Origin of the sequence: Mediterraneibacter sp. 210702-DFI.5.30, assembly GCF_020560115.1 — a bacterium.
GTDB classification, from domain to species: domain Bacteria; phylum Bacillota; class Clostridia; order Lachnospirales; family Lachnospiraceae; genus Mediterraneibacter; species Mediterraneibacter faecis.
In genome coordinates, this window is record NZ_JAJCME010000013.1 from 1 (window position 1) to 57,671 (window position 57,671).

At 41.3% G+C, this 57,671-nt stretch carries 51 protein-coding genes, 11 tRNA genes, 1 other RNA gene and 1 riboswitch (1 of these 64 running past the window's edge); of the genes, 54 read left to right on the plus strand and 9 right to left on the minus strand.

Annotated elements, in window-relative coordinates; genetic code table 11:
- Positions 1-57 precede the first annotated feature (57 nt).
- The 4 genes from LI126_RS12040 (at position 58) to LI126_RS12055 (ending at position 474) form a co-directional block, all read left to right on the plus strand.
- A tRNA-Thr gene (locus LI126_RS12040) sits at positions 58-130 on the plus strand.
- A gap of 27 nt (positions 131-157) precedes the next feature.
- Positions 158-231 (plus strand) — tRNA-Ile (locus tag LI126_RS12045).
- Positions 232-286: 55 nt separating this feature from the next.
- Positions 287-360 (plus strand) — tRNA-Asp (locus tag LI126_RS12050).
- A 28-nt stretch (positions 361-388) separates the two neighbouring features.
- Positions 389-474 (plus strand) — tRNA-Leu (locus LI126_RS12055).
- A 170-nt stretch (positions 475-644) separates the two neighbouring features.
- Here LI126_RS12055 and ssrA read toward each other — a convergent pair.
- Positions 645-989: a transfer-messenger RNA gene (gene ssrA, locus LI126_RS12060) on the minus strand.
- Positions 990-1,258: 269 nt separating this feature from the next.
- Between ssrA and LI126_RS12065 the strand changes: the two genes are divergently transcribed.
- From LI126_RS12065 to LI126_RS12085, 5 genes are all read left to right on the plus strand, one after another.
- Positions 1,259-2,080 (plus strand): zinc dependent phospholipase C family protein, encoded by an 822-nt coding sequence (locus LI126_RS12065; protein WP_020437313.1) that lies wholly within the window; start codon positions 1,259-1,261, stop codon positions 2,078-2,080.
- 76 nt (positions 2,081-2,156) lie between these two features.
- Positions 2,157-2,861: an ABC transporter ATP-binding protein gene (locus tag LI126_RS12070; RefSeq protein ID WP_054753705.1), complete on the plus strand. Its 705-nt coding sequence runs from the start codon at positions 2,157-2,159 to the stop codon at positions 2,859-2,861.
- Positions 2,862-2,870: 9 nt separating this feature from the next.
- Positions 2,871-6,458 carry an FtsX-like permease family protein gene (locus LI126_RS12075; protein ID WP_227165473.1) on the plus strand — a complete coding sequence of 1,196 codons (3,588 nt, stop codon included), beginning with the start codon at positions 2,871-2,873 and terminating at the stop codon, positions 6,456-6,458.
- Positions 6,459-6,711: 253 nt separating this feature from the next.
- Positions 6,712-7,023, plus strand: a complete 312-nt coding sequence (locus LI126_RS12080) for a metal-sensing transcriptional repressor (protein WP_015529301.1) — start codon at positions 6,712-6,714, stop codon at positions 7,021-7,023.
- Positions 7,024-7,082: 59 nt separating this feature from the next.
- Entirely contained in the window at positions 7,083-9,680 is a 2,598-nt protein-coding gene (locus LI126_RS12085; protein ID WP_227165474.1) for a heavy metal translocating P-type ATPase, read from the plus strand.
- Positions 9,681-9,736: 56 nt separating this feature from the next.
- On the opposite strand, the gene LI126_RS12090 is transcribed toward LI126_RS12085, so the two are convergent.
- The gene (locus LI126_RS12090) at positions 9,737-11,005 is read right to left on the minus strand and encodes a dihydroorotase (RefSeq protein WP_227165475.1); all 1,269 of its coding nucleotides are present in this window, start codon (positions 11,003-11,005) and stop codon (positions 9,737-9,739) included.
- 169 nt (positions 11,006-11,174) lie between these two features.
- Here LI126_RS12090 and glf point away from each other — a divergent pair, with 169 nt between their 5' ends.
- The 14 genes from glf to LI126_RS12160 all read left to right on the plus strand — a co-directional run bounded on the left by glf (position 11,175) and on the right by LI126_RS12160 (position 18,269).
- Positions 11,175-12,275 carry a UDP-galactopyranose mutase gene (gene glf / locus LI126_RS12095; RefSeq protein WP_015529304.1) on the plus strand — a complete coding sequence of 367 codons (1,101 nt, stop codon included), beginning with the start codon at positions 11,175-11,177 and terminating at the stop codon, positions 12,273-12,275.
- Positions 12,276-12,433: 158 nt separating this feature from the next.
- Positions 12,434-13,450: a hypothetical protein gene (locus tag LI126_RS12100; RefSeq protein WP_227165476.1), complete on the plus strand. Its 1,017-nt coding sequence runs from the start codon at positions 12,434-12,436 to the stop codon at positions 13,448-13,450.
- 430 nt (positions 13,451-13,880) lie between these two features.
- Positions 13,881-14,396 carry a DUF1700 domain-containing protein gene (locus tag LI126_RS12105; protein WP_015529306.1) on the plus strand — a complete coding sequence of 172 codons (516 nt, stop codon included), beginning with the start codon at positions 13,881-13,883 and terminating at the stop codon, positions 14,394-14,396.
- Between the two features lie 256 nt (positions 14,397-14,652).
- Positions 14,653-14,883, plus strand: a complete 231-nt coding sequence (locus LI126_RS12110; RefSeq protein ID WP_015529307.1) for a hypothetical protein — start codon at positions 14,653-14,655, stop codon at positions 14,881-14,883.
- A 168-nt stretch (positions 14,884-15,051) separates the two neighbouring features.
- Positions 15,052-16,200, plus strand: a complete 1,149-nt coding sequence (locus LI126_RS12115; RefSeq protein WP_015529308.1) for a THUMP domain-containing class I SAM-dependent RNA methyltransferase — start codon at positions 15,052-15,054, stop codon at positions 16,198-16,200.
- A gap of 51 nt (positions 16,201-16,251) precedes the next feature.
- Positions 16,252-16,866: an XTP/dITP diphosphatase gene (locus LI126_RS12120; protein WP_020437305.1), complete on the plus strand. Its 615-nt coding sequence runs from the start codon at positions 16,252-16,254 to the stop codon at positions 16,864-16,866.
- Complete coding sequence (locus tag LI126_RS12125; protein ID WP_227165477.1) at positions 16,863-17,342, plus strand: metallophosphoesterase family protein; 480 nt, start codon at positions 16,863-16,865, stop codon at positions 17,340-17,342. The genes LI126_RS12120 and LI126_RS12125 overlap by 4 nt, the downstream gene beginning before the upstream one ends.
- A gap of 207 nt (positions 17,343-17,549) precedes the next feature.
- A tRNA-Pro gene (locus LI126_RS12130) sits at positions 17,550-17,624 on the plus strand.
- Positions 17,625-17,631: 7 nt separating this feature from the next.
- Positions 17,632-17,702 (plus strand) — tRNA-Gly (locus tag LI126_RS12135).
- A 37-nt stretch (positions 17,703-17,739) separates the two neighbouring features.
- Positions 17,740-17,813 (plus strand) — tRNA-Arg (locus LI126_RS12140).
- A gap of 7 nt (positions 17,814-17,820) precedes the next feature.
- A tRNA-His gene (locus tag LI126_RS12145) sits at positions 17,821-17,894 on the plus strand.
- 53 nt (positions 17,895-17,947) lie between these two features.
- Positions 17,948-18,019 (plus strand) — tRNA-Gln (locus tag LI126_RS12150).
- Positions 18,020-18,055: 36 nt separating this feature from the next.
- Positions 18,056-18,128, plus strand: a tRNA-Lys gene (locus LI126_RS12155).
- Between the two features lie 60 nt (positions 18,129-18,188).
- Positions 18,189-18,269, plus strand: a tRNA-Leu gene (locus tag LI126_RS12160).
- Positions 18,270-18,357: 88 nt separating this feature from the next.
- Here LI126_RS12160 and LI126_RS12165 read toward each other — a convergent pair.
- Positions 18,358-19,035: a YoaK family protein gene (locus LI126_RS12165; protein ID WP_227165478.1), complete on the minus strand. Its 678-nt coding sequence runs from the start codon at positions 19,033-19,035 to the stop codon at positions 18,358-18,360.
- Positions 19,036-19,356: 321 nt separating this feature from the next.
- Here LI126_RS12165 and LI126_RS12170 point away from each other — a divergent pair, with 321 nt between their 5' ends.
- From LI126_RS12170 to LI126_RS12210, 9 genes are all read left to right on the plus strand, one after another.
- The gene (locus tag LI126_RS12170; RefSeq protein WP_015529312.1) at positions 19,357-19,596 is read left to right on the plus strand and encodes an HPr family phosphocarrier protein; all 240 of its coding nucleotides are present in this window, start codon (positions 19,357-19,359) and stop codon (positions 19,594-19,596) included.
- Between the two features lie 182 nt (positions 19,597-19,778).
- Complete coding sequence (locus LI126_RS12175; RefSeq protein ID WP_054753719.1) at positions 19,779-20,468, plus strand: response regulator transcription factor; 690 nt, start codon at positions 19,779-19,781, stop codon at positions 20,466-20,468.
- Positions 20,469-20,473: 5 nt separating this feature from the next.
- Positions 20,474-21,979, plus strand: a complete 1,506-nt coding sequence (locus tag LI126_RS12180) for a sensor histidine kinase (RefSeq protein WP_020436211.1) — start codon at positions 20,474-20,476, stop codon at positions 21,977-21,979.
- A 50-nt stretch (positions 21,980-22,029) separates the two neighbouring features.
- The gene (hisH, locus tag LI126_RS12185; RefSeq protein ID WP_020436210.1) at positions 22,030-22,635 is read left to right on the plus strand and encodes an imidazole glycerol phosphate synthase subunit HisH; all 606 of its coding nucleotides are present in this window, start codon (positions 22,030-22,032) and stop codon (positions 22,633-22,635) included.
- A gap of 13 nt (positions 22,636-22,648) precedes the next feature.
- Positions 22,649-23,410 carry an imidazole glycerol phosphate synthase subunit HisF gene (gene hisF / locus LI126_RS12190; RefSeq protein ID WP_117499029.1) on the plus strand — a complete coding sequence of 254 codons (762 nt, stop codon included), beginning with the start codon at positions 22,649-22,651 and terminating at the stop codon, positions 23,408-23,410.
- Between the two features lie 37 nt (positions 23,411-23,447).
- Positions 23,448-24,116: a uracil-DNA glycosylase gene (locus LI126_RS12195; protein WP_227165479.1), complete on the plus strand. Its 669-nt coding sequence runs from the start codon at positions 23,448-23,450 to the stop codon at positions 24,114-24,116.
- A gap of 227 nt (positions 24,117-24,343) precedes the next feature.
- Positions 24,344-24,700 carry a GntR family transcriptional regulator gene (locus LI126_RS12200; RefSeq protein ID WP_227165480.1) on the plus strand — a complete coding sequence of 119 codons (357 nt, stop codon included), beginning with the start codon at positions 24,344-24,346 and terminating at the stop codon, positions 24,698-24,700.
- Positions 24,701-24,702: 2 nt separating this feature from the next.
- Positions 24,703-25,389 carry an ABC transporter ATP-binding protein gene (locus LI126_RS12205; RefSeq protein ID WP_227165481.1) on the plus strand — a complete coding sequence of 229 codons (687 nt, stop codon included), beginning with the start codon at positions 24,703-24,705 and terminating at the stop codon, positions 25,387-25,389.
- Positions 25,390-25,402: 13 nt separating this feature from the next.
- A complete protein-coding gene (locus tag LI126_RS12210; RefSeq protein ID WP_117499035.1) occupies positions 25,403-26,161 on the plus strand; it encodes an ABC transporter permease in 759 nt (252 codons plus the stop codon).
- A 60-nt stretch (positions 26,162-26,221) separates the two neighbouring features.
- Here LI126_RS12210 and LI126_RS12215 read toward each other — a convergent pair whose 3' ends face one another.
- A complete protein-coding gene (locus LI126_RS12215; protein ID WP_227165482.1) occupies positions 26,222-27,109 on the minus strand; it encodes an RluA family pseudouridine synthase in 888 nt (295 codons plus the stop codon).
- Positions 27,110-27,333: 224 nt separating this feature from the next.
- Here LI126_RS12215 and LI126_RS12220 point away from each other — a divergent pair, with 224 nt between their 5' ends.
- From LI126_RS12220 to LI126_RS12250, 7 genes are all read left to right on the plus strand, one after another.
- Positions 27,334-28,671, plus strand: coding sequence for an ABC transporter substrate-binding protein (locus tag LI126_RS12220; protein WP_227165483.1), 1,338 nt, complete (start codon positions 27,334-27,336; stop codon positions 28,669-28,671).
- A 159-nt stretch (positions 28,672-28,830) separates the two neighbouring features.
- Positions 28,831-29,673, plus strand: a complete 843-nt coding sequence (locus LI126_RS12225) for a carbohydrate ABC transporter permease (protein WP_020436207.1) — start codon at positions 28,831-28,833, stop codon at positions 29,671-29,673.
- Positions 29,673-30,509, plus strand: coding sequence for a carbohydrate ABC transporter permease (locus LI126_RS12230; RefSeq protein WP_015529325.1), 837 nt, complete (start codon positions 29,673-29,675; stop codon positions 30,507-30,509). The genes LI126_RS12225 and LI126_RS12230 overlap by 1 nt, the downstream gene beginning before the upstream one ends.
- Before the next feature lie 297 nt (positions 30,510-30,806).
- The gene (locus LI126_RS12235; protein ID WP_055166651.1) at positions 30,807-32,363 is read left to right on the plus strand and encodes a response regulator transcription factor; all 1,557 of its coding nucleotides are present in this window, start codon (positions 30,807-30,809) and stop codon (positions 32,361-32,363) included.
- The gene (locus LI126_RS12240; protein WP_081016903.1) at positions 32,326-34,035 is read left to right on the plus strand and encodes a cache domain-containing sensor histidine kinase; all 1,710 of its coding nucleotides are present in this window, start codon (positions 32,326-32,328) and stop codon (positions 34,033-34,035) included. Before LI126_RS12235 ends, LI126_RS12240 begins: the two co-directional genes overlap by 38 nt.
- Positions 34,032-35,774 carry an extracellular solute-binding protein gene (locus tag LI126_RS12245; RefSeq protein ID WP_227165484.1) on the plus strand — a complete coding sequence of 581 codons (1,743 nt, stop codon included), beginning with the start codon at positions 34,032-34,034 and terminating at the stop codon, positions 35,772-35,774. Before LI126_RS12240 ends, LI126_RS12245 begins: the two co-directional genes overlap by 4 nt.
- Positions 35,775-35,779: 5 nt before the next feature.
- Complete coding sequence (locus LI126_RS12250; RefSeq protein ID WP_227159575.1) at positions 35,780-37,930, plus strand: Tex family protein; 2,151 nt, start codon at positions 35,780-35,782, stop codon at positions 37,928-37,930.
- Between the two features lie 205 nt (positions 37,931-38,135).
- Here LI126_RS12250 and LI126_RS12255 read toward each other — a convergent pair whose 3' ends face one another.
- Positions 38,136-38,714, minus strand: a complete 579-nt coding sequence (locus LI126_RS12255) for a biotin transporter BioY (RefSeq protein ID WP_054753732.1) — start codon at positions 38,712-38,714, stop codon at positions 38,136-38,138.
- Between the two features lie 247 nt (positions 38,715-38,961).
- On the opposite strand from LI126_RS12255, the gene LI126_RS12260 reads away from it, so the two are divergent.
- From LI126_RS12260 to LI126_RS12280, 5 genes are all read left to right on the plus strand, one after another.
- On the plus strand, positions 38,962-39,813 hold the full coding sequence (locus LI126_RS12260; protein ID WP_055172943.1) for a DUF5685 family protein: 852 nt from the start codon (positions 38,962-38,964) through the stop codon (positions 39,811-39,813).
- Positions 39,794-40,474 carry a DnaJ domain-containing protein gene (locus LI126_RS12265; RefSeq protein WP_055172941.1) on the plus strand — a complete coding sequence of 227 codons (681 nt, stop codon included), beginning with the start codon at positions 39,794-39,796 and terminating at the stop codon, positions 40,472-40,474. Before LI126_RS12260 ends, LI126_RS12265 begins: the two co-directional genes overlap by 20 nt.
- Complete coding sequence (locus LI126_RS12270) at positions 40,465-40,995, plus strand: hypothetical protein (RefSeq protein ID WP_227165485.1); 531 nt, start codon at positions 40,465-40,467, stop codon at positions 40,993-40,995. The genes LI126_RS12265 and LI126_RS12270 overlap by 10 nt, the downstream gene beginning before the upstream one ends.
- Positions 40,996-41,350: 355 nt before the next feature.
- Positions 41,351-41,499: riboswitch (FMN riboswitch) on the plus strand.
- Positions 41,500-41,701: 202 nt separating this feature from the next.
- Positions 41,702-42,340, plus strand: coding sequence for an ECF transporter S component (locus LI126_RS12275; RefSeq protein WP_020436912.1), 639 nt, complete (start codon positions 41,702-41,704; stop codon positions 42,338-42,340).
- Between the two features lie 233 nt (positions 42,341-42,573).
- The gene (locus LI126_RS12280; protein ID WP_227165486.1) at positions 42,574-43,119 is read left to right on the plus strand and encodes a hydrolase; all 546 of its coding nucleotides are present in this window, start codon (positions 42,574-42,576) and stop codon (positions 43,117-43,119) included.
- Between the two features lie 63 nt (positions 43,120-43,182).
- Here the strand turns inward: LI126_RS12280 and LI126_RS12285 are convergent, their stop codons facing one another.
- Positions 43,183-43,506: a winged helix-turn-helix transcriptional regulator gene (locus tag LI126_RS12285; protein WP_117499046.1), complete on the minus strand. Its 324-nt coding sequence runs from the start codon at positions 43,504-43,506 to the stop codon at positions 43,183-43,185.
- 211 nt (positions 43,507-43,717) lie between these two features.
- Between LI126_RS12285 and acgA the strand changes: the two genes are divergently transcribed.
- Genes acgA through LI126_RS12315 form a run of 6 tightly spaced genes read left to right on the plus strand, consistent with a single transcriptional unit; the run spans position 43,718 to position 48,295 of the window.
- Positions 43,718-43,960, plus strand: coding sequence for an ACGX-repeat peptide (gene acgA, locus LI126_RS12290; RefSeq protein WP_227165487.1), 243 nt, complete (start codon positions 43,718-43,720; stop codon positions 43,958-43,960).
- Positions 43,961-43,987: 27 nt separating this feature from the next.
- Positions 43,988-45,052, plus strand: a complete 1,065-nt coding sequence (acgM, locus tag LI126_RS12295; RefSeq protein ID WP_227165488.1) for a radical SAM/SPASM domain protein, ACGX system — start codon at positions 43,988-43,990, stop codon at positions 45,050-45,052.
- Between the two features lies 1 nt (position 45,053).
- Positions 45,054-45,665 carry a 4Fe-4S binding protein gene (locus tag LI126_RS12300; RefSeq protein WP_227165489.1) on the plus strand — a complete coding sequence of 204 codons (612 nt, stop codon included), beginning with the start codon at positions 45,054-45,056 and terminating at the stop codon, positions 45,663-45,665.
- The gene (locus LI126_RS12305) at positions 45,662-46,435 is read left to right on the plus strand and encodes a protein-ADP-ribose hydrolase (RefSeq protein WP_055157978.1); all 774 of its coding nucleotides are present in this window, start codon (positions 45,662-45,664) and stop codon (positions 46,433-46,435) included. Before LI126_RS12300 ends, LI126_RS12305 begins: the two co-directional genes overlap by 4 nt.
- Complete coding sequence (locus LI126_RS12310) at positions 46,386-47,300, plus strand: SIR2 family NAD-dependent protein deacylase (protein WP_226866175.1); 915 nt, start codon at positions 46,386-46,388, stop codon at positions 47,298-47,300. The genes LI126_RS12305 and LI126_RS12310 overlap by 50 nt, the downstream gene beginning before the upstream one ends.
- A gap of 59 nt (positions 47,301-47,359) precedes the next feature.
- Positions 47,360-48,295: a DUF1848 domain-containing protein gene (locus LI126_RS12315; RefSeq protein ID WP_227165490.1), complete on the plus strand. Its 936-nt coding sequence runs from the start codon at positions 47,360-47,362 to the stop codon at positions 48,293-48,295.
- A 163-nt stretch (positions 48,296-48,458) separates the two neighbouring features.
- Here the strand turns inward: LI126_RS12315 and LI126_RS12320 are convergent, their stop codons facing one another.
- Positions 48,459-50,846 (minus strand): glycoside hydrolase family 2 TIM barrel-domain containing protein, encoded by a 2,388-nt coding sequence (locus tag LI126_RS12320; RefSeq protein ID WP_055157974.1) that lies wholly within the window; start codon positions 50,844-50,846, stop codon positions 48,459-48,461.
- Positions 50,847-51,090: 244 nt separating this feature from the next.
- Here LI126_RS12320 and LI126_RS12325 point away from each other — a divergent pair, with 244 nt between their 5' ends.
- Complete coding sequence (locus LI126_RS12325) at positions 51,091-52,137, plus strand: helix-turn-helix domain-containing protein (RefSeq protein ID WP_055157972.1); 1,047 nt, start codon at positions 51,091-51,093, stop codon at positions 52,135-52,137.
- 224 nt (positions 52,138-52,361) lie between these two features.
- Here LI126_RS12325 and LI126_RS12330 read toward each other — a convergent pair whose 3' ends face one another.
- On the minus strand, positions 52,362-53,138 hold the full coding sequence (locus LI126_RS12330) for an acyl-CoA dehydratase activase (RefSeq protein WP_054753777.1): 777 nt from the start codon (positions 53,136-53,138) through the stop codon (positions 52,362-52,364).
- A 192-nt stretch (positions 53,139-53,330) separates the two neighbouring features.
- Complete coding sequence (locus LI126_RS12335; RefSeq protein ID WP_117499056.1) at positions 53,331-54,482, minus strand: double-cubane-cluster-containing anaerobic reductase; 1,152 nt, start codon at positions 54,480-54,482, stop codon at positions 53,331-53,333.
- Between the two features lie 348 nt (positions 54,483-54,830).
- Between LI126_RS12335 and LI126_RS12340 the strand changes: the two genes are divergently transcribed.
- The 3 genes from LI126_RS12340 to LI126_RS12350 form a co-directional block, all read left to right on the plus strand.
- Positions 54,831-56,522, plus strand: coding sequence for an AAA family ATPase (locus LI126_RS12340; protein ID WP_227165491.1), 1,692 nt, complete (start codon positions 54,831-54,833; stop codon positions 56,520-56,522).
- Between the two features lie 117 nt (positions 56,523-56,639).
- Positions 56,640-56,813, plus strand: coding sequence for a hypothetical protein (locus LI126_RS12345; RefSeq protein WP_227165492.1), 174 nt, complete (start codon positions 56,640-56,642; stop codon positions 56,811-56,813).
- 89 nt (positions 56,814-56,902) lie between these two features.
- Positions 56,903-57,671: the 5' portion of an MBL fold metallo-hydrolase gene (locus LI126_RS12350; RefSeq protein ID WP_227165493.1), read on the plus strand. The gene runs 59 nt beyond the window's last position; the window shows 769 of its 828 coding nt (coding positions 1-769); it begins with the start codon at positions 56,903-56,905; the stop codon falls past the right edge of the window.

Genomic DNA, 57,671 nt, shown 5'->3' on the forward strand with positions numbered 1-57,671 from the left:
AAGACATCGCCCTTTCACGGCGGTAACACGGGTTCGATTCCCGTCGGGGTCATTTATGCCGATGTGGCTCAATTGGCAGAGCAGCTGATTTGTAATCAGCAGGTTATCGGTTCGAGTCCGATCATCGGCTTGTTCTTAGGAACAGAAATAATCAATTGGACCTTTAGCTCAGTTGGTTAGAGCAACCGGCTCATAACCGGTCGGTCCTGGGTTCGAGTCCCCGAAGGTCCATTTAGCTAGACTGCTTGGAAGTAGTAAGGGGCAGCGAGCTGACAATTAAATATTTGGCCCAGTGGCTCAGTTGGTTAGAGCGCCGCCCTGTCACGGCGGAGGTCGAGAGTTCGAGTCTCTTCTGGGTCGTTCAAGATGCGAAAGCATTTTGAGGAATGCCGCAGTGGCGGAACTGGCAGACGCCCGGGACTTAAAATCCCGTGGGTAGTGATACCCGTACCGGTTCGATTCCGGTCTGCGGCATTATTTTTTCTCTGAGATTTTTGTGAAGTTAATATTTGCAAGAATCTCAGAGTTTTTTGTTTTATGCATTCCATTTGGAGGCAAGGATATTATTCAAAAAATAACGGCATTGAATCTCATCTTACGAGATACAATGCCGTTATTTTAAAGTCTTCACACTTTTCATTAAAAAGTGGACCTGGCGGGAATCGAACCCGCGTCCAAAAACCTGTCCCATGTACTTCTACTATCATAGTCAGTTATTTGACATTCCCTCTGCCGTACGAAAACTAACATCCTTACGGGTTCAGTAGCTTCATAATACGCCTGACAGCTCAAAGCTTTGCCGTCATCGTTTCTCACATAGTCGGTGCCAGATTCCTAAAGTGTGAGTGCTTCAGGGCTGACATGCAGCATTTAGGCTGCAGCTAATTCGAAATTATCGTTAGCGTTTAATTTTAAGTTTGCGATTTAACGCATCAGCCTACGGATAGCTTCTCCATCTTCGAGATCCCTGTCGAAACCAGTACAAGCCCTGATCAGGGTAGAGTAATAAATACTCTCTACTGTAACAGACACATTCTCTTGTGTGCTGTACATACTAATATAGTAAAAAGAAATATAAATGTCAAGTGATTATTGCGTTAAAAGAAGTGAAAAAGCAGTAAAAATTTAGCATTTTTAATGTCATTTCACATATTTTTTATAAAGATAATTACTGTCAGACAGGGAAGAATGTGTTAATATAATAATATGAGTAATTATAAATCTTAACAAGAAAATTCGGAAAAAGGAGAGGTTTCTTATGCCAACAACATACGCACATTATAAATTCGGAAAAGAGGTGCTCAGCGCACTTCCAAGACCCCTTCAGAATTCTATAGAAGCGCATAGAGAGTTGTTTGATATTGGGTTACATGGACCGGATATTTTATTTTATTATAATGCATTAAAGAAAGATCCGGTGAATGAACAGGGGCATACACTTCATGAACAATTTGCCGATGAGTTTTTCCATCATGCTGTTGAAGTGATTGAGAAAGCAAAAGATCCGGCAGCGGCGCGTGCATATATTTATGGATTTATCTGTCATTTTGCTTTAGACAGTGAATGCCATCCTTATGTTGAAAAAATTATGCAGGTCGGAAGAGTTTCACACAATGAGATTGAGATGGAACTGGATCGAATGATGCTGACGGAAGATTATCATGATCCTTTGCGCTATCTGACAGCAAAGCACATTCAGCCGAAGATGGAGTATGCGGAAGTGATCGCACCATTTTTCAAAGATGTAACAGCCGAGCAGATCTATAAGGCATTAAAAGGGATGGTTTTTTATCATAAGCTGTTTCTGGCACCGACATCTGGAAAGCGAAAAGCGTTGTTTCTTGGGATGAAGGCAGTGGGGAAATACGATTCATTGCATGACATAGTGATGAGTGTAAAGCCAGATCCGTTATGTCAGAAATATTGTAAGGTTTTGAAACGGCAATATTCAGGTGCAGTGCCGTTAGCTGCGAGTTTGATCGTACAGTATCAGAAGAAATTATTCCAGGATACACCGCTTCCGGAACGTTTTCATGAAACATTTGGTGCAGGAGAAGAGTGGGAGAAACTGCGCCTGTAGAGAATCGAAGAAAAGAGCAACAGACTGCTTGCCAGGAGAGATGCAGAAGAAGAGAAAAAGAGTCAGGAGAATGTAGATGAAGGAATTCGTTAAAGTGCAGGATATCACGAAAACTTATAAAATGGGTGAAGTTGAGATTCATGCAGTGGATCACATCAGCTTTTCGATTGAGCAGGGAGAACTTGTTGTAATCGTTGGACCAAGTGGTGCAGGTAAGACAACTGTGCTTAATATTCTCGGCGGAATGGATACGGCAACAAGCGGGAAGCTGTATGTAGATGGAAAAGATATTACAGCTTATAATTCCAAACAGCTGACAGGATACCGCAGAGATGACATCGGATTTGTTTTTCAGTTTTATAATCTTGTGCCGAATCTGACCGCATTGGAAAATGTTGAGCTTGCATTGCAGATCAGTAAGGATCCGTTGGATGCACAGGCAGTTTTGGAGGAAGTTGGTCTGGGGGAACGGAAGAATAATTTTCCGGCACAGCTTTCCGGCGGTGAGCAGCAGCGAGTTTCAATCGCGAGAGCATTAGCGAAGAACCCAAAGCTTTTGCTTTGTGATGAGCCAACAGGTGCATTGGATTACAATACAGGAAAATCAATTTTGAAATTACTTCAGAATATGTGTAGAGAAAAGGGAATGACAGTTATTATCATTACACATAATCAGGCACTTGCGCCGATGGCAGATCGATTGATTCATATAAAAAATGGACAGGTAGCAAGAATAGAATCTAATGAGAATCCGACTTCGATTGATGAAATTGAATGGTAGGGGATGTGGATGAAGAAAGCATTACGAAAAAACTTTTATATGGAGATCCGTCATAGCCTTGGACGTTTTTTATCCATTTTCTTTATTGTTGCGATAGGATGTGCATTCTTTTCCGGAATCCGTGCATCAGAGCCGGATATGAGATATTCAGGAGATGCATATTTCGATGAGAAGAACCTGATGGATATTCAGGTAATGAGTACAATGGGACTGACAAAAGATGATCTGGATGCAATTCGTGCTGTGGATGGTGTATTGGATGCAGAAGGAAGCTATGCAACAGATGTACTTTGTACGATTCGGGGAAACCAGGTAGCAGTTCATGTTATGGCGCTCCAGGATAAGATGAATCAAGTTCAGTTAGAAGATGGCAGGCTTCCGGAAAAGGAAAATGAATGTGTAATAGATGCAGATTATCTGGATGGAAAGAATCTGAAGATTAGGGATAAGATCACATTATCGAGTGGGACTTCGGATTCTTTGGAAGATACACTTAAGACAGATACATTTACCATTGTTGGTACGGTCAGCAGTCCGGAGTATATTGCATTTCACAGAGGCAGTACAACAATTGGAAATGGAAGTGTCAGTGCCTTTCTTTGCGTTCCGGAGAAAGCATTTTCATTAGATGTGTATACAGAGATTACAGTGCAGGTTGAAGGTGCAAAGGAAGCGACTGCATTTACGAAAGAATATGAAGAACACGTGGATTCTGTGCTGAAAAAGGTTCAGGCAATTAAAGCGGAAAGAGAACAGGCCAGATATGATGAGATTACTTCGACAGCGCAGGAAAAAGTGGATGAAGCACAAGATGAGTTAGCTCAGGCAGAGCAGGATCTGGCGGATGGAAAAAAAGAGGCGGAAGAAGAACTTGCAAGTGCAAGAGAGAAACTTGATGCAGCGCAGAAAGAACTTGAACGAGGAAGAAATCAGCTGGCAGCTTCGAAGCTTGAACTGGAGCAGTCGAGAAATCTTCTGATATCAAAACAAAAAGAGCTGGATCAGTCCAAAGCACAAGTTGAGCAGGGTGCACAGGAACTTAGCGAAAAACAGATTGCACTTACAACATTAAGAAATCAGCTGGCACAACTGAAAGAGCAGGAAGAAAGTCTGGAAGATCAGAGACAAGAACTTTTAGCGCAACAGACACAGATGCAGCAAAAGAAAGACGAGCTTCTGAAAGCAAAGGAAGAATTGCAGCAACAGGCAGAAGACTATCAGTCTGCGTATCAGCAGATTTATCAGCCGTTGAAAAAGTCTTATGAAGAACTAAACACACAGTATGAACTTCTTCTACAGAACTATGAGGCACTGAAAGAAGAATACGACCGGAAGCAGGAAGCAGGAGAAGAAGATCCGGAATTAAAGGCTCAGTTAGAACAGTTGGAAGCTGAAAAAACAGCAATGGAAGAGAAGTTGACTGAATTGAAAGCAAATCTGGATAAAATGGAACTGAAGGCGAAAGCTGCCGAAGCGGAGATTCAGAAAAACCAGACAAAGATCGAAGCCGGATTGACGCAGATCAACGAAGGGCTTCCAGCAGTTGAAGCCGGGATAGCTCAGATTGAAGAAGGTATTCCGGTATTGCAGGATAATATACAGAAACTGACGGATGTGTTGACACAGGGGGACGCTGCAATCCTTACCGCAAGTCGGCAGATAGATCAGGCAAAGGCGCAGATTACATCCGGTCAGCAGCAGATTGACAGCGGATGGCAGCAGATCAGTGAGGGACAGAAGAAGATTGAGGAGGCACAGCAGCAGTTAAGCAGCGGAACAAAGGAGCTGGAAGACGGTTGGGCAGTGTATGAGGAAGGTCGTATAGAAGCTCAGAAGAAGATTGAAGATGGAGAGCGGCAGATTACAGAAGCAAGAGAAGAGCTTGCGAAAGCACAGCAGAAGATTGATGATCTTGAAAAGCCAAAGTGGTATGTTTATGATCGGAACAATCTGACAGAATACAGTGGATACGGAGATAATGCAGACCGTATGCGGGCAATCGGTAAAGTGTTCCCACTCATTTTCTTCCTTGTTGCAGCATTGATCAGTCTGACAACAATGACACGAATGGTAGAGGAGGAGAGAACGCAGATCGGTACTTTGAAGGCTCTCGGATATGGAAATGCTTCAATTGTTGGAAAATATCTCTGGTATGCGATCCTTGCGACATTAACCGGTGGTGTTTTCGGAATTCTGATTGGAGAAAAGATAATTCCATATATCATTATCACTGCATATAAGATCTTGTATCGTCATATGTATGATGTTGTGATCCCGTATAATTTGTATTATGCTGTAACAGCATGTGCAGCGGCACTTGCATGTACAGTAATCGCAACACTATTCTCCTGTATGAAAGAATTACGAGAGCAGGCAGCAGAATTGATGCGCCCGCCGACACCAAAACAGGGAAAACGAGTATTTCTGGAACGAGTTCCGTTTATCTGGAAAAATCTGAATTTTACATGGAAATCGACCGTACGTAATCTGGTGCGGTATAAAAAACGCTTCTTCATGACAGTATTTGGAATTGGCGGCTGTATGGGCATGATGTTGTTTGGTTTTGGATTAAAAGATTCTATTTCAGCAATCGTTCCGCTTCAATACGAACAGATTCAGCTTTATGATGGAGACGTTATTTTAAAGGAAGATGTGACAGAAGAAGAGAGAATTGAGGTTCAGAAAGAACTGGATACGGATAAGAAGGTATCAGTGACTGCAGAAAATCTTTTGAAAAATATTGAAGTCAGTTCAGGAGAGTCTTCTCAGGAAGTTTATTTAGATGTACCAAAAGATGTGGAAGCATTCAAAAAGTTTGTCGTGATTCGGGATCGGAAGACAAAAGAAATTTATTCATTGGATGATAAAGGAGCAATCCTGACTGAAAAAGTAGCGAAACTGCTGGAAGTCAATGTCGGTGATAAATTAACGATTGATACAGATGATGGAGAGAAAACAGTCTTGATCAGCGCAATTTGTGAGAACTATATGGGACATTATCTCTATATGACATCTGAAGTCTATGAAAAGACATTCGGTGAGGCTCCGGCCTATAATTCAATTTATTATAGAACTCAGGACCGTACAACAGAGGAGGCAAAGGATGTCGGCGAAAATGTAATGAAGTGTGATGGAACACTTAGCATCAGCTATACGACAAGCCTGAAAAAGCAGGTGGATCATATGTTGGAGAGTCTGGACATTGTGATTATTGTATTGATTATTTCAGCAGGAATGCTGGCATTTGTAGTGCTGTATAATCTGAATAATATTAACATTACAGAGCGCAAGAGAGAACTGGCAACATTAAAGGTACTTGGATTTTATGACAAGGAAGTTTCTTCTTATGTTTACAGAGAGAATATCCTGCTGACCTTGATTGGGGCACTGGCGGGATTGTTGATCGGAAAAATTCTGCATCGCTTTATTGTTGAGACAGTGGAGATTGATTCGGTTATGTTTGGACGAAATATCGATCCACCAAGTTTCCTGTATGCCTTTCTTCTGACAGTGGCCTTTTCTTTGTTTGTCAATGGAGTGATGTATTTTAAGTTAAAGAAGATTAACATGGTTGAATCACTCAAGAGTGTAGAATAAGACAGATTTGTCAGGAAATATAATAACGAACATAATAATGGATTGCAGAGAAGCTGCATGGAACATAGATACAATTGTGAAATGTTCCATGACAGCTTCTTTGTTGTTGTCGGCCGCATATAGTGTAAGCAGCAACCGCACGTAGCATGAACAGTAACTTTTTGTTAAAAAGCACTTGAAATATACCTGTAGGGGGTATATATTAATAATTAGAAAATATACCCCCAGGGGGTTATATGACAGGAGGAATACAATGGAAGAAAAGAAAGTCTGTCCGGGATGTTGTCACAAGACAAAGGACCGCCCGGAAAAAGAATATAAAGATCTGATGAATCGTCTGAGTAGAATTGAAGGACAAGTCAGAGGAGTTCGAAGGATGGTTGAAGAAGGCGCGTATTGCCCGGATATTCTGATTCAGGTATCTGCGGTGAATGCGGCTCTGAATAGTTTCAATAAAGTGCTTTTGGCAAACCATATCCGGACATGTGTGGCAGATGATATCCGGGATGGAAAAGATGAAACGATTGACGAGCTCGTGACGACACTTCAGAAATTGATGCGATAAAAGATCTGAAGAGAAATCCGGCACAAAAAGTCCGGATCACAACTTGAAGGAGGAGTAAGATGGAACAATATAATGTGACGGGAATGAGTTGTGCAGCCTGCAGTGCCCGTGTTGAGAAGGCAGTTGGGAAAGTCCCCGGAGTTGAGAACTGTTCAGTCAGTCTTCTGACGAATTCCATGGGAGTGGAAGGCACAGCAACAGTAGATGCGGTCATTGCGGCTGTTGAGGAAGCTGGATATGGGGCAACGTTGAAATCTGCAAAGAATGAAGGGCATGGGATGAATCAAAGTGAGCAGAACTGTGCGGAAGATGCGTTGAAAGACAGGGAGACACCGAAGATGAAAAGGCGTCTGATCGCTTCTTTGTGTTTTTTGATTCCGCTCATGTATCTGTCAATGGGACACATGATGTGGGGTTGGCCGCTTCCGGTATTTATGGAAGGTAATCATGTGGCAATGGGGCTGGCACAGCTGCTGTTAACGACAATCGTTATGGTGATCAATCAGAAGTTTTTTATCAGTGGATGGAAAGGCATGATCCATAGAGCACCAAATATGGATACGCTGGTTGCACTTGGTGCAGGTGCATCTTATGGATATAGCGTGTATGCATTATTCGCTATGACAGCAGCGCAGACGGCAGGCGATATGGATCATGTGATGGAGCTGATGCATGAATTTTATTTTGAATCAGCAGCAATGATTTTAACGTTGATCACAGTCGGAAAGATGCTTGAAGCGCATTCAAAGGGAAAGACAACAGATGCATTAAAGAGTCTCATGAAGCTGGCACCAAAGACAGCAACGCTCCTGCGCGATGGAAAAGAACAGGAAGTTTCCATCGATCAGGTGAGAAGAGGAGATCAGTTTGTTGTAAGACCGGGGGAGAATATTCCGGTGGATGGAATTGTTCTGGAAGGAAACAGTGCAGTAAATGAAGCTGCACTGACCGGAGAGAGTATACCGGTAGATAAAGCAGAAGGGGATAAAGTGTCTGCGGCTACAATGAATCAGTCAGGTTTTCTGCGCTGCGAGGCGACAAGAGTTGGCGAGGATACGACATTATCACAGATTATTCAGATGGTAAGTGATGCGGCAGCAACAAAAGCGCCAATTGCCAAAGTGGCAGATAAAGTTTCAGGAGTATTTGTTCCGGCAGTTATTTCCATTGCAGTTGTCACAATGATCGTATGGCTGCTTGTCGGAGAGTCTGTTGGTTTTGCACTTGCAAGGGGAATTTCTGTTCTGGTAATCAGCTGCCCGTGTGCATTAGGTCTGGCCACTCCGGTTGCAATTATGGTTGGAAATGGAATGGGCGCGAAGAATGGAATCATGTTTAAGACAGCTGTTTCGCTGGAAGAGACAGGAAAGACGGAGATTGTCGCACTGGATAAGACAGGAACAATCACAAGTGGAGAACCGAAGGTGACAGATCTGCTCCCTGCGGACGGAATGACAGAACATGAATTATTATTTTTTGCAAATGCATTGGAGAAGAAAAGTGAGCATCCGCTTGCCCGGGCAATTCTTGTAAAGGCAGAAGAAAATGGGGAAGCAGAGCAGAAAAGTGAAATCACACAGTTTCAGGCAGTTCCGGGAAATGGTCTGTCAGGAAAACTTGGAGAGGACTGGCTGTACGGAGGCAATTTTAAATTCATTTCTGACAAAATGAAGATTTCTGCCAGCATAAAAGAACAGGCGGAACGGTTGGCACAGCAAGGAAAGACACCGCTGTTCTTTGGAAGGAATGAGCAGTTCCTTGGCATGATCGCAGTTGCGGATGTGATCAAGGAAGATAGTCCACAGGCAGTGAAAGAACTTCAGAATATGGGAATCCATGTTGTTATGCTGACCGGAGATAATGAGCGCACAGCGAAGGCAATTGGTGAGCAGGCAGGTGTGGATGAAGTGATCGCAGGTGTTCTTCCGGAAGGAAAAGAACAGGTGATCCGCAAGCTGAAAGAAAAAGGAAAGGTTGCGATGGTAGGTGACGGTATCAATGACGCACCGGCACTGACCAGGGCAGATATGGGAATTGCCATTGGAGCGGGGACAGATATTGCAATCGATGCAGCGGATGTTGTGCTGATGAAGAGCCGGTTAAGTGACGTGCCGGCGGCAATCCGTATGAGCCGTGCAACATTGCGCAACATTCATGAGAATCTGTTCTGGGCATTTTTCTATAATGCGATAGGAATTCCACTGGCAGCAGGAATCTGGATCCCAGTCTTTGGTTGGAAATTAAATCCGATGTTCGGAGCGGCGGCAATGAGCCTGTCCAGTTTCTGTGTAGTAACAAATGCATTGAGACTGAATCTGTTTAAAATGTACGATGCCAGCAAAGACAGAAAAAGAAAGATGAAAAAGGTAGAAACAGCAGAAAATACTGTTTCAGATATTGTCTTAGCAGACAAAAATGAGTCAGAAAACAAGGAGGAGACAAAGATGACAAAGACAATGAAAATCGAAGGAATGATGTGCGGACACTGTGAGGCAGCTGTAAAGAAAGCTCTCGAGGCACTTGAGCAGGTTGATACAGCAGAAGTCAGCCATGAGGCCGGAACAGCAGTTGTGACACTGAATTCTGAAATCAGTAATGAAGTGCTGAAAAAGACAGTCGAAGACAAAGATTATACAGTAACAGCGATCGAGGATTAATGAGCGAAGAAGAGGTCCCCTGCAGAAATGAAAGATTCTGCAGGGGACCTCTTGGATTAATCCTTGTATACAATCTTTCCATCACAGATTGTATATTTTACTTTTCCATACAATTCCCATCCGGTAAATGGAGAATTAGAAGACTTAGAAGCATAAGTCTCAGGAGTCCATTTCTCATTCGGATCAAACAGTACAAGATCAGCTGATTTTCCTTCTGCGACAGAACCGCACGGAAGGTGATACAGGCTGGCAGGATTGATCGTCATCTTCTCAATCAGCTGGCTTAATGTCAGGTGTCCCGGACGTACAAGGGAAGTGATTCCGAGAGCAAGGGAAGTCTCAAGACCAATAATACCGCTTGGTGTTTGTGTGATAGGACGGGATTTCTCTTCCGTACTGTGTGGCGCGTGGTCTGTAGCAATCAGATCGATCGTACCGTCTTTGAGACCTTCGATGATAGCAAGGCGGTCATTTTCTGTACGAAGCGGTGGGTTCATCTTGGCAAGTGCGCCGTATTTTAATACAGCTTCATCTGTTAAAGTGAAATGATGCGGAGTTGCCTCTGCATGCAGATTTGCTCCCATAGCTTTAAAGGTACGTACCAGTTCAACGGACTGTCCGGAGCTGATATGCTGGATCACGACCTGTGCACCGGAACGAAGCGCCAGCAGACAATCTCTGGCAACAAGAGATTCTTCAGCAATCGAAGGAGATCCGTAGATGCCCAGCGCATCAGATACAGGTCCGTGGTTGATTCCGTTTGTTTCAATAAATGCAGGATCTTCTTCATGAAGACTGATCGGAAGGTCAAGTGCCTTCGCCTCTTCCATGGCCTTATAGAGAAATGCAGCGTTCTTAAGAGGAATTCCGTCATCTGTGAATCCACAGGCACCGGCAGCGGCAAGTTCCTTCATAGAAGTCATCTCTTCACCCTTGAGTCCGCAGGAGACAGCAGCAGCCTGGAAAATATGGATGTCTTCCAAAGCCTCCCGTTCCATCAGTTCTTTGAGAACCGGAACAGAATCGATGACCGGTGAAGTATTTGCCATACAGATCACGGAAGTAAATCCACCGGCAGCAGCTGCAAGAGATCCGGTATGGAGATCTTCTTTATAAGTAAATCCGGGATCACGGAAATGAATGTGTGTGTCAACAAGTCCTGGAGAAATCATAAGTCCTGCAGCATCAAGCTCAGCCTCTCCATTTTCAGGTGTCAGAGTTCCGGCATCTGCGAGTGTCTGGATCAGACCGTCTGTGATGCGAAGGTCGACAAGACGTTCTGTATCAGATGCAGGATCAATTAGAAAACCATTTTTTATAAGCATAATTCATCCTCCTTTTGCTGTTAAGTATACCGTATTTTTGATAGAGATTCAAATTTATTAGAAAATGTGTTATCATAAGCATACCGTAATATGAAAAGAAAGAAGGCAGAAAGGTTGATCTTTGGATTTTACCGGATCAGGACAATCGTTCTGCGGAAAGAAGGAGTAAATGAAAGAATACGATTATCTGATTGTCGGAGCAGGTCTTTATGGAGCTGTCATGGCACATGAATTAAAGAAAAAAGGGAAGAAATGTCTTGTGATTGACCGAAGAGATCATATTGCAGGAAATATTTACTGTGAGGACATAGAAGGAATCCATGTACATAAATATGGTGCACATATTTTCCATACGTCTGATAAAAAGATATGGGATTACATGAATCAGTTCGCGGAATTTAATAATTACATCAATTCACCGGTAGCAGTTTATAAAGATGAACTTTATAACCTGCCATTTAATATGAATACATTTAGTAAGATGTGGAATATCCGCACACCACAGGAAGCAAAAGAGATTATTGAAAAACAGCGCAAAGAGACAGGAATCACAGATCCACAAAATCTGGAGGAACAGGCACTCTTTCTTGGCGGAAGAGATATCTATGAGAAACTGATCAAGGGTTATACAGAGAAACAGTGGGGAAGAAAGTGTACAGAACTTCCGGCATTTATTATCAAACGTCTGCCATTCCGCTTTGTTTACGATAATAACTATTTCAATGACAGATATCAGGGAATTCCGGTTGGCGGTTATACAGCAATCGTTGAGAAGATGCTGGAAGGAACAGAAGTTCGCACAGGGATTGATTTCTTTGAATTCAGAAAAGAGAATCCGGAGATTGCAGAGAAGATTATTTTTACAGGAATGATCGATGAATATTTTGGATATCAGCTGGGAGCATTGGAGTATCGTTCTGTCAGATTTGAGACAGAAGTTCTTGATTGTGAGAACTATCAGGGAAATGCTGTTGTCAATTACACAGAGCGTGAAGTTCCGTATACAAGAATTATCGAGCATAAGCATTTTGAGTTTGGCAAGCAGGAGAAGACGGTTATTTCCAGAGAGTATTCATCAGAATGGAGTGTTGGCATGGAACCATACTATCCGGTAAATGATGAGAAGAATAATGCATTGTTTGAAGAATATAAGAAGCTTGCAGAAAAGGAAGAAAATGTAATCTTTGGCGGACGACTGGGTGATTATAAATATTATGACATGGATAAAGTTGTTGCCGCAGCTCTTGACAGACTGGAAGAATTCAATTAATATGAGAGTCACACTTCAGTCGTTCTGACTGAAGAATCAGGAAAGATTCTGAAGAGTAGTTCGTATCAGATTCTGATAATTTTCAATTGGACAGGTATTGTATCGTGTGCGGTGTGGGGCCGCACACGTTTAGATGACAGATTGCAGTAGAATTAAATATGGAAAAAATGTATGAAGTACTTCGCTTCGTGGAAAAAGGAACCGAATGCCAGCCAAGTATCGATTGCCTGCAGGGAGAACTTTTGATTTATTATCTGCGGGATAATACACAGTTGGATAAAGCGGTGTTATTTGAATGGTTCCGACAAATTGCCGGAGAAATAAGAAAGTATCAGCAGTCGAGACGTGGGCAGAATTATCGTTGTCTGACGCCGTATAGTATTGTTGTGACAGAAGAAGGAGAACTGTTGCTTTTAAATCCGGATGCACAGGAAAATGAATTTGTTATGAAGAAGATGCAGCAGAAAGCGGTGAGAAGTCATTTTATCCGCCCGACAGCGTCAGGCAGCAGGAAAAATTGTTCCGTAGATTTGTTTGGATATGGTAAAATTTTGCAGTTTTTACTGGCATATACAGAGCAGATCCCGGAACTTAGCAGAAGTGAAGAACGCAGATTGGAGCGAATCATTGAACGTTGTACCGGTGGCGGAAGACGGCATTATGATAAGATCAGCCAGGTGATACGTGATCTTCCGGAGGAACGCGAGGAATGGAATTTGGAACAGAAAGTAAAACTTCGGAATGTCAAACTGGCGGTTCTTTTATTTGCTGCCGGGGCAGTAATTGCGGCAGCCGGAATTGGGATGAGCCGGGGAAGAGAAAGCAACAATACAGTTGGAAAAAGTGAAACGGCAGTGCAAGCTCAGAAAGCAGACGATGTAAAAGTAATACCAGAAGAACATAGTAAAACTGAACAGGACAGAAAAAAAGCATTGGAAGATATGAAATGGAAGAAAGAGATGGAAGAACGGGTTCAGGAGATTCTGGAATCGGTCAAAGCATGTGAAAAGAAGATAGAAGAAACGACGAAAGAAGAGAATAACGGGGAAAACAAGGAAGAAACAGAGCAAACGACAGAACAGCAAACAGAGGAAACTGTGGAAAAATCTGTAGAAGAGGAAATACAACAGGAAACGAAACAAGAAGTGATAAATGATCCGGTTGTTCCGGAATAAGAAAAAAGTCTCCATAAAAGGGAGGATGCCGGGTAACCATTTACTGGTTCCCGGCATGTATTATGAAAAAGTTTATTCAAAGTTTTTTGTTTTTTCCTTTGATGCTTATAGTATATGTGAGAGAAATGAAGAAAAAGTGATAAGAAGATGAAAGATTTTTAAATGATAAATGAACAAATTATGAACGACAGATGTAGTGGAAAATAACGGTTTAAAAAAGAATGGCAGTGTGGTATTCTACATCTAAAGAAAACTTCGGAAGTTACTGTTCACTCCCGTGTCAATCACTCCGCTGATTGACACGGAGGATGCGTGTTTTGACTTGAATGCATCTCGCCCCATCGCCAAAGGCGATTTAAAATGGCGAGATGCGTTGCTGGTCGCACATCGTGTGAACAGTAACCTTCGGAACAGGAGGTAACAGTTGAGTATGACAAGACAGGAATTTATCCGAAAATTACAGGAGGCTTTGAATGGAAAGCTTGATGCCGCAACAATTCAGGATCATCTTAAGTTTTATGATGATTATATTATAGAAGAAATGAGAAAAGGAAAGAGCGAGCAGGAGGTCTTGGAACTGCTCGGAGATCCGTGGGCAATTGCGAAAACCATTGTGGACGCAAGTGATGGAACAGACGAAGAAGTGGTTTATGAGAACAGGAGTCCATTCAATAATTCGTACAACCAGACAACGCAGGCACAGAACAGCTATACTGGTTATGGACAGAAGGATGAATATGGAACAGAGCATTCTTATGGTTCCTATCATGAGTTCAGATTAGATACCTGGTGGAAGAAGGCTTTGCTGATTCTTGCAGTTGTATTTGTAGTCGTAGTAGTTGTGTCTGTTATAACAGGAATCATAAGTTTTCTGGCACCGGTTCTTGTTCCTCTTCTGATCATTATGATCGTGATCAGACTGATCGGTGGGAACCGACGATATTAGAAAAAAGAAAAGTAAAAGACCGATGGGGGAGCCATCGGTCTTTTGAGGGGAGTATAAATAATTAATAAGGGGTTGTAGAAAATAATCTTTCTACATGAATCAGTATAATATATGCATTTGGAAAAAGCAAGCAAAATATTCAAAATATGGTTGAAACAAAATGCATAAAAAGACCTCCGTTTGGGATAATAAAGATTGTACTAAATAGTTACTGTCAGTTAATAAGAACAGTAACACCAAATAAGGAGGAAGTATCATGGCAAAAAATTATAGCAACACAAGTAAAAATTCTCAGAATGGATTCTATTCATCGAAGGAAGAAAATCAGAGTAAGAACAGAAATTCAACATCTAATTCAGGTTCGAATAAGAATTCCAGTAAAAATTCTTATTCAAATCAGAGTAAGAACAGCACAAACTGCAATTCCAAAAATGCAGATGACTGCTATGGCGGAAAAGATGATTATGATGAGTCAGACAGATATTAACAGATACTGTGAGCAGTAACGAATAAGATTCTTATAAACAGTAACAAGGCAGAGAAGAAAGGCAATCGCACTTTACTCTGCCTTTCATTTATAGTAAAATTATGATACTGTAAAATAAGAATCAGTTAACAGTAATTAATAAGTACATAAAGATAATATGAGGTAGATATGGAAAGAATGGAATGGATTGCGCCGTGTCATTTCGGTCTTGAATCAGTATTAAAAAGGGAGATTCAGGATCTGGGATATGAGATCGCACAGGTGGAAGATGGAAGAGTTACCTTTTACGGAGGAGCAGATGCAGCGTGCAGAGCGAATGTATTTCTCCGTACAGCAGAACGTGTTCTGCTCAAGGCAGGAAGTTTTAAAGCAGTTACCTTTGATGAATTGTTTGAGAAGACAAAAGCAATTCCGTGGGAGAATTATATACCGAAGAACGGGAAGTTCTGGGTGGCGAAAGCTTCATCGGTAAAGAGTAAGCTGTTCAGCCCTTCGGACATTCAGTCAATTATGAAGAAAGCGATGGTAGATCGTCTTAGAAGCAGATATCATGTACAGTGGTTTCAGGAAGATGGAGCTTCTTATCCACTGAGAGTATTTTTGATGAAGGATATCGTTACGATCGGAATCGATACATCGGGAGATTCTCTTCATAAGAGAGGATACCGTCCGTCAGCCGGCAAAGCACCGATTTCTGAGACACTGGCAGCAGCACTGATCATGCTGACACCGTGGAGAAAAGAGCGTATCTTAGTGGATCCGTTTTGCGGAAGTGGAACATTTCCAATTGAGGCAGCAATGATGGCAGCAAATATTGCACCGGGAATGAATCGTTCTTTTACGGCTGAGAGCTGGGCGAATCTGATTGATAAGAAACTCTGGTATGAGGCCATTGATGAGGCGAATGATCTGATCGATGATCAGATTGAGACGGATATCCAGGGATATGATATTGATGGGGATGTTGTGCGGATGGCAAGACAGAATGCAGAGAATGCAGGTGTGGATCATCTGATCCATTTCCAGGAGAGACCGGTCAGTGCACTGAGTCATCCGAAGAAATATGGATTTATTATAACAAACCCGCCGTATGGAGAGCGTCTTGAGGAGAAAGAGGCACTTCCTGGTTTATATCGTGAATTTGGCGAGAGCTTTAGGAAACTTGACAGTTGGTCTGCATACATGATCACAAGTTATGAAGACGCAGAACGTTATTTCGGAAGAAAAGCAGATAAGAACCGTAAGATTTATAATGGTATGCTGAAAACATATTTCTATCAGTTCCAGGGACCAAAGCCACCGAGACCGAAGAAATAAGAAACGCTGTACCAGATTGTTGGTGAAAAAGAATAGAAGGTAGAAAGCAAAATGAAGAGAAGAATTGTATTTGCAACAGGAAATGAAAATAAGATGAAAGAGATCCGGATGATTCTTGCTGATCTTGGTATGGAGATCGTATCGATGCGTGAGGCAGGAGTCGATGAAGAAATCGTAGAAGACGGAATGAGCTTTGAAGAAAATGCAGAGATCAAGGCAAGAGCTGTATCACGAGTGCTGGTCAACGATATTGTTCTTGCAGATGATTCAGGTCTTGAGATTGACTATCTGGATAAGGCACCTGGAATTTATTCTGCGAGATTTGCCGGAGAGGATACTTCTTATGATATAAAGAACAGAATCCTTCTGGACAGACTGGAAGGGGTTCCGGACGATGAGCGTACCGCAAGATTTGTCTGTGCGGTTGCAGCAGTATTTCCGGATGGAACAACAAGCGTAGTCCGTGAGACGATTGAAGGACAAATTGGACACGAGATTGTCGGTGCGAATGGATTCGGTTATGATCCGATTTTCTATGTTCCGGAATTCGGATGTACAACAGCGGAGATGACACCGGAGCAGAAAAATAAATTGAGCCACAGAGGAAAAGCACTTCGAGCAATAAAAATCCTGCTGGAAGAGAAATTGAACGAGGAAGAAGCATGAAAATTCTGATTGTCAGTGATACACACGGAAGACACCAGGCACTGGACCGCGCATTAGAAGAGGCTGGGAAAATTGATATGTTTATCCATCTTGGAGATGTAGAAGGTGGAGAAGACTATCTGGAGGCTGTCGTAGAGTGTGAGAAGCATATTATAAGAGGAAATAACGACTTTTTTACAGAACTTCCGAGAGAAGAGGAGTTTGAGATTGGGCCTTATCATGCATTTATTACCCATGGACATTATTATTATGTGTCCATGGGGATGGAAACTATCATAGAAGAGGGCAGATCAAGAGGAGCGGATCTCGTAATGTTTGGTCATACACATCGTCCTTTCTTTCTTCAGAAGAATGGAATGACAATTTTAAACCCGGGAAGTCTATCTTTTCCACGTCAGGAGGGAAGACGAGGCAGCTATATGATCATGGAAGTCAATGGGGACGGAAAATTGAGTTTTGAGCAAAAATATCTATAATTGTTTTAATTATCAGAAAACTAAAACAAAAGAAATAATTTGCACACTCTTCTTGCGAAAAACAGGTAAAAAAACAGTCGTAAAAAAGTAAAAAAACTTTAAAAAACCTGTTGACTTTCTGAGAAACATGCCATATAATATATCTTGTCGCTGCGGGAGATACGAAAGAAACACAAAGCCGCAGGGGCAAGGAAATAAAACTGATATCGGGGTGTGGCTCAGCTTGGCTAGAGCGCCTGGTTTGGGACCAGGAGGTCGCAGGTTCGAATCCTGTCACCCCGATCATCCTGCGGGTGTAGTTCAATGGTAGAACACCAGCCTTCCAAGCTGGATACGTGGGTTCGATTCCCATCACCCGCTTCTCGTTTGAAAACGAGAGGTTCTCATTAAGAGAAATGAGTCTGTAGCTCAGCTGGATAGAGCAACGGCCTTCTAAGCCGTAGGTCGAGGGTTCGAATCCCCCCAGGCTCGTTTTATGGTGGGTATGGTGCAGTTGGTTAGCGCGCCAGATTGTGGTTCTGGATATCGCCGGTTCGAGTCCGGCTATCCACCTTTTTCTTTAAATATTCCAACTGGCCGTGCAGTGTCAGATATGAAGTCTTCGATGGGCTATCGCCAAGCGGTAAGGCACAGGACTTTGACTCCTGCATTCGCTGGTTCGAATCCAGCTAGCCCAGTTATCCTGCTAGCAGGAAAGAAATAAAAATGAATAAGGGCGTGTAGCTCAGGTGGTAGAGCACTTGACTTTTAATCAAGTTGTCCGGGGTTCGAATCCCCGCACGCTCACTGGAACAAGCAAATTGCTTGTTCTATTTTTTTCTTAATCAATAATTGAATAAGAAATATGCGGATGTGGCGGAATTGGCAGACGCGCCAGATTTAGGTTCTGGTGTTTACGACGTGCAGGTTCAAGTCCTGTCATCCGCAGTAAATTTTTTCCCCGGAAGTGCTGATCAACATTGCACTTTCGGGATTTTTTCTATCTGAAAACCAGTATGAAAAAAGAAGCCGCACATTAAAGTGCAAGCTCCTTTTCTTTCTTTTCCCAATCAATAAACATCATAAAGAATGAAATTAATAACAAGAAGGAACAGCCAAGAATTGCCTTTGTCTGGAACAGCTGGACTGCTGCATTACCGATCACTGCGCCGACAATAAAGCAGGCAATGATTCCGTAATACAGAAGACTTGTATCCAGAAAATGTCGTTCTTTTGTATGGAAATAGTGGTGCAGGTTCTCTGTTCCACTGCGCAGATTACCGATGCACATTGTAGTTGCGATTCCTTTGCCATGAATCTTGCGAAAACTTTCAACCTGAATTCCACAGGCAAAAGAAGTTAACGCATTGGCCGGAAGATTCAATGCTGTTGGGAAGAAACTGACTGCGATCAGGATCAGTGCTTCTGCCAGAACAGAAATCTGTCTCCAGTGAAGCAGATTTCCTGCCTTAGCCCGGACAACTTCAGCAAGAGCGATTCCAAGTGCAAAGGCGAGTACAGGGAAAAGGTATTTCAGTGTGTTCTGGAAGTCTCCCTGAGAGAGATGTACCCCAAAGAGAAGCATGTTTCCAGTCTGTGCATTGGCAAATACTTCTCCACGCTCCATATAAGAGTAAGCATCCATGAATCCACCGGAAAGTGCAAGGATTGCTCCAAGCCGGATAGATTCAGAAATTTGAAATTTGTGTTTCATAGATATCACCTCATTTTCGTGTGTAGTACCTACTGTCATGATTGAATTGCTGCTTTCTGGCGGAAAGCAGTAATAATAAGCCATCAATTATTATAAAAGTGACAGTAGTGGCTGTCAAGATTCTCCGGGTGAGAACTTTATATCAAAAAAGGTAGACAATATGTCGAAAAAAATCGAAAATTCACTTGCACCTCCGGAATAAGTGGTATATACTGGTCAAGTATGTTTGAAATTACAGTAATCTGCATTCAGGCATTGTGCAGATTTCTGTGTTGGCTTTTATTATTACTTGTACTCGATAGACAGATGGAGGTAAAAAACATGGTAGAAAAGAAAGTGAAGTTTATGTCAGCAGGGCAGATCATGACATTTTGCAACACTTGTCAGAAATTAAAATCAGACGTTGATGTAACTGATATGGCAAACAGAAATTATATCATCGATGGTAAATCCCTTATGGGGTTAATGTCTATTAAGCTGGGACTGCCAATGCGTGTAGTTGTGAATGGACAGGATGAAGAAGAGGCAAATGAATGTTTTTCTAACTATGAGTTTGAATAATCCTGCCGGAGGCATTCTTGAATAAAAGAAGAGACGGTCAGTCTGTAAATGAAGTTTTGACACACATTTATAGACTGACCGTTTTGTTGTTCACAATATTGACAAAACTATTTGGTATATTAAAAGGTAATTAAATGTAGAAGTAATCTGGTACACCCAAATATAAGTTAGGAGAAAAGAAAATGGAAAGAGCGAAAATATTAGTTGTGGATGACGAGAGCAGAATGAGAAAACTTGTGAAGGATTTCCTTACAAGAGAAGGGTATATAGTATTAGAAGCCGGAGATGGAATGGAAGCAATGGATCTTTTTTACGAAGATAAAGACATTGCCCTGATTATTTTAGATGTAATGATGCCGAAAATGGATGGCTGGCAGGTGTGCCGTGAGGTTCGAGAGACTTCTAAAGTGCCAATCATTATGCTGACAGCGCGTTCTGAGGAGAGAGATGAGCTGCAGGGATTTGAACTTGGTGTGGACGAATACATTTCCAAGCCATTCAGTCCAAAGATTCTTGTGGCAAGAGTAAATGCGATCCTTCGCAGAACTTTGGGAGCGGTCGGCAATGATTCGCTGGAGGCAGGCGGTATTACGATTGATAAGTCAGCACATATCGTGAAGATTGATGGAACACCGGTTGAACTTAGTTATAAAGAATTCGAATTGTTGACCTATTTTATAGAAAATCAGGGAATTGCGCTTTCCAGAGAGAAAATATTGAATAATGTATGGAATTATGATTATTTTGGTGATGCAAGAACAATTGATACACATGTGAAGAAACTGAGAAGTAAATTAGGCGATAAGGGCGAATATATCAAAACAATCTGGGGCATGGGATATAAGTTTGAAGTTCAGAGCACGGAGAAATAAATCAGATGAAGAAAGCAAAAAGAGAACTGAAATATACGTTGAGCGGACAGATGACAGCTATTTTTGTTGGACTTCTAGTGTTTGTTCTGATGTTAGTTTTCATTGTTAATACGGGGTTTCTTGGACGATATTATATGTCTCATAAGCAGAAAGATCTGATTGAGATGTATGAGGAAATGAGTGAAGCAGTGAACAATGGAAATCTTGGAAATGAGGCAGTGCAGAAGAAACTTGTGGCGGAACTTGAAAAAACGAATATTGATGTCTGCGCGATGGATATTTCTGACGATGGAAAGGTTGTATTTACAAATGTAAAGGAAGAAGGTTTCCTGTACAAACAGATGCTCCGTATTTTCTTCCTGAAAGATGATGATCAGGAAAAGATTCTCAAGCATTCGGATGATTATGTGGTTCGTAAAATCCAGGATCCACAGAGCGGTACGGATTATCTGGAAATGTGGGGGTATTTAAGTGATAGTGTGTTTGTCACAATGCGAAGCCCATTGGACAGTATTCGTGAAAGTGCCAATCTTGCCAATCAGTTTCTGATTTATCTTGGAATTTTCGGAATGTTCTTTGGAGGAATCCTTGTATGGATTTTTTCACGAAGGATTACAAAACCAGTGTTGGAACTGGCAAGACTTTCCGAAGATATGGCAAATCTGAATTTTGATGCGAAGTATACGAGCGGCGGAAAGAATGAGATTGGTGTTCTGGGCGAGAATTTTAATAAAATGTCAGATCAGCTGGAAAAGACAATATCTGAATTGAAGACTGCGAATAATCAGCTGCAGCAGGACATTGAGCAGAAAGAGAAACTTGAAAATATGAGAAATGAATTTCTTGGAAATGTTTCCCATGAGCTGAAGACGCCGATCGCATTGATCCAGGGATATGCCGAAGGGTTAAAAGAAGGAATCAATGACGACCCGGAAAGTACAGAGTTTTACTGTGATGTCATTATTGATGAAGCAGGAAAGATGAACCGGATGGTCAAGAATCTGCTGACACTGAATCAGTTGGAATTCGGTACAGATGAAGTGGAATTTGAACGGTTTGATATTGTGAAGCTTGTGAAAGGTGTTATTGCAAGTTGTGATATTCTGATCCAACAGGTTAATGCGAATGTAGATTTTATTGCTGATGAGACAGCTTATGTCTGGGCAGATGAGTTTAAGACAGAACAGGTTGTACGGAATTATCTTACGAATGCGATTCATCATGTCGGAAATGAGAAGCGGATCGAAGTGAAGATCGTTTCAATGGATGGAAAAGTATGTGTTTCCGTCTTTAATAGTGGAAAACCGATTCCAGAAGAAGATGTACCAAAACTGTGGGATAAATTTTATAAAGTGGATAAAGCACATACACGTGAATATGGTGGAAATGGGATTGGACTTTCAATCGTTAAGGCAATCATGGAATCTTTCCATCAGGGGTACGGCGTGAAAAATTATGACAATGGAGTCGAATTTTGGTTTGAACTCGACGCAAAGTGTGGTAAAGTATAGAAAATAGATACTAGATAATAGATACTAGATTACAGATAAGAGGTAGGCTAATGATAGCAATAATTGATTATGATGCCGGTAATATCCGCAGTGTTGAGAAAGCATTGCTTGCACTTGGACAGGATGTTATAGTTACAGCGGACAGAGATGAGATCCTTCATGCAGATAAAGTGATTCTTCCGGGTGTCGGTGCATTTGGAGATGCTATGGAGAAATTAAAACAGTCAGGGCTTGATGAAGTAATCCGCGAGGTTACAGAAAAGGGAACACCATTTCTTGGAATTTGCCTTGGATTGCAGCTTTTATTTGAGCACAGCGATGAGGCTCCGGGTGTAGAAGGACTTGGAATTCTAAAGGGTGAGATCTTAAGGATACCTGATAAAGAAGGATATAAGATTCCCCATATGGGATGGAATTCCCTTCATTTAGAGAATGATGGAAGACTTTTTAAGGGAATCGCTGAGAATTCTTATGTATATTTTGTACATTCTTATTATCTGAAAGCAGAAGAGGAACAGATTGTCAAGGCATCAACAGAGTATACAACACATATCCATGCGTCTGTTGAGAAGGACAATATTTTCGCATGCCAGTTCCATCCGGAGAAGAGCAGTGATGTAGGACTGAAGATTCTGAAAAACTTTGTAGAGCTGTAGGAGGAGTGCGAGAATGTTTACAAAAAGAATTATCCCATGTCTGGATGTGAATGCCGGACGTGTTGTAAAAGGTGTGAATTTTGTTGATCTTCAGGATGCCGGAGACCCGGTGGAGATTGCAAAGGCATATGATAAGGCAGGAGCTGATGAACTTGTATTTCTGGATATCACAGCTTCTTCAGATGATAGAGGAACAGTTGTTGATATGGTACGAAAGGTTGCGGAATGTGTGTTTATTCCGTTTACTGTCGGCGGAGGAATCCGGACAGTTGATGATTTCCGTGCATTGTTAAGAGAAGGTGCGGATAAGATTTCAATCAATTCTTCTGCAATCAACAGACCGGAGCTAATCCGTGAAGCGGCAGAGAAGTTTGGAAGCCAATGTGTAGTAGTGGCGATTGATGCAAAGAAAAGAGTAGACGGAACAGGGTGGAATATCTATAAGAATGGTGGTCGCCTGGATGTTGGAATCGATGCGGTTGAGTGGGCGAAGAAAGTAGAGTCCCTTGGCGCAGGTGAGATTCTTCTGACAAGTATGGACGGTGACGGAACGAAGGCTGGATATGATCTGGAACTGACACGGGCAATTGCAGATAGTGTATCGATTCCTGTAATCGCGTCCGGTGGAGCCGGAACGTTGGAGCATTTTAAAGAGGCACTGACAGACGGTGGTGCAGATGCAGCATTGGCAGCATCTTTATTCCATTATAAAGAGCTGGAAATCAAAGAAGTAAAAGAGTATTTGAGAAACGAAGGAATTTCTGTCAGACTGTAGAGAATGGTTAAGCAGAAAGAAGAGGAGAGTAGGAACTATGAGTGGTTTGAACGGAGACTGGTATGAGGCATTAAAAGGTGAGTTTTCTAAGCCTTATTATAGGAAATTATTTGAGACGGTAAATGAGGAATACAGGACAAAACTGATTTTTCCACCGGCACAGGATATTTTCAATGCATTTCATCTGACTCCGCTGAAGGATGTGAAGGTTGTGATCCTTGGACAGGATCCTTATCATAATAACGGTCAGGCACATGGATTAAGCTTTTCCGTGCAGAAAGGTGTGGATATCCCGCCGTCACTTGTGAATATCTATAAAGAACTGCATGATGATCTTGGATGCACGATTCCAAATCATGGATGCCTGACAAAATGGGCCAAGCAGGGTGTGTTAATGTTGAACACTGTGCTGACAGTACGAGCACATCAGGCGAACTCTCACAGAGGAATCGGATGGGAAGAATTCACAGATGCAGCGATTCTGGCACTGAACAGCCAGGATAGACCGATTGTCTTTATTCTGTGGGGAGCTCCTGCACAGAGGAAGAAGAGAATGCTTACGAATCCAAAGCATCTTATTCTGGAAGCACCGCATCCAAGCCCGCTGGCTGCTTACAGAGGTTTCTTTGGAAGCAGGCCATTTAGTCAGACAAATGCATTTCTGGAGAAGAATGGGATTGAGCCGATTGACTGGCAGATTGAGTAAATCATAGTAGCAAAGTATTAAAAATAGACGTCTGCTGGCCAAAGCAAGGACGTCTATTTTTTATGTGTATAATTCAAAATTAAAACAATCAAACTGGCTGTCGTCAGAATAACCATCAATCAAAGAGAAAAATGTCTATATTTATATTGACAAAACTAAAAACCTAGTGTACTATCTAACTATAGCACTGATACAGTAAATGCAAAAAAGATAAATGGAGGAATCACATGGAATATAATTCAGGAAGTCCAATCTATCTTCAGGTGATCAACGAGCTTAAGAAAAAGATGGTAAAGGGCGAGTTGAAACCGGGTGAGAAGATGCCATCGAACAGGGAGCTTGCAGTTTTGTATAAAGTGAATCAGAATACAGCGGCGAGAATCTACCGGGAGATGGAGATGGCAGGATATTGTTACACGAAGCGTGGAATCGGGACATTTGTGTCGGAGGAGGAGCATATGTTTGATAATGTGAAGAAAGAGATGGCGGAAGAGTTGTTGAAGAATTTTGTACATGAGATGCATGATCTTGGATTTCAGAAAGGTGAGATCATCGAACAGATCGCCGATTATGAGGAGGAGTAGAAATGATGTTAGAGTACAGAAATATCACGAAGAAATTTGGAAATAAAGAAGCGGTTAAAGGACTTACATTGAACTTGAAGAAAGGGACGATTTATGGTCTTCTTGGAGAAAATGGAAGTGGTAAGACAACTCTGATGAAGATGGCGGCAGGGCTGACAAAGCCGACAGAAGGCGAAATCTTATTTGAGGGACATCAGCTTAGTTATTATGACAAAGCGTCCATCGCATATATGTCTACGGAACCATTTTTCTATAGCTATATGAAGGTAAAAGATGTAGAAGAATATTATGCAGATTTCTTTGAGGATTTTGACAGAGAGCAGTTTAGAAAAACAATTGAACGCCTGGGCTTGAATGAAGAGATGAAAGCATCTGCAATGTCAAGCGGAATGAATGCCAAGCTGAAAGCGGCAGCAACATTGGCGAGAAAAGCAGATCTGATTCTGTTAGATGAGCCTTTGAACGGAGTGGATTATAAGGCAAGAGAAGAGATCATTGCCCTGATTCTGGAAGAGGCGGACGAGAACCGTACAATGGTGATTTCCACACATCTGATCGAAGAAGTGGAAAGCTTTATTGAGGATGCGATTTTTATAAAAGATGGACATCTTGTAGATGTCGTAAATGTTGAGACAGAGAGAATGACGACCGGAAATTCACTTGCAGAGCTTTATCTGCAGAAGATGTAAGGAGGGAGTATCGATGGGAAAATTAATGAAATATGAATGGAAGAAACAGCGGACTTCGAGAATGATTGTTATGGTAGCTTTAGCTGTCTGTGTGCTTACATTTCTTGGAGGTATGCTGGTTGAAAAGGATGCATTGATGGGAATCAGTGCAACGCTTTTATTAGTCGGATCGTATTTTGTAGTGTTCTATATGGGAATTGAGAGTATTCTGATTCTGAACAGAGATTTGAAAACAAAGCAAAGCTATATGATCTGGATGACTCCGAAATCCGTATGGGAAATTCTTGGAGCAAAATTTGTTGTAGCGATCGCACAGATGTTTTTCGTGTTTGTACTTTATGCGATTGCCGGACTGCTTTGTTTTGTAGGGACGATCCAGTATGTCGGAGAACTTGGAAATGTATTTGCGATCATAAGAGATAGTTTTATACGAGTGTCAGGCGAAGGGCAGCTGATCGCACAGATTGTCTGGAATCTTCTCTGCATCTTTGTCGGATGGACAGAGGTTGTGATGGTTGGTTATCTTGCGGTAATCGTTTCTCGAACTATTTTAAGGGATTCAAAATATGCAGGAGGAATCTCAATCGTAGCTTTCTTTGTGATTATATTTATAATAGAAAAGATTTATAATCTGATTAGCAATGTACTTCCGAATGTAGAAGTAGCAGGAAATTCATTCTTTGGCGTCGGATATCTTGTATACTACATTATAATCTGTGTAGCGGTATTTTTACTTAGTGGATGGATGGCAGATAAGAAGCTTAGTGTATAAGAATAGATAGAAAAACACTCCCTGATTTGTGGTGGGGAGTGTTTTCGCGCATAGTGTTCTTTAAATAAGAATCTTCTTCATATCTTTCGGTAATTCCGCTGTGAATTCCATCGGCTCCTTTGTGATCGGATGAATAAAGGAGAGCTTCCAGGAATGTAATGCCTGGCGGTGGATGTATTCCATATCCAGATTATATAGATAATCACCGACAAGTGGGAATCCTAAATATTGCATATGGACACGGATCTGATGGGTACGGCCGGTCTCTAAGATAAGAGAGACAAGGCTGTGCCCGTTTTTTTCTTCTACAACTTTATAATGTGTGACTGCACGCTCTCCATGCTTGAAGTCTACTTTTCGCTCAATCATGGAACTGCCGGTGCGGGCGAGTGGTGCATCAATCGTGCCGGATGGAGGTGTTACACTGCCACGGACGATCGCGAGATATTCACGCTTGATCTCGTGTCGTGCGCCCATGGAAGATAGGATGCTGGAACTGATCAGGTGCTTGGCAATGACAGTCAGTCCTGAAGTGTCACGGTCCAGGCGGTTCGTGCAGCGGAAGATAAAAGGCTTTCCCTGCTCTGTATAATACCACATTAGTCCATTTGCCAGAGAATTCTCATAATTATTCAGTGATGGATGGATCGGCATTCCGGCAGGTTTGTTGACAACAAGGATATCTTCGTCTTCATATATAATGCTAAGCGGCAGTTCGACAGGAGGAATATTCGGTGAACTTTCATTTTCCTGAATATGTACTGTGAGAATATCTCCAGTAGCAAGTAGTGAACGCATATATTCCCAGACTCCGTTTTTTAAAATGCTTTCCGGCATCTTTTTTAACTGAGTGATGTTCTGGTAGGAGTAGCCCTGGTGACGCAGGAACTGCTCGATACGCAGGCCGTCCGCTTCTTCTGTTATCTGATAGTTGATCGTACGATCCATCTTTTTCTATCCTGTCGTGTCTGATAGCATAAAAACAGACACATCCTTTCCGATTTGACTCTTTATGAACTCTTGTATCATACACAAAATTTTCAAAAATTACAATAATCTTGAAATAGTGTTATGTTTCTTGGAATTTTATTATATCTTATTTTGGCACTTTTTATTATAATAACACTATCAAGAAAAACAAAGACAAGTAGTAATAAAAGGAGGATTCTATTATGAAGAAGAAAAAGATTCTTGCACTTGTACTTGCAGCTTCAATGGCAGGCGGAATGCTTGCAGGATGTGGAAGCACATCAGGCGGAGATGAAACAGCGAAAGGAGATAAGTCATCCGGAAAAGTTTATTATCTGAACTTCAAACCAGAGCAGGCTGATCAGTGGGTAGAACTTGCTAAAGAGTACACAGATGAAACTGGCGTTAAGGTTGATGTGCAGACAGCTGCATCAGGAACATACGAGTCACAGCTGAAATCAGAGATGGCAAAAGACGAGGCCCCAACATTGTTCCAGGTAAACGGACCGGTTGGACTTGCTACATGGAAGGATTATTGCTATGACCTTTCAAAAAGTGACGTTTACAAAGACGTTGAGTCTGATGACTATGTATTAAAAGATGGTGATGCAGTAGACGGAATCGCTTATGTTATTGAGACTTATGGTCTGATCTACAACAAAGCACTTCTGAACAAATACTTCGAACTGCCGGATGCAAGCATCAAATCCATCGATGAGCTGAATAACTTCCAGGCACTTAAGACAGCTGCAGAAGAGATTCAGGCACATAAAGATGATCTTGGAGTAGAAGGAGCTTTCACTTCAGCAGGAATGGATTCTTCTTCTGACTGGAGATTCAAGACACACCTTGCAAACCTGCCAATCTACTATGAGTACAAGGCAGACGGAATTGATAATACAGATGCTATCAAGGGAACATACCTTGACAACTACAAACAGATCTGGGATCTGTATCTGAACAACTCTACATGTGAGCCATCTATGATCTCTTCTAAGACAGGAGATGACGCAGCAAGCGAATTCTCACTTGGTGAAGCAGTATTCTATCAGAATGGTACATGGGCTTACAATGATATCAAAGATAACGAAGTAGCAGAAGAAGATATGGGAATGCTTCCAATCTACATCGGAGTTGATGGAGAAGAGAACCAGGGACTTTGTACAGGATCAGAGAACTACTGGTGTGTAAATAAAAACGCTTCTGAAGAAGATATTCAGGCAACACTTGATTTCATGAAATGGGTAGTTGAGAGTGACGAAGGCCGTGACATGCTGGCAAATCAGATGGGATTCGTAACACCGTTTACAACATTCGCAGATTACCTTCCGGACAACCCGCTTGTAAAAGCAAATGCCGAGTACACAGAGGCTGGAAAGACACCAGTAAGCTGGAACTTTACAACAATGCCATCTGAGAACTGGAAGAACAATCTTGGTGGTGCTCTTCTGAACTATGCACAGGGCACAGGCACATGGGATAGTGTACAGACAGCATTCGTTGATGGATGGGCTGAAGAATACGCAGCAGCAAATGAATAAAAAAGGCTTTTCACAGGACCGACAGATAAAAAGGCTGTGAAATAGAGAAATAGTATGCAGCCTGCCAACGAGAATACCGGGGGCAGGCTGAAAGTGTGTTATTAGAAGTGTAAAAAGAGACAGACCTTTTTACAGAAAGAGAGACAGGAGGAGAAGAACATGCAAAAAGCTATAAAAAGATATTTTCCGGTATTTGTATTGCCGACGCTGATTGCATTCACGATAGGTTTCCTTGCACCATTCGTGTTAGGTGTATACCTTTCGTTCTGCAAGTTTACAACGGTAACAGATGCCAGATTTATTGGACTTGGCAACTATGCAAAGATACTGGGAGATGGGGATTTCCTTCACTCTCTCTGGTTTACTGCATTATTTACGATCGTAACAGTATTACTGATCAACATTTTCGCTTTTGCGGTAGCAATGCTTTTGACAAAGAAGATTAAGGGAACTAATATTTTCCGTACCGTATTCTTTATGCCAAATCTGATCGGTGGTATCGTACTTGGATATGTATGGCAGCTGTTATTAAACGGTATTCTGGCACATTTCCAGAAAACACTTACATATTCTTCAAAATATGGTTTCTGGGGATTAGTTATCCTGATGCTCTGGCAGCAGATTGGATACATGATGATCATCTACATCTCAGGTATTCAGAATATTCCTGGAGAGCTGATCGAGGCAGCGGAGATCGACGGAGCAAATAAAGTACAGCTTTTAAGATATGTTACAATTCCGATGGTTATGCCATCCATCACAATCTGTACTTTCCTGACACTTACAAACGGATTCAAACTTTTCGATCAGAACCTTGCATTGACAAACGGTGGACCGGACAAGATGTCAGAAATGCTTGCCCTGAATATTTATAATACATTCTATGGAAGAACCGGTTGGGAAGGTGTAGGACAGGCAAAAGCAGTTATCTTCTTCATTATTGTAGGAGTGATCGCATTAATTCAGAATAAAATGACAACATCAAAGGAGGTGCAGCAGTAATGAATAAAAAAGTAAAACATGGCACATTATTAACCGTTATTTTTACAGTACTCAGTCTGCTGTATCTGTATCCGATCGTACTGGTATTTATCAACTCCTTTAAGAAAAAAGCCTATATCAGTAAAGCCCCGTTCGAGATACCGACCGGAAAGATGTATGTCGGATTAGAGAACTATATCCGTGGTATTAAACAGACAGGATTGATTCAGGCATTTGGATGGAGTTTGTTTATCACAATCTTATCTGTAGCAGTGATCATCTTATGCTGCTCCATGTGTGCATGGTATATCTGTCGTGTGAAGACAAAGTTCACAAAAGTCTTATATATGCTTTGTCTGTTTGCAATGATCGTACCATTCCAGATGGAAATGTTTACATTATCTAAGATTGCAAATATGCTTCATATGGGAAATCCATGGGGACTGATTGTAATCTATCTTGGATTTGGTGCAGGACTTTCCGTCTTTATGTTCACCGGATTCATGAAATCCATTCCACTGGAGATTGAAGAAGCTGCGATGATCGATGGATGTACACCAATCCAGACATTCTTCAAAGTTGTACTTCCGATTGCAAAGCCGACTTGTGTAACTGTTACAATTCTTCAGGCAATGTGGATCTGGAACGACTATCTGCTTCCATCACTTGTATTGGATCAGAGAAAATATAAGACAGTGCCGATGGCAGTCCAGTATCTGAAAGGTGGATATGGTTCCGTAGATATGGGAGCAATGATGGGAACTTTGGTTCTTGCAATCGTGCCGATCATCATCTTCTACCTGTTCTGCCAGAGATATATTATCGAAGGTGTTGTAGCAGGAGCAGTTAAAGGCTAGTTACTGTTCACTCCCGTGTCAATCACTCCGCTGATTGACACGGAGGATGCGTGTTTTGACTTGAATGCATCTCGCCCCATCGCCAAAGGCGATTTAAAATGGCGAGATGCGTTGCTGGTCGCACATCGTGTGAACAGTAACAAAGGCTAGTATAGACAATGGCTGAGAGATGAATTAAAATAGAATTATAAAAACTTAAAAAAGACAGCAGAGAGTGAGTGATCATTCCCTGCTGTTTTCGGACGTTATAAAAGAAATAGTGAAAATATAAAGTGAGCGTGTGGGAGGCGCGGGGGAATGATTACAATACTGATCGTAGATGATGAAAAACTGGAGAGAAGGGGAATCCGTTTTCTGCTGAAAAGAGAGGGAGACTTCCAGATTTTAGAAGCGGCGAATGGAAAGGATGCACTTGGTATACTGGCTTCGAATCATGTAGATATTTTATTTTCGGATGTAAAGATGCCTTACATGAACGGACTGGAACTGACAAAAGCAGCAAGAGAAGATCATCCGGAGATGGAAATCGTGATTTTCAGCGGATATAATGATTTTTCCTACGCGAGAGAGGCTCTGCGATATGGTGTCGTGGATTATGTCCTAAAGCCGGTCGATCCGAACGAATTTCATAAGACCTTTCAACGAGTGATGGAAAATATCTCATCTAAGGAAGAGAAGCAAAAGCAGCAGAACAGAAAAGAAGATTATCTGAAGAAATACTTCTTCCTGAGATATCTATATTCGGGAAAAGAAGAGGATTTTGTTCAACTTGAGAAATTAACGGATGAAACAGAAGACGATGTTTCACAGTTTTCGCGCATGGTTCTTGTCAGTGCATCCAATGGTTTTTTTGAGACGGAGGAGGAACATTTTCTGACAAGTCTGAAGGAAGAGGTGCAGAGAGAATTTTATTATGTGAATCTGAATTCAAATGAGTCCATCTTTCTGTTCCCGGAGAAGTATACAGACTATCATGTGGTTGTAGAGAAAATGTATCGGTTCTTTGCGCATCAGTTTGACAGTGAATGTTATTTTGCGGTCAGTAAAGAAATTGAGGATAGAAAGAATCTGGCAGAGGAGTTTAAAGCCCTGGAAGGAATGCTGGAAGAGCAGTTCTACCAGCCACATCAGCATTTATTTTTTCACGGAGAAAAGCAGGAAGAGAAGAAAGCAGACCCGGCAGAAGATTCTGAAATCATGGAACAGATCACGAATGATATTCAATATAAAGATCTGCCCCATCTCCGTCAGGATTTTCAGAAATTGGAAGATAAATACCGTGCCAATAAGCAGTTTTCAGATATGTATGTAAAGTTTGTATTTTCCGGAATTTTAAAAGAATTGCTTGATCAGATGGATGAAATGGATGAGAAAATGCTTTCGAAGAGAGTGGATCGGTTATATCGTTGCAAAAACCTGAAGGATGTGATCACTATAGTAGACGAAGCACTTCAGGAATATGAACACTGTATACAGGAACAGGAAGACGGATTCCGTTCAGAGATTACGAAAGTAAAAAGTTACATTTATCATCACTACCAGGAGAGGAATCTTGGAGCAGAGACGCTTTCAGCAATGGTATTTCTTTCTCCCGGATATTTGAGTGCTGTGTTCAAAGAAGAAACGGGAGTGACACTGAACCGCTTTATCCGTGAAGTGCGGATGGAAAAAGCGAAAGAACTTCTTGAGACAACGAATATGAAGATCTCCGGAATTGCAAAAGAAGTAGGATTTTCCAATAACTCATACTTCTGCAGAAGCTTCCGGGAATTTTTCGGAGACACACCGGAAGCATGCAGGAAAGGAACAGAGGCGGATGAAAAAACAAATACGGAAGCTGCTCCATCGATTTGAAAATCTGAAATTCCGTAAGAAACTGTCAGTTTTGATGTTGATTGCAGGATTGGTGCCGGTTGTATTCCTGGCTTTTTCTATGCAATATGGCATGACGAATCAGCTGAGAGAAAAGGAACAGTATAACCTGGAAAAAATACTGGAGCAGTCGGTGAACTCAATTGAGAACCAGTCACAGATTTATGAAAATCTGGTCGATTATTTATCCTATTCACAAAGTCTCAGGAATATTTTCGATACGGAAATGGAATCAGATTATGAGAAATATTTGAAATATGTGAAAGTAGCAGATCCGTTGCTTCAGATGCCGACCATCTATCACAAAGAGATTCGGAGTATTACGCTGTATTCTGACAATATAGAAGTGCCACATGGAGATACACTTCTTCCAATGTCAGAAGCGGAGAATCAACAGTGGTATTCCAGACTGAATGAAGGAACGCTGATGCAGTGGAGCATTACTCGTGGGGGAAATAAATCAATCATTGCCAGTCGAAAATTCTACGATAATGATACGATCAAAGCAGTATTGGAGATGCGTCTGGATTATGAAAAAGTTCTTAGTCCATTCATGAGTCAGATTACAGATAATACAGGTGGCATGATTATGGACGATAATGGAAATGTTGTTTATGCGGATTGTTCTATGGATAAAAAATATCGTCCAAAGAATATTGAGAATCTTAAGGATATCAGTGATAAGTATTATATTTCACAGAGAACAATGAAAGATACCGGATGGAATTTCTATATCTATCGTCCGAAGGCGGTAAGTGAAAATGCAATCCATAAGCTTTTGCTTAAAAATATTCCGTTAATTTTAATCAGTGTTCTCCTTTTGAGTCTTTTAGGGTATGTTTTCTCCATCCGTATGGTGTCACAGTTGGAATTATTGACAGAGAATATGAACCAGATCAATATGGGACTTCGCAAGGTTACGGTGCAGAGTAAGTCCAAGGATGAGGTTGGTGTGTTGATTCGGTCATTCCAGCGCATGATGGATCAGATGAACCATTTGATCTCAGAAGTATATGAGAGTAAGATCCAGCTTCAGAATAGTGAGATGAGAGCGCTGCAGGCACAGATCAATCCACATTTCCTTTACAATTCACTTTCTATTATCAACTGGAAAGCAATTGAAGCGGGGGAGGATGAAATCAGTTATGTGACATTGGCACTGTCTACTTATTATAGAACAAGCCTGAATCGTGGTGAAACAATGACTACAGTGGCAAAAGAAATTGATAATATCCGTGCATACCTCAAGATCCAGTTGGTTATGCATGATAACGAGTTCCGTGTGGTCGAACAGATTTCAGACGGTCTTAATGATTATATGATACCGAAGCTGATCCTGCAGCCGCTGGCAGAAAATGCAATCGATCACGGAATCGATGTGTCAGATAATGAGGATCCAACATTGTGGCTGACGATTCGTGAAGAAAATGAGCATATTTTCTTTGAAATCAGGGACAACGGAGCAGGAATGACGCAGGAAAAGGCAGATCAGATCCTGACCTATCAGTCGTCCGGTTATGGCGTGCGAAATGTCTGTGACAGAATCCATGTTCTTTACGGAGAGAAAGGTGAGATGAAGATAGAAAGCACTCCTGGAAAAGGAACGCGTGTCTTTATCCGGATTCCGAAGAAGACGGAGGCAAAGGTGCTATGAAAAACGATAGGAAAAAGCGAATTCTTTCAGCCCAGCTTGTATTAATTTTGTTGATGATACTTTGGTGCGGAACTTGTTTTGAATCAAAAGAAAGTCAAAGACAGATGGAACAGTCAGATGCATCTCAAAGTGAGTCTGGTGCAGGCGAAGCAGCTGAAGGGAAAAGAAAACAGATGTATGAAGCAATGCATACGCCGCTTGGAAAATATCCTGAGACAGTCACGTATACACTTGGCAAGATTGCAGGAGCAAATAATTCGAATCTCCCGGTGGGAAATACGTACGAAAACAATGCGTATACGAGATATCTGAAGAAAGTGCTTAATATTAAAAATGCAGATGTCTTTGAATTGCAGGATGGCAATACGTATGAAGAGGCAGTCAATGTAGCGATTGAAGATCGAGATATTCCGGATGTGCTTGTCGTGAAGGGAAGAGATAACCTGCTCCGCCTGATTGAAGCAGGTATGATTGAAGACCTCACAGAAACTTATGAAGAGTGTACGACAGATACAATCAAAGAAATGTATGACAGTTATGGAGATTCTCTCTTACAATCTGCAACAGTTGATGGAAAGTTGTATGCATTTCCGAATACGGTGATCGATGACGGAGCTCCACTTCTCTGGTTGAGGAAAGACTGGATTGAGAAGTTGGGATTGAAGGAACCGGAAACGGTAGAAGAAGCGTTGGAGATAGTGCGTGCATTTGTAGAACAAGATGCAGCAGGAGACGGTCAGACGATTGGTCTTGCCTGTAGTACAGATGTGATTGCCGGGGCGGACCAGACTTATGGAGTGGATTCAGCGTTTATACATGCAGGTGCAATGCCATGTCACTGGATTCTGGATGAAAGTGGAGATGTAGTTTATGGGTCAGTAACGCAGGAAACAAAAGAAGCACTTTCAAAGCTTCGTAATCTATATGAGGATGGGATACTCGACCAGAGATTCTTGTTGAGAAAGACGGAAAACATAGATAATCTGTTAAAAACCGGACATTGCGGAGCAATCTACGGACGTTGGTGGGCTCCGAATAATCCGCTTAGTGCGGCATATAGTGTCGATTCAAATGCAGAGTGGAAACCGTATCTTTTAGACAAAGAACAAGTGAATGAGACACAGAAGATATCAGTTTTTGAATCGTATGATCAGTGGATGTATGTGGTGGTACGCAAAGGATATGAGCATCCGGAAATTGTAGCAAAGTATGTGAGTGCTATTTTTGATCAGTCCAGATATGCAAATGATGCTTCAGCAAGAGAGGTGAATGACTATTTTTCCATTAATGTAGATCCGACGGCCCGTCCGCTGAATATTAATGTGGATTATGAGGATGCACTTTATCGGACAACGGAACATATTCAGGCAGTGTTGGATAAAACGCTTGATGTGTCGGAATTGAGTGGACTAGAAAAATCTTATTATGATACATGTAAATCATTTTTGAATGGACAGTTGACAACGGCAAATGGCTGGGCAGCTTATGCATCAAGAATTGAGGCAGTGGGGGAACTGCAGAAAGCGGGAATACGAAGTGCACAGACACTGCCTTTGGAAAACGTAAATGCCGAAATCCCGCAGGAATTACAAGAACTGGAGAATGAAGCGTTTCTTCAGATTATCAGTGGGGAGAAACCAGTGGATTACTTTGATACTTTTGTGGTAGAATGGTATGCGAACGGCGGAAAAGAGCTGACCGAACAGGTACAGAATGCCTATGAAAGTGGAAAGGACTAAAAAGAATGGATATTAATCAGAGACTGACAGAAGAACTGGATGTAAAACGCTGGCAGATCGATGCGGCAGTACAGCTGATCGATGAAGGCAATACGATTCCATTTATTTCAAGATATAGGAAAGAAGCAACCGGAGAACTGAATGACGAACAATTGAGAAAGCTATATGAGCGTCTGGTGTATTTAAGAAATCTGGAAGAGAAGAAAGAACAGGTAATCTCAAGTATCGAGGAGCAGGGAAAACTGACAGAAGAATTAAAGAAACAGATTCTGGCAGCGGAAACACTTGTGGCAGTAGAAGACCTGTATCGTCCGTATCGTCCGAAACGACGTACCCGTGCGACAATCGCGAAGGAAAAGGGACTTGAGCCATTAGCTGCACTGATCACATTGCAGAAGACAAAAGAGCCGCTTGAGAAGGCAGCGGAAGCGTATATTTCCGAAGAAAAAGGTGTGGAAAGTGCAAAGGATGCAATCAGCGGAGCGTGTGATATTATTGCAGAAAGCATTTCAGATGAGGCAGCTTACAGAACCTGGATCCGAGAGACGACAATGAGAAAAGGAAAGGTTACTTCTCAGGCGAAGGATCCGGAGGCAGAGTCTGTTTATGAGATGTATTATGAGTTTGAAGAAGCCGTTGCGAAGCTTGCAGGACATCGAATTCTTGCATTGAACCGTGGTGAGAAAGAGAAATTCCTGACAGTGAAGGTGGAAGCACCGGAAGAAGATATTTTAAGATATCTTGAGAGAAAAGTGATCCGTACAGAGAATCCTTATACAACACCGGTATTGAAAGAGACAATTGCAGACAGTTACAACCGTCTGATCGGACCGGCTATTGAGCGTGAGGTCAGAAACGAACTGACAGAGAAGGCAGAAGACGGGGCAATCGAAGTGTTTGGAAAGAACCTTCATCAGCTCCTGATGCAGCCGCCGATTGCAGGCAAGGTTGTGCTTGGCTGGGATCCGGCTTTCCGTACGGGATGCAAGCTGGCAGTTGTTGATGAGACAGGAAAGGTAATCGGAACAACCGTTATTTATCCGACTGCACCGACAACAGAGAAGAAGATCCAGGCAAGTAAAGATCTGCTTAAGAAGATTATTCCGAAGTATCACGTTTCTCTGATCTCTCTTGGAAATGGTACTGCTTCCCGTGAATCAGAACAGTTTATCGTAGAGCTTCTGAAAGAGATTCCGGAGAAGGTACAGTATGTGATCGTTAATGAGGCGGGAGCATCTGTCTATTCTGCAAGTAAGCTGGCAACAGAAGAATTCCCGAAATTTGATGTGGGACAGAGAAGCGCGGCATCAATCGCACGCCGTCTGCAGGATCCGCTTGCAGAGCTTGTAAAGATTGATCCGAAATCCATCGGTGTCGGCCAGTATCAGCATGATATGAACCAGAAGAAGCTTGGGGAGTCTTTAAACGGAGTTGTAGAGGATTGCGTAAATAAAGTTGGAGTAGATTTAAATACTGCTTCTGCACCGTTACTTTCTTACATCTCAGGAATCAGCAGTGCAATCGCAAAAAATATTGTGGCTTACAGAGAAGAAAACGGTCGTTTTACAGACAGAAAAGAATTGCTTAAAGTACCGAAACTCGGACCGAAAGCGTTCGAGCAGTGCGCAGGTTTTATGCGTATTTCCGAAGGTAAGAATCCACTTGATGCTACAGGTGTTCATCCGGAATCTTATGCTGCAGCAGAAAAGCTGTTGAAGAAGCAAGGGTACGAAGCAGATGCTATCACAGCACATCAGCTGACAGGACTTGGTCTTACAATCGGAGATTATAAGAAGCTTGCAGAAGAGCTTGGAATCGGTGAGATTACGCTTCGTGATATTGTCAAGGAGCTTGAGAAACCGGCGCGTGATCCGCGTGATGAGATGCCAAAGCCAATCCTTCGCACAGATGTCCTTGAGATGAAAGATCTGAAGGAAGGTATGGTGCTGAAGGGGACTGTAAGAAATGTGATCGACTTTGGAGTATTTGTGGATATCGGAGTTCATCAGGACGGACTTGTACACATTTCCCAGATTACAGACAGATATATCAAACATCCGCTGGAAGCAGTCAGTGTTGGAGATATTGTGGATGTGAAGGTGATGAGTGTGGATCTGAAGAAAAAGAGGATTCAGCTGACGATGAGAGGGATTTAAGGTTAAGTAAGTATTTTGGTTTGATTAAGATGCGTGAGGAAGTTTCTTTATTGCATCGGACACCGGCCCGCTACCTCACTTACATTATTCAAACCGAAAGTATTTGCTTCGAGGAGACGGATTCGAAAAAAATATAAAAAGAGGATAGTCATTTTAATAACAATTATTATTAAAGTGACTGTCCTCTTTCAAGTTCTTAATATAACTATCGAATTTTCTGTGTTGCTCCGTAAAGTTTTGGTCCTACGATTGCTGCGATGATGATTTTAGCTGCATCTCCCGGAAGGTATGGAATAACACCCATCATAAGTCCTTCTTTGAAGGAGAGGCTTAACAGTTTGGCAAGCCATACAGTTCCGAATGCATAACATACAGCCATTCCGATGATCATTCCGATGATCGTAGGAACGAGCTTACGGTCAAAGTGATCGAGTGCAAATCCCATGATCAGTGCGAGGAAGATGAATCCGATCAGATATCCACCGGTTGGTCCTGCGAGAACCTGGAAACCTCCACGGAAAGAGGAGAAAACCGGGACACCAACTGCTCCGAGCAGGAGGTAGATGATAAAGCTGATTGTTCCGGATTTCATTCCGAGAACGAAGATTGCAAGGAAGATTGCAAAGTTTGTAAGGGAAATCGGAACAGGGCTGAATGGCAGCGGGATGGAAAGTGGTCCGAGGACGCAGGTTACTGCAGTCATCAGGGCGATGAGTACCATCTGTTTTGTTCTTATTTTCTGGTTGTCTACGGCAACTGTGCCGGAAGTTTCGTTCTGTGACATTTCAATTTACTCCTTTAGATCTTAATAATTATCGCTGTTTCAAGCGAGCTTTAACATCGTTGTCTGAAATATGGCAACGATTGAGTTCTTCGTTAGTATAATTCATGAAAAGTTAATTGTCAACTATAAAATATAAAAGGTTAACAATTAAAAACTTATTAATTTTGCAGACATGTGATAGGCAAAATGGAAAGAATAAGGTAGAATAGATAAAGTCAGGAAAATTGACAGAAGAGAAAGGAATTGCATGTTTGGATATGTAACGGTCTGTGAACCGGAATTAAAAGTAAAAGATCTGAAGAAATACAGGGCATATTATTGTGGACTTTGTCGGACATTGAAAGAAGATTATGGATTTATGGGTCAGATGACATTGACGTATGACATGACATTTGCAGTTATTCTGTTATCTTCTTTATATGAGACAATTGCGAAACATGAGGAACACCGCTGTAAGGTTCATCCAGTGAAGCGGCAACATATGTTGCGGAATGAAATTACATCTTATGCGGCGGCGATGAATGTGCTGCTTGCATATTATCATATGGAAGATGACTGGCAGGATGATCATAAAGTGTCAAGTCTGATGACGAAGAGCCTGATTCAGGGAAAAGCAAAGAAAATTATAGAGAAATATCCGCGGCAGAGCAAGGTGATTCAGCAGTCTTTGAGGGAACTTGGAGAATGTGAGCGTGAGAAGAGTATGGATATTGACCGGGCAGCAGGATGTTTTGGCAGATTAATGGCAGAGCTTTTTGTCTGGAAGGAGGATATCTGGGAGAAGACGCTCAGAAAGATGGGATTCTATCTCGGAAAATTCATTTATCTGATGGATGCCTATGAGGATCTGCCGGAAGATAGAAAGAAGAATCGCTACAATCCATTGAAAGAACTGGCAAAGCGGCCGGATTATGAGGTGCAGATGGAACAGATTCTTCGGATGATGATAGCGGAGAGCACAGTCCGTTTTGAACAACTGCCATGTCTGGTTGACGTGGACATTTTGAGAAATATATTATATGATGGAGTCTGGAATCATTACAATAAGATTCAGATGAAGAAAAGTGAGGAAAAGAATGATGACAAAAAATCCATATGATGTGCTTGGTGTGTCACCGAATGCGTCGGATGATGAGATAAAGAGAGTGTATCGGGATCTGACAAGAAAATATCACCCGGATGCAAATGTGAATAATCCGTTAGCAGATCTTGCAGAAGAGAAGTTTAAGGAAGTACAGGAAGCGTATGATATTATCATGAGAGAGCGTGCGAATGGAGGAAATTCGTACGGGAATAATTATGGATATGGTTCTTCTGAAAGTTATTCTTATGGAAATCAGTCTTATGGAAATCAGAACAGCTCTTATGGCTATGGAACGATGGATCCCAAACTGCAGGCAGCTGCGAACTATATTAACAGCAGACGTTATAGAGAAGCAATCAATACATTGGATCAGGTTCAGCAGAGAAGTGCGATGTGGTATTATCTGAGTGGCTGTGCGAATGCAGGAATCGGAAATCAGATTCTGGCAAGGGATCACGCGGCACAGGCAGTAAATATGGAACCAAATAACATGCAGTTCCGTCAGCTGTTGAATCAGCTCGACTTTAACAGCAGAAGATATCAGAACAGTCCGTATGGTGGAGGCTATGCACCGGGAGGACAGAATTCCTGCGGTACAGGAAATATGTGTTGCGACTTATGGCTTGCGGATACATTGTGTGAATGTATGGGAGGCGATCTCTGCTCATGCATGTAAAAGCAAAACAAATGGCATTTGGAGGTTTACTCCTTGCGGTGACTGTCGTGTGTATGGCACTTGGAAGTGTGATCGAGACAAATACATTGTTTTTGTTGGCAGCAGCGGCATTTTTTGTAGGGATTGTTATTCGTGAGTTCGGTCTTCGTACAGGGGCAGCCTTTTATCTGGCAGCAATTTTATTAGGATTCCTGGTTACGCCGAACAAATTTTATGTAATTACATTTGCTGCAATGGGATTCTATATTCTTGGAATTGAAGCAGTCTGGATATTTCTTGCGAAAAGACCGCAGATGAGACATAGGATGGGGATATACTGGCTTGCAAAATATGTGATCTTTAATCTGGTTTATCTCCCGTGTCTTTTCGGATTCCGGTCGATGCTGTTTCAGAAATCGATGTCAGATCAGATGATTTTGGCAGCTGTAGTAGTTGGGCAGATAGCGATATTGATTTATGACAAAGCTTATCAGTATGTTCAGGGAACTGTATGGGAAAAATGGAGAAAACGTATTCTGTAAAGAATGTATGAGAAAATCTTGTCGAGATGACAGGATTTTTCTTTATATAAAAGGAATGAGCCACATCGCTGTGACTCAAGGGGGAAAAAGTTTATGAAAAAGTGTTCTTTTTAAGAACAATTATAGTATAGAGGTATTTTGTGAAAAAAGTGTGATGAACTTTTGAACCTAAAATGAACATTATTGAAAAAAATTATTAAGAACATGATTAACCTAGTAGAAAAATGGGAATATCGACATATTAATTGAAAGTGCTATAGGTGATATCGATTTCAGCATAAAAATGATATTAAATTTCAATAAAAGGGGTTGCATTTTTATTAAGAGCACGCTATAGTAGTAAGAGTAAAAGGAATTTAATCTTCGGGGTAGGGTGCAAGTCCCAACCGGCGGTATAGTCCGCGACCCGCATATGATGCGGCTGAACTGGTGACTCGTCTGTGATGGCATTACAGAATGGGAATTCCGGTACCGACAGTAAAGTCTGGATGAGAGAAGAAGTTCATGCCCGCAGGATCAGAAAAAGAGATATTCGAATATGATATCTGATTGCCTAAGAATCTTGCGAGAATGCCATTAAGAGCAGAAAACATGAATCCCGGAAGGTAATTACCTTCCGGGTTTTTTCTTGTGAAGATTACCTTTTTCAAAAAGAAAAAATGCTGTTTAGGATAAAGACAGCGGATAGAAAAAGGAGAGTAACACTATGAGTACAGAGACAAAGACACTAACAAATGCAGATGCGAAGATTCAGCCGAAGCTGGGGGTAAAGGCATTAGTTCAGATCGGAATGCTTTCAGCAATCGCAATTATTCTGATGATGTTCGAGATTCCACTTCCGTTTGCACCAACATTTTATAAGATTGATTTAAGTGAAGTTCCGGTTCTGGTAGGATGCTTTGCAATGGGACCTATGGCAGGTGTACTGGTAGAGCTTGTTAAGATCTTATTGAACTTTGTTATGACAGGAACATCAACAGCAGGTGTTGGAGAAATTGCAAACTTTATTATCGGATGTTCTTTCTGCGTACCAGCAGGACTGATCTATAGAAAAAACAGAACAAGAAAAAGCGCGCTGATCGGAATGGCAACAGGAACGCTTCTGATGATCGTGATCGGATGCTTCGTGAATGGATTCGTACTTCTTCCGACTTATGCAAAAGCATTCGGAATGCCGATTGATGCACTGGTTGGTATGGGAACAGCAGTTAACTCACATATCACAAGCCTTTCTACATTTGTTATGTTTGCGGTAGCACCGTTCAACCTTGTGAAGGGGATTGTTGTATCACTTGTTGTATTTCTGATCTACAAGAAGATCAGCCCGATCTTCAGAATCAGATAATAGACAAAGAGAAAAGTTTGAGATAAAAGAATATAAGTGAAAGAATATAAGTTACCCTGGAACAGATTGCTTTTAAAGTCTGTTCCAGGGTATTTTTGTTTGGATTTATTTATCCAGACCAGTAATAATAACATACAAAACAGATAGGAATTGCATAGAAAAGAAAAGTGTGTTATGATGTGAAAAACAAATAGCAAAGAAATAGTTTCACACAAAGAAAGGACCGGGAAGATATGACCAGAGAAGAAGCATGGAACTTATTAACAGAATACAATAAAGATGCATTTCATTTGGAACATGCGCAGATCGTTGAGAATACCATGCGTTATTTTGCAAGAGAACTTGGCTATGGCGAGGAAGAAGAATTTTGGGGAATCGTCGGACTTCTGCATGATCTTGACTTCGAACAATTCCCAGAAGAGCATTGCATAAAATCACAGGAGATTATGAGAGAACGTGGGATTGACGAGAAGATCATTCACGCAACAGCAAGTCATGGCTATGCGATTACCGTAGATATAAAACCAGAGCATGAGATGGAGAAGGTACTTTATGCAGTAGATGAACTGACAGGACTGATTGGAGCGGTTGTATTGATGCGCCCGTCCAAAAGCGTTCAGGATCTTCAGTTAAAGTCAGTGAAAAAAAAGTATAAGAGCAAGGGATTTGCCGCCGGCTGCTCCAGAGAAGTGATCGAAAGAGGCGCAGAGATGCTTGGATGGACACTGGATGAACTGATCCAAAGGACGATTGATGCATTGAAGACATTCCAGGAATAACGATTATTGAGGATTATACGATGTTGTAGAAGAGGGAAGCTGCAAGTGAAAGCAGCTTCCCTTTTAAAAATTCTCCTTATACCATGTCCCCCATTTTTTCATGTCATCCAAAATAGGGCGCATAGTTTCACCAAGATCACTTAAAGCATATTCTACATGAGGAGGAACTTCGGGATATACAGTTCGGGTGATAAGTCCATCCTCTTCCATGGATCTTAAGGAATCAGTTAATACTTTCTGACTGATTCCTTCAAGATTTTTCTTTAATTCATTGAATCGCCAAGGGCGTTCCAGCAGATTTCGGATAATCAGCAATTTCCATTTACTGCCGATGAGTGAAACTGTGGTTGCAACCGGACATTCCGGTAATTCTTCTTTTGTTAACATATGATCGCCTCCTAGTATAACATCCTTTTTTATTGTTATATTTAATTTTAATGTAACAGACCAAAAGAAGCAATAGGTTACAAAAAAGTAACCAGTGTCACCTTTTTATGCCTATGTAATAAAAAAGTGCGTACTTTTGTCGGTTAAGAACTCTTGATATTATAATCTTGCAACAAAGATAACAACAGACCAAATATCAGGAGGTAACAAAATGTCATTATTAAATCTTTTTGGATGGAAAAAAGCAGAAACAGAAGTTGGTTCAGCATGCGGAACAGCGTGTGGAGCAGGTGAAAAGCCAGAAGAGACAAGTGCGGCATGCGGAACAGCATGTGGAGCAGGTGAAAAGCCAGAAGAGACAAGTGCAGCATGCGGAACAGCGTGCGGAGCAGCAGGTAAACCAGAAGAGACAAGTGCAGCATGCGGAACAGCATGTGGAGCATCTGACAAGTAAAATAAGTTAAGGAAGGAGTTGGATAGGATGAGTCAGTATTTTTCTTTTCAGTGGCATATTACAGATGAGTGTGATCAGCGTTGCAAGCATTGTTATATATTTTCAGGTGAAGGCTGCAAAGAGCTTAAGAGTATGACTTGGAAGCAGATGAAAGAAGTGGTAGAAAACTGTGAAGATTTCTGTAAAGTGTATAACAGAATCCCATATTTTTATATTACTGGCGGTGATCCTATCCTTCATCCGGATTTCTGGAAACTGATGGTGTTGTTAAAATCAAAAAATATACCATTTACGTTGATGGGAAATCCATTTCATCTAGATGATGAAGTCTGTCGTATGCTTAAAGTGTGCGGTTGTGACAAATATCAGATGTCCCTTGATGGAATGAGAGAAACGCATGACTGGTTCAGAAGGCCGGGAAGTTTTGACCTGACGATTGAGAAAATCGGATGTCTGAACAGAGCAGGAATAAAAAGTGTAATTATGAGTACGGTATCCAAAACAAATATGGAAGAGATACCGGATATTATTGATGAAGTTGTAAAAGCGAAAGTAAAGGTCTTTGCATTTTCGCGCTATGTGCCTACAGGTGGTGAAGTTGACACAAGCATGACACCGGAAGAATACAGAAAACTTCTGGAAGTCTGTGATGCAAAGTATAAGGCATATGAAAAGGCAGGATGTGAGACCTATTTTAATAAAAAGGATCATTTGTGGACGCTGTATGAATATGAAACAGGAGAGTTTAAGCTTCCTGAGAGCGCAGAGGCAGGAATGATCTATGGTGGCTGTAACTGTGGAAACTGTCATATTACCATATCTTCGAATGGAGATATTATGGCATGCAGAAGGGTGACAGACAGTAAAGTAGCCAATATTTTTGAAGACCGACTGGCAGACGTCTGGATCTGTCAGATGGAAAAATACAGAGATTACGATAAATTTGTAAAATGCAGCAAATGTGAACTTAAGGCATGGTGCCGTGGATGTCCGGCAGTTGCCAATGGAACAAGCGGTAACTTTTATGGGGCAGATCCACAGTGCTGGAAGACAAGAAATGAGATTACCGGAGAGATATTGGAGGAGCGATAAAATGGATTTACAAACATGCTTAAAGAAGATGCAACTGGTGGGAGTGCTTGCGTTTGCAACAGTGGACAGTGAAGGAGCACCACAGATACGAAATATCAGTACCATTCATTACGAACCGAATGCACTCTATTTCTTTACCGCCAGAGGTAAAAATTTTTGCAAAGAATTAATGGAAGACGGCAGGGTACAGATTCTTGCCTATACGAAATACAAAGAAATGATCCGTTTGTCAGGAAAGGCTTACGCAGTAGCAGAGAATGAGCAGAAAGAATGGATGAATCTCATTTTTAAAGAACAGCCATATCTTGCGAATGTATATCCGGGAGATACAAGAGAAATCGGTATTATTTTCTGTATTGATCAGGCAGAAGTGGAGTATTTTAATCTTGGTGTGAATCCAATTTTTCGGGAGACATATATTCTGGGGAATGTTAATATAAAAGAAAAGGGATATTACATAACAGAATCCTGTATTGGTTGTGGAACATGTATGAAACATTGTCCACAGAAATGTATTGAGAAAGAGACACCTTTTGTCATACGGCAGGAGCACTGCCTGCACTGTGGAAACTGTTATGAAAACTGTCCGGTGAAAGCGGTGATCAGGAAATGAATCAGGATGACAGAAGAAAATATTTGATTGAAGGATTATTGAAAGAGCGACCGGAGTATGAGAACATGCAGATTCCATCAGATGCAGGCGAGCAGAAAATGTTACTCAGATCGCTTATGAATATAAGAATGCCGGAGGAAATTGATCCTGCATTTTTGCAGATTCAGGATGCGTATCTTTCGGAAGAAAATGAGAAGAAAGGGATTGTCACATTGGCAGATATCGGGGAGGTGCAGCCTGATCTGTATATCTGGAAGGGTGATATTACAAGACTTAAAGTGGGAGCAATCGTAAATGCAGCCAACAGCGGCATGACAGGTTGCTATCAGCCTTGTCATAATTGTATTGATAATTGTATTCATACCTGTGCAGGAATTCAGCTTCGAAACTATTGCAATCATATGATGATAAAACAGAGACATGAAGAACCGACAGGGCAGGCAAAGATTACGCCAGCGTTTAATCTGCCGTGTGAGCATGTGATTCATACAGTTGGACCAATTGTGCAGGGAAGGCTGACAAAGAAACATGAGCGTTTGCTGATATCCTGCTATGAATCATGTCTTAGGATTGCTGATGAGAATGAGGTGACTAGTATTGCTTTTTGTTGTATTTCGACAGGTGTGTTTATGTTCCCAAATAAAAGAGCTGCTGAGCTTGCAGTACAGACAGTAAAGCAATATAAAGAAAAGACAAAATCAAAGATAAAGGTGATATTTAATGTTTTTAAAGAGGAAGATGAACGACTCTACAAACAGTTACTCGGATAAGATATTACAGATAAAAGAAAAAATCAGACAGGCAGATGCAGTTATAGTTGGGGCAGGGGCAGGGCTTTCTACAGCAGCAGGCTTTGTATATACCGGAGATAGATTTACATACTATTTTTCGGATTTTGAGAAAAAGTATGGGTTTTCAGATATGTATTCAGGTGGATTCTATCCCTATGCGACTTTAGAGGAACACTGGGCATATTGGAGCAGGTATATCTATATCAATCGATATATGGATGCGCCAAAACCGGTATATCAGAATCTGTATGAACTGGTAAAAGAAAAAGATTATTTTGTACTGACGACAAATGTGGACCATTGTTTCCAGAAAGCCGGCTTTGATAAAAACAGAATCTTTTATACACAGGGAGATTATGGTCTGTTTCAATGTAGTGAGCCTTGTCATAAGGAAACTTATGACAATGAAGAAACAATTAAAAAAATGGTGCTGAGTCAGGGATTTCAGATAAAAGATGGAGAACTGCAAAAACCGGAAGATGGAGAAGTTAAGCGTATGGTTCCGTCTGGTATGATTCCATATTGTCCACGTTGCGGTAAGCCGATGAGTATGAATCTCAGAGCGGATCAGACATTTGTTGAAGATGAAGGATGGCATCAGGCAGCAGAAAGATATGAGAGATTTATACAGGAACATAAAAAGCAGAAAATGGTGTTCCTGGAGCTTGGTGTAGGATATAATACTCCTGGTATTATAAAATATCCGTTTTGGCAGATGACAAACAAATTTCAACATGCATTTTATGTGTGTTTGAACCAGAGTGAAGCATATGCACCTGCAGAAATAACGAGAAAGTCTGTTTGTATGAATGAAGATATTGGAGAGATTCTGAAAGAACTGTAGACTTGTGATAAAGAGCGGTTGTGAACGGAGTGAACAGTGACAAAAGAGGGTATGATAAAATGATAATACAAACAGGAATGAGAACAGATATACCTGCATTTTATTCGAAATGGTTTTTGAATTGGATAAAAGATGGATATGTATGCGTGAGGAATCCCTATAATCCAAAACAGGTGACGAAATACAGCCTTTCACCAGAAGTTGTGGATCTGATCGCATTCTGCACGAAGAACCCTCTTCCAATGCTGCCGTTTCTTGATAAGTTAAAACCGTATGGTCAATACTGGTTTGTAACAATTACGCCTTACGGACGAGATGTTGAGCCAAACGTTCCGGATAAAGAAACTGTGATGGAAGGTTTAAAAAAATTGTCGGATGTCGTGGGCGTAGACAGTATTGGATGGAGATATGATCCGATTTTTATAGATAAAAAACATTCTGTGGAGTGGCATATATCTGAATTTGAAAAAATGGCTGAAAATCTTGCCGGATACACAAAGACATGTGTAATCAGCTTTATAGATATTTATAAAAAGGTGGAACGCAATTTTCCAGAAGCAAAATCAGTACGGGCAGAAGACCGGGCTATGATAGGAAAAGCATTTGTAAAAATAGCATCAAAGTATGGAATGGTTCTGAGGCCTTGTGCAGAAGGAGAAGAGCTTGCCCAATATGGTGCAGATTGCTCCGGGTGTATGACTGTTCATACATTTGAGACAGCTCTCCATAGCAGACTGGAAGTTCCAAAGAGAAAGAAAAATCAGAGAAATGGGGAATGTGCGTGCCTTTTGGGGACAGATATAGGTGCCTATGATACTTGCGGACATTTGTGTAAATACTGTTATGCGAATGTAAATCCTGTTTTGGTCAAAGAAAATATGAGAAAGCATAATCCTGCATCTCCTTTTCTAATTGGTGGACATATGCCGGGTGATATTGTTCGTGAGGCAAAGCAGGAAAGCTGGATTGACAGACAGATTCGATTGGAGTTTTAGAATAAAATTGCATAATAACGGTAATAGAGAAAAGATAATTAGAACATAACAATTGATTTTCAAGTAGCACAACTATATTAGAAAAATGACCGAAAGGAGAACGTCAGAACGGAAAAAGAGTTCTGATGTTCTCCCTTGATTTTATTTAGAAATCTGTAGAGTTTCAGCAGATATTTAATGTAAGTTTTTGTGTGTCTAATCCTTTTCCGGAAACTTTTACAGTGACAGTACCTGGTTCATATCCAGCCCGGATAACGGCTAAGGATTTTCCGTAGAATGTCTTGAAAGTATCACTGCAGAAGCTTTTTTCAATATTCGGTCTTGCAGAGCCATAGCCCTGAAGGGTTGCAGGACCGGAGATTTCTATCTTCAGATTCTGGTCGACAGAAGATTTTGTGATTCCGTTTTCCCCGATAAGATCGATATTAAGGAAGCAGAGATCCTGACCATTTGCGCAGAGACTGGTTGCCTCAGGAGTAAGCTTTATCAAAGTTTTTCCAGTGGCAGAGATCAGTGAGGTGCGGCCTGTTTCTTTTCCGGAGGAGTCATAAGTAACGGCTTCAATTTTTCCGGCTTCATATGGGATTTTTTTGAATTTTGCAATATCTTTTTTTGTTTTCTTTTTACCGGCACTTTTTCCATTGACAAACAGTTCTACTTTGGCTGCATCGGAGTAGACTGTTACAGATGCCTTTTTACCTTCACAGCCTTCCCAGGACCAGCTTTCTACCGCATCTGTGATACGCCACATAGAAAGAGACTGGAAGTAGTCTGCACGTGTATAAGGATCAACGCCAATTGTTGGAGTTTTCTGTAATCCCCAGATGATTTTACTCCATCCGACTTCCGGGCGTTTCTTTCCACAGATATCAATGATACCGGCACCACCGGAAATAATGAGACCTGGATCAGCAGGTTGCTTTGTTTTCTTATCTTTATACTGGATGGTACCGATTCCTGACTCGCCAAGATAATCATATCCAGTCCACATAAAGTCGCCGGTCATAGTGGAAATGGATTTTACAAGCTGCCAGTTATCGTAAAGAGTCTGTGGAAGGGTTTCGGAACCGGTTGTTGCCTGTTCAGGATGATTTTTTGCATCAATTTTATAGCGGCTGGACGCGTAATTATATCCGGGAATATCAAAAATATCGGACATGATTTCAGCAATGGCAGTCGCCTTTTTGGTTTTGGCAGCTTTATTGATGAGTCCGCCCATTTTGTTCATCATGATATTGAAAAATTCAGAGGTTGGAGCATCATCCATTCCTCCGGTACCACTGTTTTTGACGTTGCCGTCTTCGTCTGTGCCATAAATACTTTTTTTACTTTTAGCCATTGTTGCGAGCATCAGGTTGATCCCGGCTGTGACAGGGCGTGTGTGATCCTGTGTATGGCAGAATTCAGTCATGATACGGGCTTGTTCCTGTCCGGTTGCAAGGCCAAGTTCTGTAATCTCGTTTCCAATAGAGTACATCACAACAGAAGGATGGTTATAGTCTTTTGAAATCATGGCAGCAATGTCATCTTTCCACCATTTGGAAAACTTTTCACCGGCGTAATCGTAAGGATTTTTTTTGATCAGCCACATATCAAAAGCTTCGTCAATAACGTACATACCAAGTTTATCACATGCATCCAACATTGCCTTTGAAATAGGGTTGTGTGAAGAACGGATGGCATTAAATCCGGCTTCTTTTAAAATGCGTACTCGCCGAAATTCGGCATCATGGAAGCCACAGGCGCCGAGTACTCCATTATCATGATGGATGCAGGCACCCCGGAAAAGGACGGGATTGTTGTTTACAAGGAATCCATCTTTTCCCCAGGAAAGGGTACGGATTCCGAAAGAGCTTTTTGCAGTATCAATGACAGTTCCGCCTTGCAGAAGAGTAGCCTGACAGGTATATAAATAAGGATCTTCGGAAGACCAGAGGTGTGCATCTGGGATGGTAATTGTGACATCTGTGCCTTCGGCAGATGCAATTTTGCCACTGTCACTGAAAATTTCCAGTACAATTTTTTCATTAGGCTGCATAACCGCATCAGCAAAAATGTGGATTGTATTAAGATCAACAATCTGCACTTTCAACCCTTCTGGGCGAATATAAGAACTTTCGGAACGGTAAAGGTGCACTTCGCGGTAGATACCGGATCCGGAGTACCATCGGCTGTTCGGGACATCTGCGTTGTCTGCAACGACTTTCAGTTCATTTGTTCCGGCAATGACTTTTCCAGTGATGTCAACAAAAAAGTTTGTGTATCCGTAAGGACGTTCGGCAACCTGTCTACCGTTTAAGAATACGATTGCGTTTTGATAGACAGCCTCAAATTCTAAGATCAGAGTCTGTCTGGTTTCATCTTCCGAAAGATTGAAAATTTTAGTGTAAATATATTTGCCACCGGCGAAATAGGCGCTTGCACTTGCAGTTTTATTCTCTTTTGAGCGCTCTTCACGGATCATGGCGTCATCTGGAAGATTGACATGAAGTATTTCGGTGGAGCCGTCTTTCTGCACGGTCCAGTCACGGTTGAAATCTGTTTTTTGCATAAGTTTTCCTCCCCTTTTACTATTGAACAGAACAATTCGGTTATACTAGTGAGTGGTAAAAAAATTTTGACACCCATATCATTTCATATTATTATAAATAATATGAAATGGAGTATAAATGGCATATATGAGGGGATTGAATCCTATATGTATCAGATTCAATTATTAAGAGCTATTCGTGCTAAACAGGAATGATAACTATAAAAAGACGAAAACTGATTTTTATCAGAAAGAGGAATAAACGATGTATTTTCAATCTACGCGTCTTATGATGCATCAGGATTTAATTAAAGAAATGAAGGCGTATGAAAAAGGTTTTGGAGAAAATCATTTTACAGAAGACAGTCTTTCTTTTATTTTAGATTCCTATTATCCGGAAAAAGAAGAAGGAAGAGAGGTGCTTACATTTATAGGACCGAAGGATGTAGGATATTTTTGCATGGACAAGAAGGAATCGGACAAAATTCTTGAAGGAAAAAGTATGCACAGACATAATTTCTATGAGTTGATGTATGTTGCGGATGGAAGGTTATATCAGAATATTGAGAATACCATACATCTTTATCCGAAAGGAAGTTGCTGTCTGATGAATATGAATATTCGCCATCTGGAGGAATTCGATGAGTATTGCAGAGTGATTTTCCTGGAGTTTACACAAGAATATATTTTGAATTTACTACAATTTCCAAGTGTTTTTACCGGGAAACTCACACCGGAATATGAAATGGTAAGGAAGTTCTTTTTACATGAACTGGATAAAGAAGAGGCATCACAACGGGCTTATATCGATTTTATTCCGATGAAAGAGACAAAAGTAGTGCATGATTGTTTTGACAAAATTGCACTAGGCCTGCAGGAGAGAACGCCAAAATCAAATTTTCAGATTGCAGGAGCAATGATTGAAATGTTATCTGCATTGTTTGATAAAGAAGCCTATACGAATACGCCGGTTGCTTTTGGAAATACATCTGAAAGGGAACTGTTTGATCAGATAAGCAGTTACATTCGAGAAAAAGATGGACAGGTACGTAGAAAGGATTTGGAGAAAAAGTTCAGTTATTCAGGGGATTATCTTTATAAAACGGTTGAAAAATATACAGGGTTGTCTCTGTATGAATATAGTACGAAATTTACAATGGAAAAGGCGGGGGAACTTCTTTTGGATTCTGACCTTACAGTGGCGGAAATTATGGAACGGATTGGATTTAGCAATAGGACACAATTTTACAGACTTTTTCAAAAAAATTATGGAATGACTCCGAGAGAATATAGAAAATCGCAGTTTCACTAAATGGAAAGCAAGAACAGCAAATGTATTTGCACGTGTCGAACCTGAAGTAAGAGAACAGGCAGAGTGTATTCAGCAGATGAAGTTGAAGCAGAAATGAAACGGGAATAGTATACGTAGTGCGAATTATGTATGGTGGACGTAATGTTCATAAACAGTTAAGTCAAACAGAAGACGTATAAAAGCACTTCTTAGGAGTTAATCTGAGAAGTGCTTTTTGTGGATATTTATCTTCGTACCTTCATCGCACTAAGTGCAGCACCGATCGCACCGGCGTAACGGGCATCCGGGCAGGAAAAAACATCTTTTCCAAGTTCTTTTGATAAAGCCTCACGGATGTAATCACATTCACACAGACCTCCGGTCAGGCAGAATGTGAACATTTCACCATTCATCCGGCTGACCTGGGCGGCAACTTTACGAATGGTGGAATTTACTACTGCATAAGCAATATTTTCTTTTGGCTCGCCTTTACCGATCAGTCCGATGACCTCAGATTCTGCGAATACAGTACACATAGAGCTGATCGTTGTGTCAGAACCCAGGCGTGCCAGATCAAACATTTCATTTGGGCGAAGGGAAAGTGTGTTGGCCATCACTTCAAGAAAACGTCCGGTTCCGGCGGCACATTTATCATTCATGATAAAATCTTTTACGAATCCCTGTTCAATCTGGATGATCTTCGTATCCTGGCCACCGATGTCAATTACGGTCAGGTCAGGATGCTGAAATAAATGTACGGCACCAAGTGCATGACAGGTGATCTCTGTAACAGTCTTATCGGCATAAGGAACAGAGATACGTCCGTAACCGGTTGCTACACAGTGGGAAGATTCATTAGAAAGATTGATTCCGGCAAACTCCAGTTTTTGACGGATTTCCTCGGCTGTATCTACGCTGCTCCATCCGGTTGGCTGAACGAATTCCAGGATAAGTTCTTTCTTTTCGTTCAAAACAACTGTCTTCGCACAGGTTGAACCGATGTCAATTCCAATATAGTTCATAATAAAAGCTCCTTTATAAAAACAGTCGGCTCTCACACGAGAACAGCCGATTGTTCAGAGCCAACCTCCAAAATGCTACGCATTTCGTCGGTGTGGCGTATCCGCCAAATAAAATTTCAAAAACATTCTTAAAAATGCAAGCATTTTATAGCTGTTTTTTGAAATTTTGCTTGGCTCTGAACAGTTACCAGATTATAACATTTCGATAAAGGCTGCAATACGTGTATTCAGCTGTCCGACATCAGTCTGGGAATAATCTGTCTCAACATTCATGTATGGAATTCCTTTTTCCTCGTTTACAAAGCGGCGGATGGAAAGAGTCTCTACGTTATATGTGTGGCATGCCTGAAGAGTCATCTCAAGGACTCCGTCTACTTTGTACTCGTCGATCAGTCTTCCGAGAAGTTCCAGACGGTTCGGGTTTGGAGTCATAACAGAACATCCGATTGAGAGATAACGCTCTGCGATTGCCTGGTAAATGTCTTCAGCATCTTCGTCGATGAGACGATCGATGGATTTTGCACCGGAGCAGTTTTCAAATGTAACAACGATTCCACCGTTATTTTCGACTGCGTCGATGACCTTCTCTGTTGCACCGCCGATCGGACATCCGGTGATCAGGATTCTCGGTTTCTTATCCTCACGTTTTCCTTCTGCATATTCTTTCTCAATCTTGGCTGTCAGTGCGTCAACTTCGTCGGCAATCAGTGTACGGTCGAGCTTGAATCCACTTCCATACAGAACGCGGAAAAGGTCATGCCCTTTGATCGGAGCAGGATCATGTCTCATAACTCCGTAAAGATTCTTCAAGGATGTGCGGACTTTATTTTCAAGCTTAACTGCTTCACGAACCTGCTCTTCAGTGATCGTTACCTCGAATTTTTCTTCAAGATATTCTTTGAAGCGGAGAATCTCAGCTTTCCAGAGATCAAGAACTTCAGCCCGCTGGGACTGTGGCAGTTCCATGATGAAGACATCTTTGAATTCACCCATATATTCATACATTTTCTTCTTTCCGTCACAGGTAGTCTCTCCGACAACAACGTCTGAGAAGTAGAAGAAAGGACATTTGTCTGTCTTTGCAAATCCATAACTGGATTTGATCAGTGGGCATAAGTTACGTGGCAGATCCTTTTCTGCTGCCGGGATCGTCTCATCAGATGTAGAGCAGAGGCTGACTGTTGCTGCGCCCATTGCCATGGCAATCTCCTTTGGAAAATAAGTACAGTAGGATCCAATTACAGGGATTCCTTTGTCTTTTAACTGTTTTACAGCGAGAAATGATTTCTGACGCTGCTCTGCGAATTCTTCAAATACTTCCGGTAAATCTTTAATAATTTCCATAATCGTTCTCCTTATTGTTTGGTTTGTAAATGGCTGTTGCAGAGAGATTGCTTTACTAAACGTATATTTTCTGAAAAATAAACGATGGGAACAATCCACTCATAACCAAAGTTTTTATAGATAAATTTTATCGTTTTTGAACGAAGTTTTCCAATAGATAATGCATATATGAAGAAAGGATTTATAGATAAAATCTATAAGGTGGAGATTAGAAAATTGGAACTGGATGAACTGTAAAATTCTGCTCTTTGTTCTGTCAGAAAAGTATGATAAAATGAAAAGAAATAGAAACAATCTTGTTTCATCAGCCAGGTAGTAGTGATAGATCAGCGAAAGGAAATAGAGCATATGAAAACAATAGGGATTGGAATTCAGGATTTTGCAAAAATAGCTGATAAAAATATGTTTTATATAGATAAGACAGCTTTTCTAAAGGAATGGTGGGAGAATCAGGATAGTGTTACATTAATCACCCGCCCAAGAAGATTCGGAAAAACACTGCTTATGAGCATGACGGACTATTTCTTCTCAGTCAATCATTCAGATTGCAAGAAGTATTTTGAAGGCCTGGACATCTGGAAAGAAGAAAAATTCCGTGAACTTCAGGGAACCTATCCGGTGATTTTCATGAGTTTTGCAGATATTAAAGGATCAACTTATGAAAAAACCAGAATGGGGATTATCCATAAGATTACAAAGTTATATACAGACTTTGAATTTTTAAAGAGGACGGGAGTTCTCAGTGGCAGAGACCTGGAGTTTTACGATTCGGTCTCAGTGGATATGGGGGATGATGTTGCAGGAATTGCGATACAGTATATGTGTGATTATTTGAGACGTTATTATGGTAAGAATGCGTTAGTGTTACTGGATGAGTATGATACACCGCTACAAGAGGCATATGTAAACGACTATTGGAAAGAACTGGCTGATTTTATAAGAAGCTTATTTAATAGCACATTTAAGACAAATCCGTATCTGGAACGGGGACTTCTGACCGGAATTACAAGAGTTAGTAAGGAATCCATTTTTTCTGATTTGAACAATTTGGAAGTTGTAACAACAACATCAGAAAAGTACAGCACTTCCTTTGGATTTACAGAGAAAGAAGTCTTTCAGGTATTAGAGAATAACGGATTGTCTTCTGAAAAGGAAAATATCCGTTACTGGTATGATGGTTTTTCTTTTGGTAAGCGGAAAGACATTTATAATCCGTGGTCGATCACAAAATATCTGGATACAGGAGAATATGGAACTTACTGGGCAGATACCAGTGGAAATGTACTTGTATCCAATTTGATCCGCCAAAGTCCTGCAAAGATTAAATCGGAGATGGAAGATCTGTTGCAAGGTAGAACAATCTGCACAGATCTGGATGAACAGGTGATTTTTGAGCAGCTTGGAAGAAAACGTGGAGCCATCTGGAGTCTTCTGCTTGCCAGCGGTTACCTGAAAGTTGACCGGTATGAGATGGATAACAGAACCGGTAAGCGTCAATATTATCTGAAAATCACAAACCATGAGACGATGCTGATGTTTGAGAAGATGATCGAAGACTGGTTCTCGGAAGAAGATTCTGCGTATGGCAATTTTAAAGATGCATTGATTGCAGGAGATCTGGATTATATGAACCAGTTTATGAATCAGGTTGCACTTCAGACCTTTAGCAGTTTTGATACTGGGAATAAGCCATCCGAAGAACAGGAACCGGAGAGATTCTACCACGGATTTGTTCTTGGACTGATCGTGGATTTAGCCGAAAAATATAGAATTACATCGAACAGAGAAAGCGGATTCGGACGTTATGATGTAGTAATGGAACCTTTGAAAGAAAATTTGGATGCAATCGTGATGGAGTTTAAAGTCCAAAACATGAAAAAAGAAAAATCACTCGAGCAGACAGTAGAGAATGCACTGCGTCAGATTGATGAAAAAGAATATGATACAGAACTACTTGCCAGAGGAATCAAAAAGGAGCGAATCCGGCATTATGGATTCGCATTCCGAGGGAAGGAAGTCTTGATTGGAACAGAAGGATAATGTTATCGGGAAAACCGATACAACCTAATGATTATATATATTTGAAACAAATAGCAGACAGCGTTATATTGAAAGTGTAAAAGAACCAAAGCAAATCAAAGAAAGTAGAGGTTAAGTATGAACGCTGTAAAAACGAACGTTAGAAGTACATCTTTCTGGGGGAAATATATTCTGAATACGACAGGCAATCTGATCGAGAGAAAACTGTCAGAAGAGAAGGAAGAAAAAGAACGCAGAATCCATCTTGCCAAACTGTATGAAATGGTGGATGACTATGTAGAACAGGCATAAGTAGTAACATAGAAAACAGCAGTAATTCAGTGATCAAAACTGACTTGCCGCTGTTTTTGTATTATAATGATACCAGGAAGGAGAAGCTCATGGAGGAACTGAAAGTATTAGGAACAGGGAATGCAACAGCGATAAAGTCATATAACACCTGCTTTGCAATACAGGATGGAGAAGAAATCTTTCTGACGGATACAGGTGGTGGTAACGGATTGCTTAGCAGACTGGACGAGATGGGGATTGAATTGGAAAAGGTTCATCATGTCTTCATCAGTCACTGCCACATGGATCACTGCCTCGGCGTATTATGGATAATCCGTGTACTATCTGTAAAGATGGAAAAAGGAAATTATACGGAGAAACTGCATATTTATGGACCGGAAGAAGTGCTTGATATGCTGGATCTTTTCTGCAAGAAGATGCTCAGGGAGAAGTTTTACCGGATGATCGGAAAATACATTTTCTTCGAGCCGGTAACACCTGGAGACAAGAAAATGATTTATGGCTGGGAGATAGAATTCTTTGATATCGGTTCAAAGAAGACACTTCAGTATGGTTATAAACTGCATTTGAAGAACGGAAAACTACTTGTATTCACAGGAGATGAACCACTGAATCAGGGAACGATGGAAGTGGGAAAAGGAACGGACTGGCTGTTGCGTGAAGTGTTGTGCTGTTATGCAGATGAAGAGAAATTCCATGCCTACGAGAAGAAGCATGCTACAGTAAAGGAAGCCTGCGAGGAAGCGGTCGAAATGAACGTAAAGAATGTTGTACTGTGGCATCTGGAAGATAAAACAGACCGGACGCTACGAAAGGAAAAGTATCTGGCAGAGAGCAGAAAATGGCTGGAAAACTGTG

What these genes read in the sequence shown, in the direction of transcription:
- LI126_RS12085 (WP_227165474.1), top strand. Translation starts at nt 7,083, where the DNA reads ATGGAACAATATAATGTGACGGGAATGAGTTGTGCAGCCTGCAGTGCC.
- LI126_RS12330 (WP_054753777.1), bottom strand. Translation starts at nt 53,138, where the DNA reads ATGAACTATATTGGAATTGACATCGGTTCAACCTGTGCGAAGACAGTT.
- LI126_RS12210 (WP_117499035.1), top strand. Translation starts at nt 25,403, where the DNA reads ATGGGAAAATTAATGAAATATGAATGGAAGAAACAGCGGACTTCGAGA.
- hisF (WP_117499029.1), top strand. Translation starts at nt 22,649, where the DNA reads ATGTTTACAAAAAGAATTATCCCATGTCTGGATGTGAATGCCGGACGT.
- LI126_RS12285 (WP_117499046.1), bottom strand. Translation starts at nt 43,506, where the DNA reads ATGTTAACAAAAGAAGAATTACCGGAATGTCCGGTTGCAACCACAGTT.
- LI126_RS12260 (WP_055172943.1), top strand. Translation starts at nt 38,962, where the DNA reads ATGTTTGGATATGTAACGGTCTGTGAACCGGAATTAAAAGTAAAAGAT.
- LI126_RS12275 (WP_020436912.1), top strand. Translation starts at nt 41,702, where the DNA reads ATGAGTACAGAGACAAAGACACTAACAAATGCAGATGCGAAGATTCAG.
- LI126_RS12075 (WP_227165473.1), top strand. Translation starts at nt 2,871, where the DNA reads ATGAAGAAAGCATTACGAAAAAACTTTTATATGGAGATCCGTCATAGC.
- LI126_RS12255 (WP_054753732.1), bottom strand. Translation starts at nt 38,714, where the DNA reads ATGTCACAGAACGAAACTTCCGGCACAGTTGCCGTAGACAACCAGAAA.
- LI126_RS12205 (WP_227165481.1), top strand. Translation starts at nt 24,703, where the DNA reads ATGATGTTAGAGTACAGAAATATCACGAAGAAATTTGGAAATAAAGAA.
- LI126_RS12070 (WP_054753705.1), top strand. Translation starts at nt 2,157, where the DNA reads ATGAAGGAATTCGTTAAAGTGCAGGATATCACGAAAACTTATAAAATG.
- LI126_RS12215 (WP_227165482.1), bottom strand. Translation starts at nt 27,109, where the DNA reads ATGGATCGTACGATCAACTATCAGATAACAGAAGAAGCGGACGGCCTG.
- LI126_RS12305 (WP_055157978.1), top strand. Translation starts at nt 45,662, where the DNA reads ATGAATCAGGATGACAGAAGAAAATATTTGATTGAAGGATTATTGAAA.
- LI126_RS12090 (WP_227165475.1), bottom strand. Translation starts at nt 11,005, where the DNA reads ATGCTTATAAAAAATGGTTTTCTAATTGATCCTGCATCTGATACAGAA.
- LI126_RS12340 (WP_227165491.1), top strand. Translation starts at nt 54,831, where the DNA reads ATGAAAACAATAGGGATTGGAATTCAGGATTTTGCAAAAATAGCTGAT.
- LI126_RS12325 (WP_055157972.1), top strand. Translation starts at nt 51,091, where the DNA reads ATGTATTTTCAATCTACGCGTCTTATGATGCATCAGGATTTAATTAAA.
- glf (WP_015529304.1), top strand. Translation starts at nt 11,175, where the DNA reads ATGAAAGAATACGATTATCTGATTGTCGGAGCAGGTCTTTATGGAGCT.
- LI126_RS12120 (WP_020437305.1), top strand. Translation starts at nt 16,252, where the DNA reads ATGAAGAGAAGAATTGTATTTGCAACAGGAAATGAAAATAAGATGAAA.
- LI126_RS12080 (WP_015529301.1), top strand. Translation starts at nt 6,712, where the DNA reads ATGGAAGAAAAGAAAGTCTGTCCGGGATGTTGTCACAAGACAAAGGAC.
- LI126_RS12320 (WP_055157974.1), bottom strand. Translation starts at nt 50,846, where the DNA reads ATGCAAAAAACAGATTTCAACCGTGACTGGACCGTGCAGAAAGACGGC.
- LI126_RS12265 (WP_055172941.1), top strand. Translation starts at nt 39,794, where the DNA reads ATGACAAAAAATCCATATGATGTGCTTGGTGTGTCACCGAATGCGTCG.
- LI126_RS12245 (WP_227165484.1), top strand. Translation starts at nt 34,032, where the DNA reads ATGAAAAACGATAGGAAAAAGCGAATTCTTTCAGCCCAGCTTGTATTA.
- acgM (WP_227165488.1), top strand. Translation starts at nt 43,988, where the DNA reads ATGAGTCAGTATTTTTCTTTTCAGTGGCATATTACAGATGAGTGTGAT.
- LI126_RS12270 (WP_227165485.1), top strand. Translation starts at nt 40,465, where the DNA reads ATGCATGTAAAAGCAAAACAAATGGCATTTGGAGGTTTACTCCTTGCG.
- LI126_RS12110 (WP_015529307.1), top strand. Translation starts at nt 14,653, where the DNA reads ATGGCAAAAAATTATAGCAACACAAGTAAAAATTCTCAGAATGGATTC.
- LI126_RS12200 (WP_227165480.1), top strand. Translation starts at nt 24,344, where the DNA reads ATGGAATATAATTCAGGAAGTCCAATCTATCTTCAGGTGATCAACGAG.
- LI126_RS12225 (WP_020436207.1), top strand. Translation starts at nt 28,831, where the DNA reads ATGCAAAAAGCTATAAAAAGATATTTTCCGGTATTTGTATTGCCGACG.
- acgA (WP_227165487.1), top strand. Translation starts at nt 43,718, where the DNA reads ATGTCATTATTAAATCTTTTTGGATGGAAAAAAGCAGAAACAGAAGTT.
- LI126_RS12115 (WP_015529308.1), top strand. Translation starts at nt 15,052, where the DNA reads ATGGAAAGAATGGAATGGATTGCGCCGTGTCATTTCGGTCTTGAATCA.
- LI126_RS12125 (WP_227165477.1), top strand. Translation starts at nt 16,863, where the DNA reads ATGAAAATTCTGATTGTCAGTGATACACACGGAAGACACCAGGCACTG.
- LI126_RS12180 (WP_020436211.1), top strand. Translation starts at nt 20,474, where the DNA reads ATGAAGAAAGCAAAAAGAGAACTGAAATATACGTTGAGCGGACAGATG.
- LI126_RS12335 (WP_117499056.1), bottom strand. Translation starts at nt 54,482, where the DNA reads ATGGAAATTATTAAAGATTTACCGGAAGTATTTGAAGAATTCGCAGAG.
- LI126_RS12230 (WP_015529325.1), top strand. Translation starts at nt 29,673, where the DNA reads ATGAATAAAAAAGTAAAACATGGCACATTATTAACCGTTATTTTTACA.
- LI126_RS12240 (WP_081016903.1), top strand. Translation starts at nt 32,326, where the DNA reads ATGAAAAAACAAATACGGAAGCTGCTCCATCGATTTGAAAATCTGAAA.
- LI126_RS12235 (WP_055166651.1), top strand. Translation starts at nt 30,807, where the DNA reads ATGATTACAATACTGATCGTAGATGATGAAAAACTGGAGAGAAGGGGA.
- LI126_RS12280 (WP_227165486.1), top strand. Translation starts at nt 42,574, where the DNA reads ATGACCAGAGAAGAAGCATGGAACTTATTAACAGAATACAATAAAGAT.
- LI126_RS12100 (WP_227165476.1), top strand. Translation starts at nt 12,434, where the DNA reads ATGGAAAAAATGTATGAAGTACTTCGCTTCGTGGAAAAAGGAACCGAA.
- LI126_RS12195 (WP_227165479.1), top strand. Translation starts at nt 23,448, where the DNA reads ATGAGTGGTTTGAACGGAGACTGGTATGAGGCATTAAAAGGTGAGTTT.
- LI126_RS12165 (WP_227165478.1), bottom strand. Translation starts at nt 19,035, where the DNA reads ATGAAACACAAATTTCAAATTTCTGAATCTATCCGGCTTGGAGCAATC.
- LI126_RS12220 (WP_227165483.1), top strand. Translation starts at nt 27,334, where the DNA reads ATGAAGAAGAAAAAGATTCTTGCACTTGTACTTGCAGCTTCAATGGCA.
- LI126_RS12315 (WP_227165490.1), top strand. Translation starts at nt 47,360, where the DNA reads ATGATAATACAAACAGGAATGAGAACAGATATACCTGCATTTTATTCG.
- LI126_RS12175 (WP_054753719.1), top strand. Translation starts at nt 19,779, where the DNA reads ATGGAAAGAGCGAAAATATTAGTTGTGGATGACGAGAGCAGAATGAGA.
- LI126_RS12170 (WP_015529312.1), top strand. Translation starts at nt 19,357, where the DNA reads ATGGTAGAAAAGAAAGTGAAGTTTATGTCAGCAGGGCAGATCATGACA.
- LI126_RS12300 (WP_227165489.1), top strand. Translation starts at nt 45,054, where the DNA reads ATGGATTTACAAACATGCTTAAAGAAGATGCAACTGGTGGGAGTGCTT.
- LI126_RS12250 (WP_227159575.1), top strand. Translation starts at nt 35,780, where the DNA reads ATGGATATTAATCAGAGACTGACAGAAGAACTGGATGTAAAACGCTGG.
- hisH (WP_020436210.1), top strand. Translation starts at nt 22,030, where the DNA reads ATGATAGCAATAATTGATTATGATGCCGGTAATATCCGCAGTGTTGAG.
- LI126_RS12345 (WP_227165492.1), top strand. Translation starts at nt 56,640, where the DNA reads ATGAACGCTGTAAAAACGAACGTTAGAAGTACATCTTTCTGGGGGAAA.
- LI126_RS12310 (WP_226866175.1), top strand. Translation starts at nt 46,386, where the DNA reads ATGTTTTTAAAGAGGAAGATGAACGACTCTACAAACAGTTACTCGGAT.
- LI126_RS12065 (WP_020437313.1), top strand. Translation starts at nt 1,259, where the DNA reads ATGCCAACAACATACGCACATTATAAATTCGGAAAAGAGGTGCTCAGC.
- LI126_RS12105 (WP_015529306.1), top strand. Translation starts at nt 13,881, where the DNA reads ATGACAAGACAGGAATTTATCCGAAAATTACAGGAGGCTTTGAATGGA.